The organism is Paenibacillus sp. (genome assembly GCF_048976745.1).
Lineage (GTDB): Bacteria > Bacillota > Bacilli > Paenibacillales > Paenibacillaceae > Paenibacillus.
Genome location: NZ_JBHGUU010000023.1, coordinates 288358 through 334265 on the forward strand (window position 1 = coordinate 288358; position 45908 = coordinate 334265).

42 protein-coding genes (1 of these 42 running past the window's edge) are annotated in these 45908 nt (G+C 48.6%); 39 read left to right on the forward strand and 3 right to left on the reverse strand.

The genetic code is table 11. The features are described 5' to 3' along the window. From ACE3K2_RS25715 to ACE3K2_RS25760, 10 genes are all read left to right on the forward strand, one after another. Positions 1–512, forward strand: partial view of a PTS fructose transporter subunit IIC gene (locus ACE3K2_RS25715; RefSeq protein WP_421896749.1) — the 3' end only. 580 nt of this gene lie to the left of the window's left edge; the window shows 512 of its 1092 coding nt (coding positions 581–1092); the start codon falls outside the window, past its left edge; its stop codon occupies positions 510–512. A gap of 60 nt (positions 513–572) precedes the next feature. Next, positions 573–1481 (forward strand): ketose-bisphosphate aldolase, encoded by a 909-nt coding sequence (locus ACE3K2_RS25720; protein WP_421896751.1) that lies wholly within the window; start codon positions 573–575, stop codon positions 1479–1481. A gap of 190 nt (positions 1482–1671) precedes the next feature. Continuing rightward, entirely contained in the window at positions 1672–1956 is a 285-nt protein-coding gene (locus ACE3K2_RS25725) for a hypothetical protein (protein WP_421896753.1), read from the forward strand. Positions 1957–2068: 112 nt separating this feature from the next. Then, the gene (locus tag ACE3K2_RS25730; protein ID WP_181150888.1) at positions 2069–2230 is read left to right on the forward strand and encodes a hypothetical protein; all 162 of its coding nucleotides are present in this window, start codon (positions 2069–2071) and stop codon (positions 2228–2230) included. A 97-nt stretch (positions 2231–2327) separates the two neighbouring features. Further along, on the forward strand, positions 2328–4409 hold the full coding sequence (gene abc-f, locus ACE3K2_RS25735) for a ribosomal protection-like ABC-F family protein (protein WP_421896757.1): 2082 nt from the start codon (positions 2328–2330) through the stop codon (positions 4407–4409). 304 nt (positions 4410–4713) lie between these two features. Continuing rightward, a complete protein-coding gene (locus ACE3K2_RS25740; protein WP_421896760.1) occupies positions 4714–5181 on the forward strand; it encodes a hypothetical protein in 468 nt (155 codons plus the stop codon). After that, entirely contained in the window at positions 5181–5465 is a 285-nt protein-coding gene (locus ACE3K2_RS25745) for a hypothetical protein (protein ID WP_036671603.1), read from the forward strand. Before ACE3K2_RS25740 ends, ACE3K2_RS25745 begins: the two co-directional genes overlap by 1 nt. A 4-nt stretch (positions 5466–5469) precedes the next feature. After that, the gene (locus ACE3K2_RS25750) at positions 5470–6873 is read left to right on the forward strand and encodes a glutathionylspermidine synthase family protein (RefSeq protein ID WP_421896763.1); all 1404 of its coding nucleotides are present in this window, start codon (positions 5470–5472) and stop codon (positions 6871–6873) included. Then, complete coding sequence (locus ACE3K2_RS25755) at positions 6855–7259, forward strand: DUF350 domain-containing protein (RefSeq protein ID WP_421896766.1); 405 nt, start codon at positions 6855–6857, stop codon at positions 7257–7259. Before ACE3K2_RS25750 ends, ACE3K2_RS25755 begins: the two co-directional genes overlap by 19 nt. 57 nt (positions 7260–7316) lie before the next feature. Next, on the forward strand, positions 7317–8264 hold the full coding sequence (locus tag ACE3K2_RS25760; protein WP_421896769.1) for a nucleoside hydrolase: 948 nt from the start codon (positions 7317–7319) through the stop codon (positions 8262–8264). Between the two features lie 75 nt (positions 8265–8339). On the opposite strand, the gene ACE3K2_RS25765 is transcribed toward ACE3K2_RS25760, so the two are convergent. Beyond that, on the reverse strand, positions 8340–8867 hold the full coding sequence (locus ACE3K2_RS25765) for a heme-degrading domain-containing protein (protein ID WP_421896772.1): 528 nt from the start codon (positions 8865–8867) through the stop codon (positions 8340–8342). 178 nt (positions 8868–9045) lie between these two features. Here ACE3K2_RS25765 and lspA point away from each other — a divergent pair, with 178 nt between their 5' ends. The 24 genes from lspA (at position 9046) to ACE3K2_RS25885 (ending at position 35932) form a co-directional block, all read left to right on the forward strand. Further along, positions 9046–9537, forward strand: a complete 492-nt coding sequence (gene lspA / locus ACE3K2_RS25770; RefSeq protein WP_421896775.1) for a signal peptidase II — start codon at positions 9046–9048, stop codon at positions 9535–9537. A 309-nt stretch (positions 9538–9846) separates the two neighbouring features. Beyond that, positions 9847–11037, forward strand: coding sequence for an ABC transporter substrate-binding protein (locus ACE3K2_RS25775; RefSeq protein WP_421896871.1), 1191 nt, complete (start codon positions 9847–9849; stop codon positions 11035–11037). A gap of 24 nt (positions 11038–11061) precedes the next feature. Next, complete coding sequence (locus tag ACE3K2_RS25780) at positions 11062–11928, forward strand: carbohydrate ABC transporter permease (RefSeq protein WP_036606633.1); 867 nt, start codon at positions 11062–11064, stop codon at positions 11926–11928. Further along, positions 11928–12755 (forward strand): carbohydrate ABC transporter permease, encoded by an 828-nt coding sequence (locus ACE3K2_RS25785; RefSeq protein ID WP_133386229.1) that lies wholly within the window; start codon positions 11928–11930, stop codon positions 12753–12755. The genes ACE3K2_RS25780 and ACE3K2_RS25785 overlap by 1 nt, the downstream gene beginning before the upstream one ends. A 373-nt stretch (positions 12756–13128) precedes the next feature. Next, positions 13129–14922: a cache domain-containing sensor histidine kinase gene (locus ACE3K2_RS25790; RefSeq protein ID WP_421896779.1), complete on the forward strand. Its 1794-nt coding sequence runs from the start codon at positions 13129–13131 to the stop codon at positions 14920–14922. Then, on the forward strand, positions 14891–15685 hold the full coding sequence (locus tag ACE3K2_RS25795; RefSeq protein WP_421896782.1) for a response regulator transcription factor: 795 nt from the start codon (positions 14891–14893) through the stop codon (positions 15683–15685). The genes ACE3K2_RS25790 and ACE3K2_RS25795 overlap by 32 nt, the downstream gene beginning before the upstream one ends. Positions 15686–15799: 114 nt before the next feature. Beyond that, the gene (locus ACE3K2_RS25800) at positions 15800–17119 is read left to right on the forward strand and encodes an extracellular solute-binding protein (protein WP_421896785.1); all 1320 of its coding nucleotides are present in this window, start codon (positions 15800–15802) and stop codon (positions 17117–17119) included. Between the two features lie 38 nt (positions 17120–17157). Then, positions 17158–18039 (forward strand): carbohydrate ABC transporter permease, encoded by an 882-nt coding sequence (locus ACE3K2_RS25805; protein ID WP_421896788.1) that lies wholly within the window; start codon positions 17158–17160, stop codon positions 18037–18039. Between the two features lie 48 nt (positions 18040–18087). Further along, positions 18088–18951, forward strand: coding sequence for a carbohydrate ABC transporter permease (locus ACE3K2_RS25810; RefSeq protein WP_421896874.1), 864 nt, complete (start codon positions 18088–18090; stop codon positions 18949–18951). Between the two features lie 242 nt (positions 18952–19193). Beyond that, the gene (locus ACE3K2_RS25815) at positions 19194–20603 is read left to right on the forward strand and encodes an MATE family efflux transporter (protein WP_421896791.1); all 1410 of its coding nucleotides are present in this window, start codon (positions 19194–19196) and stop codon (positions 20601–20603) included. Positions 20604–20796: 193 nt separating this feature from the next. Then, the gene (locus ACE3K2_RS25820) at positions 20797–21714 is read left to right on the forward strand and encodes a helix-turn-helix transcriptional regulator (protein WP_421896876.1); all 918 of its coding nucleotides are present in this window, start codon (positions 20797–20799) and stop codon (positions 21712–21714) included. 252 nt (positions 21715–21966) lie between these two features. Continuing rightward, the gene (locus ACE3K2_RS25825; protein ID WP_421896794.1) at positions 21967–22677 is read left to right on the forward strand and encodes a response regulator transcription factor; all 711 of its coding nucleotides are present in this window, start codon (positions 21967–21969) and stop codon (positions 22675–22677) included. Next, entirely contained in the window at positions 22674–24188 is a 1515-nt protein-coding gene (locus ACE3K2_RS25830; protein ID WP_421896797.1) for an ATP-binding protein, read from the forward strand. Before ACE3K2_RS25825 ends, ACE3K2_RS25830 begins: the two co-directional genes overlap by 4 nt. Before the next feature lie 58 nt (positions 24189–24246). Further along, positions 24247–25356, forward strand: coding sequence for a TolB family protein (locus tag ACE3K2_RS25835; protein WP_421896800.1), 1110 nt, complete (start codon positions 24247–24249; stop codon positions 25354–25356). A 240-nt stretch (positions 25357–25596) separates the two neighbouring features. Beyond that, positions 25597–26484 carry a rhodanese-related sulfurtransferase gene (locus ACE3K2_RS25840; protein WP_421896803.1) on the forward strand — a complete coding sequence of 296 codons (888 nt, stop codon included), beginning with the start codon at positions 25597–25599 and terminating at the stop codon, positions 26482–26484. A 12-nt stretch (positions 26485–26496) separates the two neighbouring features. Next, on the forward strand, positions 26497–27144 hold the full coding sequence (locus ACE3K2_RS25845; RefSeq protein ID WP_338589118.1) for a helix-turn-helix transcriptional regulator: 648 nt from the start codon (positions 26497–26499) through the stop codon (positions 27142–27144). Positions 27145–27340: 196 nt separating this feature from the next. Beyond that, positions 27341–28267, forward strand: a complete 927-nt coding sequence (locus tag ACE3K2_RS25850) for an Rpn family recombination-promoting nuclease/putative transposase (protein ID WP_421896879.1) — start codon at positions 27341–27343, stop codon at positions 28265–28267. A 328-nt stretch (positions 28268–28595) separates the two neighbouring features. Further along, positions 28596–29645 carry an ABC transporter substrate-binding protein gene (locus ACE3K2_RS25855; RefSeq protein ID WP_421896807.1) on the forward strand — a complete coding sequence of 350 codons (1050 nt, stop codon included), beginning with the start codon at positions 28596–28598 and terminating at the stop codon, positions 29643–29645. Positions 29646–29795: 150 nt separating this feature from the next. Beyond that, the gene (locus ACE3K2_RS25860; protein ID WP_047841071.1) at positions 29796–30656 is read left to right on the forward strand and encodes an ABC transporter permease; all 861 of its coding nucleotides are present in this window, start codon (positions 29796–29798) and stop codon (positions 30654–30656) included. Between the two features lie 2 nt (positions 30657–30658). Next, on the forward strand, positions 30659–31453 hold the full coding sequence (locus tag ACE3K2_RS25865; protein WP_036606660.1) for an ABC transporter ATP-binding protein: 795 nt from the start codon (positions 30659–30661) through the stop codon (positions 31451–31453). Positions 31454–31646: 193 nt separating this feature from the next. Continuing rightward, complete coding sequence (locus ACE3K2_RS25870) at positions 31647–32825, forward strand: winged helix-turn-helix domain-containing protein (protein WP_421896810.1); 1179 nt, start codon at positions 31647–31649, stop codon at positions 32823–32825. A 69-nt stretch (positions 32826–32894) separates the two neighbouring features. Next, positions 32895–34232, forward strand: coding sequence for an MFS transporter (locus ACE3K2_RS25875; RefSeq protein ID WP_421896813.1), 1338 nt, complete (start codon positions 32895–32897; stop codon positions 34230–34232). 628 nt (positions 34233–34860) lie between these two features. Then, on the forward strand, positions 34861–35649 hold the full coding sequence (locus ACE3K2_RS25880; protein ID WP_421896816.1) for a hypothetical protein: 789 nt from the start codon (positions 34861–34863) through the stop codon (positions 35647–35649). 34 nt (positions 35650–35683) lie between these two features. Then, the gene (locus ACE3K2_RS25885; RefSeq protein ID WP_339788074.1) at positions 35684–35932 is read left to right on the forward strand and encodes a hypothetical protein; all 249 of its coding nucleotides are present in this window, start codon (positions 35684–35686) and stop codon (positions 35930–35932) included. 993 nt (positions 35933–36925) lie between these two features. Here the strand turns inward: ACE3K2_RS25885 and ACE3K2_RS25890 are convergent. Beyond that, positions 36926–37507, reverse strand: coding sequence for a hypothetical protein (locus ACE3K2_RS25890; protein WP_421896819.1), 582 nt, complete (start codon positions 37505–37507; stop codon positions 36926–36928). 30 nt (positions 37508–37537) lie between these two features. Beyond that, a complete protein-coding gene (locus tag ACE3K2_RS25895) occupies positions 37538–38071 on the reverse strand; it encodes a hypothetical protein (protein WP_421896823.1) in 534 nt (177 codons plus the stop codon). Positions 38072–38273: 202 nt separating this feature from the next. Between ACE3K2_RS25895 and ACE3K2_RS25900 the strand changes: the two genes are divergently transcribed. The 5 genes from ACE3K2_RS25900 to ACE3K2_RS25920 all read left to right on the forward strand — a co-directional run. Then, on the forward strand, positions 38274–38771 hold the full coding sequence (locus ACE3K2_RS25900) for a DUF6385 domain-containing protein (protein WP_421896826.1): 498 nt from the start codon (positions 38274–38276) through the stop codon (positions 38769–38771). 45 nt (positions 38772–38816) lie between these two features. Next, the gene (locus tag ACE3K2_RS25905; protein ID WP_421896829.1) at positions 38817–40160 is read left to right on the forward strand and encodes a DUF6385 domain-containing protein; all 1344 of its coding nucleotides are present in this window, start codon (positions 38817–38819) and stop codon (positions 40158–40160) included. 77 nt (positions 40161–40237) lie between these two features. Continuing rightward, positions 40238–42526 (forward strand): glycosyltransferase, encoded by a 2289-nt coding sequence (locus tag ACE3K2_RS25910; RefSeq protein ID WP_421896832.1) that lies wholly within the window; start codon positions 40238–40240, stop codon positions 42524–42526. Continuing rightward, positions 42483–44453, forward strand: coding sequence for a glycosyltransferase (locus ACE3K2_RS25915; protein ID WP_421896835.1), 1971 nt, complete (start codon positions 42483–42485; stop codon positions 44451–44453). The genes ACE3K2_RS25910 and ACE3K2_RS25915 overlap by 44 nt, the downstream gene beginning before the upstream one ends. Before the next feature lie 110 nt (positions 44454–44563). Then, positions 44564–45908, forward strand: a 1345-nt coding sequence (locus tag ACE3K2_RS25920; RefSeq protein WP_421896838.1) for a tetratricopeptide repeat-containing glycosyltransferase family 2 protein, incomplete at its 3' end; no start/stop codon positions are given.

Consider the following 45908-nt stretch of genomic DNA (forward strand, 5'->3'; position numbering starts at 1 on the left):
GACCTGTGAATAAAACGATGTCACTGTTTGCCGATGGGATGTTAGTCCAAGGTATCTATGGGCCTGAGGCTGTCAAGTTTGTCGGCTCCATTATTCCACCATTGGGGATTACCCTATCGTATTTCCTGACGAGAAACAAATATACGGCAGCAGAAAAAGAATCGTTAAAGGCTGCATTCCCGATGGGAATCTGCATGGTCACGGAGGGTGTCATTCCGATTGCGGCAAGGGATCTGATCCGGGTGGTGACTTCCTGTGTCATCGGCTCAGCGGTAGCTGGTGGATTGATTATGATTTGGGGCGTTGAGGCTCCGGTGCCACACGGGGGATTATTCGTTGTACCCCTTTTCACCCATCCATGGCTGTTTATGTTGTCTCTTCTCATTGGAACCGGAATCTGCGGTGTAACCTTATCTTTATTGAAGAAGCCAGTTACGGCGATGGATGAAGAATTCGACGATACCGAAGACGAAAGTGTAACCTTCGATGACATTGTGTTCAAAGTGGAGTAATACCCGCCATATAGATAGCGCTTACAATTTAATTAAACTCATCTAAAGGAGATGTGCCTCATGTTGATTACGATGAAGGAACTGCTTAAAGTAGCCAAGGAACACCAATTCGCGGTGGGAGCATTTAACGTGGCAGACAGTACATTTTTGAGAGCTGTGATTGAGGAGGCGGAGCACTCCAATTCCCCGGCCATCATCGCCATTCACCCGACAGAGCTTGAATTTTTGACGGATGAATTTTTCGCATATGCCAGCCAGCGTGCACATGCCAGCCATGTTCCACTGGTGATCCATCTTGATCATGGTGGGTCCATTGCTGATATCATCCGGGCGATCAAGTGTGGATTTACTTCTGTCATGATTGACGGTTCTCTGCTCCCTTATGAAGACAATGTGACTATTACTAAACAGGCGGTGGAGCTTGCACACGCCGTCGGCGTATCTGTTGAGGGGGAATTGGGGACGATTGGACAGACCGGTAATTCTATCGAGGGCGGTGTATCTGTAGTAACTTACACGAATCCGGCCCAGGCGGAGGACTTTGTGGCACGGACGGGAATCGATACATTGGCGGTGGCCATCGGTACAGCCCATGGCATATATCCCAAACATATTAAACCGGAGTTGCAAATGGATATTCTGAGAGAAATCAATCAATTGGTAGACATCCCTCTCGTTCTGCACGGGGGATCTGCCAATCCTGATCAGGAGGTCTCCGACTCCGTTCAGTTGGGGATATGTAAAATCAATATTTCCAGCGATATGAAACATGCATACTTCAAAAAAGCTCGTGAAATTTTAAGCACCACGGAATTATGGGACCCAAATGCCATTTACCCAGACTGCATTGTTGAGGCTCAAAATGTCATTCGTTATAAAATGAATCTGTTCAATTCCGCGGGCAAGGCAAACTTGTATAAAGGGCTGCGTTATGAGCAACGTCAGGCTGAAAGTGTGAGCCTTTACTAAGCCTGCTGGCGGGGCAAAGCACCATACGAACGATTCGCATTTCATCCCTCGGAGCCTTCCTGAAGCCCACCATTCCCGAATTTTATTTATCGTGAATGGTGGGCTTCATTATGTGATAAACTCTACACGTATCAGAATGCCTGGCGTCAATGTACATTCGGAGAATGTGTAAAGAAGGAGGGGAGTATGAGTGAAAGGCCTTATTATATTGACACTCCTTATTTGGGTCGCATTATTGCTGATTGAATGGCTTATCTACCGGTTACAAGGACGGCGAATGACGTGGGTACAATATATATTGCCATGTGTGGCCTTGCTCGGCGGTGCCGTTGTAATCATGATCAGCATTGATATGGGCGGGTGGAACGGTATCGGATATGCCCTACTCGGCGTATCACTGGGTACGGCAGGAATGTTAACACTCATTACGGTGGCGATCAGGGATGTGGTGCTTCGGCGACGGGGCGGGAACTAATCAGAGCAGTAACTGCCTGTACAATGAAGGTGAATTGGGCGATGGGCTGGTTGCAGGAATGCATCCGTCTGTGATATATTGACATTAATTATGACAAGGGAGGTGAAGACAGGTGAATCACGAGATGCTTAACAACCGTATTAGCCAGCTGCCGATTGCTATGGCTGGCATTGTTCATACTTTTCTGACCAACGGGAGAAGTCTGTCCAATTTTGAATATACGGAAGTTAACATGTGCGAGAAGATGCCTGCCTTGACCTCATTCGGACGATAAGCTATATTGCTTGAATTCTGAAGGGCCGCGGAGCTAACCTCCTGCGGCTCTTTTTGTGTTGCGGTCAGGATCTTCCAACTATAGGAGGAACCTTATTATGATGATGATTAGCGCGCAACAACTGACGCAATACCACGGAGCACATCTGGTGCTGGACGGCATTACGTTTGAAATTATGGAGGGCGACAAGGTCGCTCTGATCGGCCGCAACGGAAGCGGCAAAACAACACTTATGCGCCTGATGGCAAGACTGAACAAGCCGGATGAAGGGCAATTGATGATCAAAAAAGATACACGAATCGGTTACGTGGCACAAGTTCCAGAAGGACTGGATGACCATACCGTTCTGGATGTGCTGAGCCTTGGATTCAAGGAGCTTATGATATGTCGCACGCAAATGAAGGAAATGGAGCAACAAATGTCGGATCCGGCATGTGCAGGAGACCCTAATCAATTGGAGCGCCTGTTGAAACGTTATGCAGCGCTGCAAGACCAGTTTGAGCGTGAGGGTGGATACGAAATGGATGCCCGGATCGATCAGGTGGCCGACGGTCTGGATATCGCCAAGGCACATTATGATTGGCGCTTTGGTTCGCTGTCCGGTGGGGAGCAGACTCGGGTCGTGCTGGCTTCACAGCTAATCGTCAGACCCGACCTCTTATTGCTGGATGAGCCAACGAACCATCTTGATCTGGAGCGGGTCGAGTGGCTGGAGGGATTTTTACGAGAATACCCGGGCACCATTGTCCTGATCTCGCATGATCGCTACTTTCTGGATCGGGTGGTGAATCGAACGCTGGAGCTGGAGGATGGGGAAGCGGAAACGGCTGCTGGCGGTTATACGGAATATATGGCAGTGAAAGAACAACGGCTGTTGCAGCAATTCGAGGAGTTCAAGGAGCAGCAGAAGGTTATCAAAAAAATGAAAGAAACGATCCGCCAACTGGAGGAGTGGGGCCGAGTTGGTGGGAACGAGAAGTTCTTCCGGCGGGCCGCTTCCATGCGAAAGGCGCTGGAACGGATGGAACAGGTGAAACGTCCTGTGCTGGAGCGCCGCAGCGCAGACTTCGATGTACGTCCTACAGACCGCACGGGCAAACGGGTGGTTGTTATGGAACAAGTGGAGAAGAGTTATGGCGAGCGTGCAATTCTAAGTGGGATCTCGGGTCTGCTGGAATATGGCGATAAAATTGCACTTATTGGCCGCAATGGTTCCGGCAAGACGACCTTGTTCAAGCTATTGCTTGGAGACGAGCAACCCGATGCGGGTAAGCTGGAGTGGGGAGCTCGTGTGGATGTGGGATATCTGGCTCAACAGGAGGAACCTGCGAATCCCAAGCTGAACGTACTTGAATACTTCCGTCTCGAAGCGGGCGTGGAGGAAGGAGAGGCTCGCGGGATTCTGGCACGATATCTATTCTATGGCGCGGATGTGTTCCGCTCGGTGGGACAGTTATCCGGCGGGGAATGGACGCGCCTGCGTCTGGCTCTGCTGGTTCAACGCAAACCCAATGTACTGCTGCTTGATGAGCCGACCAACCATCTGGATATCGCATCCAGAGAAGCGCTGGAAGAATCGTTGGTTGATTTTGAAGGAACCGTACTTGCCATCTCGCATGATCGGTACTTCGTCAATCGCCTGGCGTCCCGCGTCTGGGAACTGGAGGACGGTCAGATGACCGCTTATCTCGGAGACTATGAAGCGTATCGCGAGAAGAAGCTTGATATGCAAGCTCGTTCGGCGGCGACAGGTCAGGCTTCAGCAGGAGCAGCTGTTTCTTCTCGTGGGAGCGCCAAGTCAGAGGTGAAATCAGGTTTAGCGTCGGCGGCCGGCGGGACTGCCAGATCAGGGAAAAGGGCCGAAGCAACCTCGTCAATGAATGGCTCCACCGTTGCGGCTACCGATGGAAGTGGTGATCACGAAGTTTCCACAGGATCAAGTAAGGTGTTGACCCCTTCGGCAGCAGCTTCATCGAATCATAGAAATGGCAATGGCAACCAACCGTCTGCGGAGAAGCTGGAACAGACCTTGGCTCGTCTTGAGGTACAGATTCAGGCGCTGGATCAACAACTGGAAACGGTGCAGAACAATCCGCTTGAACTGGAACAAATCTGGAATGATCGCGAGCAATTGTCCGCTAAATATAATGATGTATTGGCCCAGTGGGCGGAGTTATAAGTTCGAATGGCATATGCATAAGATGGAACCAAAAAGGTCGGAGAATCTTCTCCGACCTTTTTGGAGCGGGATTAAAACATACCAAACGCGGAATCTGCCTGTTTTTCAAGCTTTGTTAATCAAAAATTGTGCGACAACCGGTTCTTATTTTTTACATGTCATGGTGAATCGAATCAATTTCATAACTCAATACAACTGGATTAGTGTAACTTTTTTCCTCCACATGCGTTAAATACGTTGGTATGAATGGAAACGGCTCACCTGAGAGCTTGCAGAAAGGGAGGTAATCGGTATCTATTATTCATTGACGTATCGGAGTTGGTCGGATGATCGACAGGCGGAGACAGGGGTGCTGGAACAGACTTCAGTCACGCGGGATGAACTGTTCATGCGCAAACTGGTGGACGCCACCTTGGTGAAAAACAAACTCTGGGCGCATCTGTCCAATGAATGCGAAGATGGGCGGGAACATGCGGTATACGTGACGGCGTATGAACAACAGATGCCGGACGAGTACGGTGCAGCCATTGCGGATGCTGCCCTGGCGATGTGCAAAATGTCTTCCATGTACAGTGCAGAGTATATGTTGTGGAGTGGACGTTCATTTCAGGAGTTGGAACTCACAGCGTCATCCACCTATACGATGGAACTTGCCGAGCAACTGTTGGACCATTACATGGTTCGTGATGGCAAGACGTATGAATTCCTGTATTCGGTACTGGATGCGGATCGCAAGAAAGTGTTGTTTTATATGAAAGAGGTGGATCTGTGATGAGTGACCAAGAGCGGGGGCAAGCATCCAAACCCGGATCTAAAGCGAAGCTGGTTGCTTTCTCCCTGATGCTGGCGGTTCCTGCCGTGTTATCCGGTTGTGGCAGCAACAATGATGAATGTGACCCGGAGTATGATACCGGATGTGAATATGATTCCAGCAGTGGGCACTACTACTACGGTGGGTCGTCGTATCGAAGCAACAAGGACAGTAATAGCTCCTATAGCAAATCCAAGTCCAAATCAAGCGGCTTCGGTAGCTTCTTCCGCAGTTCGGGAGGATAACCGGATGAGGCAAGTGGTTCAATTGCCGTTAAGTCATGAAGAGGTATTTCAGGGTGAAGCGGGACAACAGATTCCATATCATCGAATGTACGGGAAGCAATATTGTGTGCCTGCATTGACGGTTTATTCTCCCTCGGAGATACAAGAGCTGTGTACCGCAGCTGAGGCGGTAGACGGCATTTATTGCAAAGTGATGCGATTTATCCAGCAATATATGCCGGATTCCTTTTTGGAGCATCAGCTGGGTATCCATCCCGGGCTTATTCCGACGGCACGTATGGAGATGGTAACTGGAGGTATTACCCGTCAGGACTGGATTATTGGAGAAGCGGGGCCCAAGTGTATTGAAAATAATACGGACACCCCTACGGGTATACCGGAGGCTGCTGCTCTGGAAAATATCCTAGTCGGTCTTGCCGAGGATACTACGCTAACTGGGCCATCTGCCGAGATGGATGCACGTATTCGGGAGTGTTTCAGGATATGGCTGGAATTCTATACAGAGCAAGGATTGCAGGGCCCGGTGACGTTCACTTCTTTTGGCGAACATGTCGAAGATCGAACGAATACGGCATATTTGATGAAGCGTTGTCAGGAAGCTGGATACGAAGTCTTTTATGCTGCACTTGAGGAACTGGAGATTGTTCCGGGAGAGGCACTTTACCATAGGGGGCGGGAGATCAACCTGCTGTACCGTCTCTATCCACTGGAGTATCTGATCGATGATCGGGATGAGACGACAGGGGTGGACATTGGGGCTGCGTTGCTTGAACTCGTACGTGAGGGACGGCTGGGCCTGATGAATCCTGTTCAGCATGTGCTCATGCAGAGCAAAGGCTTCATGGCGGCGATCTGGTCGCTCTACGAGCGTAACGAACAAACGCCGGAATATTGCGGGTTTACCCTCTTTGATGAAGCAGAAATGGATGTGATTTCCCGATATCTGCTGCCAACTTATTTTTCGGCTGAACCCTTTCAGTTGAACGCCATGCCCTATGTAGCCAAAAGCTATTGGGGACGGGAGGGTAGAGGAACTCTTTTGCTGGATGGAGGAACGGACAATGCTTCACGAAAGCAGAATATAGAGCATCCTCTTAAAGAGGAGCTGGAATTCAAACTGGCGACTGGGGCAGCAGATGAGGATGAAGCGGAAATTACAGCTTATTACGAAAATCAGCCCAAAATCTATCAGCAGCTGGTTCCGATGGAACAGGTCGTGATCGAGACGGAAGATGGAGCGTACAGTGGTTATCTGCTTACAGGAGTGTTTGTTATCGGTGGGCGTTTGGCAGGCATGCTGCCGCGGGTCGGAGAGAAAGTAACCGGAGATATGGCCTATTATTGCGCGGCTGCGGTTCGTGAACGGATGAATGATGAGGAGGAGAAGGCATGGAGAACTTGGGATTAAACCTCGTGAATGTGGCGGTGGGAGTAGGCATTCTGTTGGTGGTATTGGTATGTGGATATTTCGCTTTTAGCAAGTTGACCCGGTATAACGATAGTGAAGAAATCGCCAAAGGTAACGAGGCGGCAGGCATGTATATGGGCAGCAAATTGCTGGGATTGTGTATTATTGTGGGCATGGTATCTTTCTCAACGCATTCGTGGTTGGATATGCTGCTGTGGTCGGTGCTTGGAATTATTGTACTGTGCCTGGTCTATATTATATTTGACTTCCTCACCCCCAAAATGCGAGTTTGCGATGAAATCGCACGAGGCAATATGGCGGTAGCGCAACTGCTGCGTTCGATTATCATCGGCGTTTCCATCGTCATCGGTACATTTTTGATGTAAAATAAGACATAGTGTTTTATGGAGTTTACTATCATACGATAGAAGGAGCGCGGCATCATGAGAAGAGTCATCATCGATACAGATACAGCAGGAGACGATACAATTGCGATCCTGACCGCATTGCACCACTTTCAGGTGGAAGGCATTACGATTACGGGCGGTAACGTACAATTCGACCAGGAGGTTGAAAATGCCCTGTACACGGTACAGGTTGCTGGACATGGCGGCAAGGTACCTGTGTATAAAGGATGCGAGCGACCGCTAATGGCTTACGGTAAAGCTCAGCACCGTACAGTGGAAGACGTACATGGCGATGACGGCATGGGCGGCGCACATTTCCCGAAGGCGGATCAGCGTCCCGAGAGCGGGCACGCGGTTGATTTTATCATTGAGAAGGTGCACGCACATCCCGGTGAAATTGAACTGCTGGCAATTGCCCCGCTGACCAATATTGCGATGGCGATCCAGAAAGACCCCACGATTATTCCGGAGATTGCTCACCTGTACATCATGGGCGGAACGAATAATGCACTGGGTAATATCACACCAGCGGCAGAGTATAACTTCTACGTGGACCCGGAAGCAGCGAAAGTTGTACTGCATGCAGGCATTCCGATCACGATGGTTGGCTGGGAGATGTGCACGCAATATTCAGTGATGGATGATGACGATCATGCAGAGATTGCGGCTCTCGGTACATCCGGTGCCGATTTCTTCACTGCAATCAACAAAGTGGTTATGCAGTTCAACAAGTCGGTACATAAGCTCAATGGCACCACTCATCCGGATACGTTGTTAATGGCTGTTGCGGCAGATGAATCCGTTATGACCAAGTCGGGTCAATATTATGTGGATGTGGAAGCAGCAGGAGAACTAACACGTGGATACAGTGTGGTGGATATCAACGGACGTTTTGGCAAAGAGCCGAATGTACGTGTCTGTGAGGCCATTGATCGGCCAAAGTTCAAATCGATGCTGCTGGATGTTCTCTCAGCGATCCAGTAAATGCAGGAATTTAACTACAGGAAAAAGAAGAAAATCCGTGCCTATCCCAGGTACGGATTTTTTTGCGCATTTAACCTACTCTTGCTGCAACAAAAACGAGCGAATACCGGTCGTGACCAGATCATGGTCTTCTTCATCAGGCAGACCCGATATTGTAATGGTGCCGACCTGTCCCTCATTTTCCAGAATAAGCGGGAAAGCGCCACCAGCCAGGACATAGTCCGATGAACGCAGATTAAAATCCTGTTCAAGCGTCTGGTTTTCGCTTCTCAAGCGCAGAGCCGTATGCCATGAGCTGGAGGAGAACTGATTCACCACGTTGTTCTTGCGTCGAATCCAGTCTTCGTTGTCAGGATGCGTGCCTTCCATGGCGTGCAAAAAGAGACGATGTCCCTTCAGGGTGATGTCGATGGTAACAGCTTGGGAACGACGCTTCGCTTCTTCTACCAGATGCAGGCCAAGGTTAAGCGCCGTTTCAGAATCAAATGTGCCAAATACCAAGTCCTTTTCTTCCTGCTGCATTTCCTTTAATCTTTCGGTCATGGTCAGGTTCAAATTACAGGCAGCCCCTTTACATATATGATTGATGTCTACATTCGACATGAATAGGTTTAGTACCTCCCCAATGCGGACTGGACGATGTTAGTGGATGTTACAGGTGTGGTTAAAGAGCGCTCATTTGGAGACCGTACATCGGCTGTGTTAAAGTGAAGGAAACCTAATATACAAAACTCTTAAAGTTAAAATAAGTAATGGCCAAGTAGGCAGGAGGAGAAGCACGATGCTGTTTTATTTTGTAGCACTGCTGGTGACTTTGGTGGATCAGGGAACCAAGATTGCAGTGAGGATGTATATGGAAGTTGGCGACGTCATGAGACTGGGTGACTCGGGCATGCAGTTACAGCATTATGAGAACAGTGGCATGGCGGGCAGCATGTTTCAGGGGAATGCGCGTCTGTTCGGTGTGATTGCCGTTCTGTTCATCGCGGGCATGCTGTATTACCGGAGTAAAGGGGAGATTCGTGGTTTCTGGATGCAAGCTGGCGCAGGTTTTATGGTTGGCGGGGCGTTAGGCAATGCGATCGATCGATTTATCTATGCCCGGGTAACGGATTTCCTCGTGTTTCCGTCAGGACGAGGTATCCTGAATCTCGCTGATGTCGCAATTAACATCGGCGTGGTCATGATCATCATCGGCATGTTGATTCGAGCATTTCAGAGTTACCGGGCCAAGCGGTTGCGTAATACTTTGCCCAAAGTTGAGCGTCCGTAACAGATGGATAAAAGGTTTACAGTCGCTGAATATACGCTTAATAACTGAGGACATTGGATATCATCCAGTGTCCTTTTTTTTACGCCAATTTCGGCCCATGGGAAGAACTGCCTTGATTCAATTTTACCGAAACCGTTTTAGAACTAATAAAGACCTGTATAGTCAACGCTCATAGTATGAGTGGATGGAAGGATTAACCAACTGGTTATTTCACCTTTTGAACGGGTAAATCTTTACGTATAAAGCTGAGGGAGGTACAACATGAGAACAACGCTTACCAAGGCTCTCGGGACAATGTTGCTATGTGGAATGATGGCTGTACTTCTATCTTCCTGTACCAGTGGAGATAGCGCGAATGGCAAAGTGCAGATTGAATTTTTCCAGAACAAACCTGAAGCCAAAACAACCTTTGATGAATTGATCAAAACGTTTAATGCCGAGCATGACGATATTCAGGTGACACAGGTGAATCCGCCAGATGCGGAGACCGTATTGAAGACACGTGTTGTCAAAAATGATATCCCTGATATTATGGCCATGGGTGCAACGGATACGTATTCAATCCTGGCCCAGAGTGATATTTTCACCGATCTGACGGATAGTTCATTACTCCAGACGATTGATCCAAACTACATACAAATGCTCAACGATCTCACAGGTATGGACGAAGTGACAGGAATTCCTTATGCGACTAATGCCAACGGCATCATGTACAATAAAACGCTGTTTAAGGAAATGGGATTGGACGTGCCCAAGACGTGGGATGAACTTATCGCAACCGCCCAAAAGATTAAAGATGCAGGTGAGATTCCATTTTACTTCACATACAAGGATGACTGGCAGACAAGCCTGCCGTTCAATGCCTTGGCCTCCAACCTGGTCGGTATTGATTTCTATCAGGAGCGGCGTGATAACAAAGTGACGTTCAAGGAGAAATACCGCGAGGTGGCTGAGAAGCAGCTGGAGCTCATGAAGTATGGTCACAGCGATAACTTTGGTAAAGCTTATTCGGACGGTAACCGTGCCTTCGCTAACGGTGAAGCTTTCATGTACATCCAGGGAACCTGGGCCATCTCGGAGATTCGCAAAGCGAACCCAAATGTAGACATCGGTTTCTTCCCCTTCCCAACGGGCAACGATGCAAGCAAGATCAAACTGGTGAACGGGATCGACTCCCTGTTTACCATTGCGGCAGACACGCCTAATCGCGAGCAGGCAGAGACGTTTATAGCGTTTCTGTTGGAGCCTGAGAATATCGGAAGATACATTGACGAACAGACGCTGTTCTCTGCGGTAGAAGACGTGAAGCAGGATGACCCTGCCGTACAGGAATTAATGCCATATATCGAGCAGGGGAAGGTCATTGACTTTGCCGATCACTATATTCCGGCTGCCGTGCAGCTGAATTCCATCGTACAGTCCTTTTTGCAGAACCAAAACATCGACAACTATCTAGATACACTCGACAAAGAATGGGACAAGGTAGCCAATCGGCGCTAAGTCTTGTCTGAAGGAGGATGGAACATGAACAAACGTATCGCACCTTATTACTGGATGACGGTTCCGGCGGTAGTATTGTTCTTCGTATTTATGACACTGCCGGCCCTCCAGGGCATCTATTATTCATTTACGAATTATAACGGATTCGGGAAAGAGTATGATTTTGTTGGCTTCAAAAACTATTTCAATCTGTTCCAGGATGACAATGTAGGTAACGCCTACTGGTTTACGTTCAAATTTGCGATCGTTGTGACGATCCTGACGAATATTCTGAGCCTGCTCATTGCACTCGGGCTGAATGCCAAGATCAAGTTCCGTAACTTTTTCCGCGGCATCTACTTTCTGCCCAATATTCTGAGTGTGTTGATTGTAGGTTACATATTTAACTACCTGTTCTCCAACGTATTCCCGATCTGGGGACAAAATCTGGGCATCAACGCACTATCTACGAACATACTTGGCAGCGAAAGTCTGGCCTGGATCGGTATCGTCATTGTTGCCGTCTGGCAATCCGTGGCCTTGAATACGATTCTGTATTTGGCTGGTCTGCAAACGATACCAACGACACTATACGAGGCATCCAACCTCGATGGTGCAGGCAAATGGCGTGAATTCTGGAGCATTACCTTTCCGCTTATTGCACCGTTCTTCACCATTAATATGGTGCTGGCGATGAAAAACTCGCTGATGGTCTTCGACCAAATCGTAGCCTTGACCAACGGTGGTCCCGGACGGGCGACGCAGTCCATCTCCCATCTGATCTACACCGGAGGATTTGAAGGCGGCGAATATGCATATCAATCTGCGAACTCGGTTATTTACTTCATCGTTATTGCGGTGATTTCAATTCTGCAAATCCGGTTCCTGCAAAGAAGGGAGATGGATCTGTAATGAGAGGCCGTACACGAATCAATTGGCTCGTTATGCTGCTTGTTGTGCTGGGTACCTTGTTTATCCTGTTCCCCCTGTATATGACCGTTACGATTGCTTTGAAAAATCCGGAGCAGATGGCCCAATCGGTCTTTGCCATTCCGACAACGCTTCACTGGGAGAATTTTGCGAGGGCTATCGACATGACAAACTTCTTCCAGTCGTTCCGTAACAGTGCGATTGTCACTGCATCAACCGTGCTTTTGACGTTGCTCAGTAACTCGATGGTGGCTTATGCCATTGCGCGGAACATGGAGAAACGCAAGTTTTTCAAAGGGCTGTATTATTACTTTGTCAGCGCGATGTTCATTCCGTTCCCGATCATCATGCTGCCGATTGTTAAGCTGACCGCATCCCTGGAGATGACAAATCTGGTAGGTCTGATCCTGCTGCACACGGTCTATGGTCTTGCCTTTAACGTATTTGTATACGTTGGATACATCAGGTCCATTCCGGTAGCGCTGGAGGAAGCGGCTTTTGTGGATGGAGCGACAACCTGGGGCACGTTCTGGAAAATCATTTTCCCGCTGATGGCACCCATCAGTGCCACGGTTGGTATTCTGACCTGTCTGTCGACGTACAACGACTTCTTGCTGCCACTCATTATTATCAGTGATCCGGGGCAGTACACGCTGCCGCTGGTACAGTATGTATTCCAAGGACAGTTCAATACAGAGTTTAACCTGGCATTCGCATCCTACCTGCTCGCGCTGCTGCCGATGATTATCATCTACCTGTTCGCACAGAAGTGGATCATCAACGGGGTTACGCAAGGATCTGTGAAATAACTGGAGATTTGATTGAAGGATAGAATAGATGTGATTGAAGGATAGAATAGATGTGATTGAAGAAAAGAATAGGTGTGAAGGGATATGAACAAAGAGAGGTGGACTTTACAAGTCCCCTTTCTTTTTTTGCTCCTTGTCATTTGATGTGTGGGAACAATCGGGAGGATTGATTAACCTGTAAATCTATGCTATTTTTTAGTCGTTAGTTTAATCGGTAAACAAAGACTAGAAGAGAAGAAGATTAAGGTTCAATTTTGCAAGCGCTTTAACGAAAAGAACTGAATACGTAGATAAATCCGGCATCGTTTGTACCCAGTCTTCAAGAGCACGGGCGTAAGGTGGTGGATTCTTTTACATGCAAAAGGAGAGGAGAATGGGGAAGTTGCACGGGAAAAAAGGACATTTTAACTCACTTCGCAATCAGATCTTCATTGGTTTCGTTATGGTGATGCTCGTTGTTCTGCTGCTCGCAGGCATATCGGCTTATGATCGGGTAGCTGCTCTGCTGAAAAGCAATGCAGAGAAACATATTCATCAAACTGCCGTCCAAGCCAGTGGCAGATTGGATGCACTCATTGCCCAAGTGAATTCGCTGACCGCCCAGGTGGCGGATGATTCATATGTGCAACGCCTGCTTAGTGATGAAAAGCAAGGCAACCCGGCAACCTTTAATCAGCGTCAGGCCCTCTTGCAGATTGCAGGCAGTTATCAGTCTTTTATCAATGGTGCGCAAAGTATGGAGATTTACACAACCGGTTACCATCGCATCTTCCCCATGGATGACCGATCCCTCGATCTTCGAGTGGAACGCAGCTGGATAACCAAGGCGGATGAAGGAAAAGGCAGACTGGTGTGGGCAGGTGATGATCCTGAAGACCCGGGAGTGCTTCTGGCCATTCGACGCATTAACCTGCTGGAACATTCTTTTGAGCATGGAGGCTATATTGTGGTGCGGATGCAGCGCAGTTTCTTTCAACTCAATGATCTGAATGGGGCAGATGGTTCGCAGGACTCCATCATGCTCTTGGATGGGGAAGGCGAAGTGGTGACTTCCGATCTGGAGATTAATCTTGATCCAAAAGCCATATTGGATAGCGGATCTGTCGTCCAGAACGGGGAGGAATCCTATATCGTCGTTCGGCAAAAATCGGAGTTAACGGGATGGACACTTGCTGTCCTGACCCCGCTAGGGGAGACAACGGAAGGTGTATCCATTTTAAGGACGGCGCTGCTCGTCTCGGGAATGATCGGTGTTGTTCTGTTCCTTATCATGTCCTTCTTCCTGTCCACGATGATTACACGTCCACTCATACGCCTAATGCGGGCCATGCGCAGTGCACAGCCGGGAGCAATGAGGCCCAATCTAATGGTCAGCTCTACGATGGAGATCAATGAACTTAACGACGTGTATAACCAGATGGTCTACAGGCAGAACGAATTGACCCGTGTGGTTCATGAGAAGGAAGTCATGCAGTCGCGGGCCGAGCTGAAGGCGTTGCAGTCTCAGATTAATCCCCATTTTCTATTCAACACACTGGAGGCGTTCTATTGGTCTCTTGAGGAAAAGGGAGACGAGGAGATGGCACGTATGGTTGTGGCGATGTCCCGATTATTCCGCTACACGATCTCCAGTTCGCAGCAGGATGAATGGGTTACGATCGCCGACGAGCTGGAACACGCAGAGCGTTATCTTCGAATTATGCAGATGCGGTTGGGAGATCGAATGCAATGGGAGATTCAGCTGAGCGATGTGGTTCGTAAGGTCCCCATTCCGAAACTGCTTATACAGCCCTTGGTGGAAAATGCGATTCTCCATGGCATTGAAAGTAAACTGGGACCGGGAAAGATAAGCATGCATGTGGATGCTTCGACCGAGAAAAATCTGGTTCGTATTGAGGTTCGGGATGATGGCCCCGGTATGGATGAATTACGGCTTCAATCTGTCATTCATGCTTTACATGGTGGTCCCGCTGTATCCAACAAGGGGTCAGGCGTAGGTCTGATTAACGTACATCGACGGCTGAAGCTCTACTTTGGCAGCCAACTTGGCGAACGGTGCAAGCTCTCCTTAACAAGTAAGGTTGGGGAAGGGACCGTCATTTGCTTTGAGATTCCCATGGGAACGGAGGGTGCATATGATTCAGGACAAAACGATTCTTATTGTTGATGATGAGCCGCGTACCAGAGAGGGTATTCGCAAGACACTGGAGGGGTGGTCGGCAGGACGAAATCACATCCGGACTGCGGAAAGTGGTGCTCAGGCCGTGGAGTGGCTCAGGAAACAGCCAGCAGATCTGTTGATAACAGACGTTCGCATGCCGGAAATCTCCGGGTTGTCTCTGATCGAAGCCATACAGCATTTTTCGAACAAGCCTGTTGTGCTGATTATGTCAGGACATGCCGATTTTCAGTATGCCCAACAGGCCATTAAGTTGGGTGTCGTGGAGTATATGTTGAAACCGATTGATAAGGAACAGCTGTTGCAGACCGTCGAAAAAGCCTTGAAGTTCAGCGAACAACAGCGGCGTATTCAAACGATGCAGGAACTGGTGGACCCCAAGTTGCTGGATGTTAAGGAGCGCGGGGAGCAGAGGCTCAATAGCCAGATCAGTGAAGCTTTGACCTATGTGGATACGCATCTGGGTGAACATGTGACCATGCGTGAAATCGCTGATTTACTCCATCTAAACTCCAGTTATTTCAGTGTGTTGTTCAAGGAACAGATCGGCATCAACTTTAGTGAATACCTTACCCGCAAACGCATTCAGCGCGCGAAGGAGTTGCTTGTGCAGACGACCATGCCGATCTCGGAAATTGCGGAACAGGTGGGTTATCAGACGGATAAGTATTTTATCACGGTATTTAAAAGTCTGGAGGGACTTAGCCCAAGCAAATATCGTCATTCCTTAACCGTACGGGGTAACAAATAACCTCAAAATAGTGGAGTTTTACCAAATAATCCTAGTCTTATGGGGACGGGATGCTCATGCTACAATTTGGTTAAAGCGGTTACATTAACCGAAAAAACCAAGGGGGTTGGGATAATGAGCAAAAAGACGATGGCCATGCTTCTGTCATGGACGCTGGTTTTCGCCGTAATTTTATCCGGATGTAACAGTTCAGGTTCGGATCAAGAGGGTGAAGCGGGCAACAGCGGCACAGATGGGAAAGTAACCCTCAAATTCATGCACCTCTGGCCAGCGGGCAGTTCCGCACAGCAAAACAAATTGGTCAACGATATCATCAAGCAGTATCAGACGGATCATCCGAATGTGACCATCAAGCAGGAAGTGCTGGAGAATGAACAGTACAAGAATAAGCTGAAAATCCTGTCTGCATCCAATGAGCTTCCCGATGTGGGGGTAACTTGGGCTGCTGGGTTTCTGGAGCCGTATGTGAAGGGCAATCTGTTTGCACCGCTCGATGATCTGCTCAGCGACTCGCTGGGTGAGAAGTTTATCGCTGGAACAACCGAAGCCTATGCGATAGATGGAAAAACATATGCGCTGCCCATTGAGTTGAATATCTCCCCCATTTATTATAACAAAGCCATTTTTGCGAAATATAACTTGCAGCCGCCAGCAACGTACGATGAATTCCTGAGTGTGCTGAAGACACTGACAGAGAACGGTGAAGTGCCGATCGCACTGGGCAATAAAGACCGTTGGACGGGATCACTCTGGTATATGTATCTGGCGAATCGTTTAGGTGGAGATGCACTGGAAAAGGCCATCAATGGCTCCGGCAAGTTTGATGATCCTGCGCTGACTCAAGCTGCTGCCGAGGTGCAAAAGCTGGTGGATATGAATGCCTTTAACAAAGGCTTCAACGGGTTGTCCAACGATGAGGGCAAATCCGAATTCATGAATGAAAAGGCTGCCATGTATCTGATGGGCACCTGGGAGCTGCCGAACTTCACGACCAACCCGGACATCCCGCAGGAATTCAAGGACAAGATCGGATTTTTCAAATTCCCAACGATGGAAGGCGGCAAGAGCGACATTAACAGCTGGGTCGGTGGTCCAGGGGTAGGACTGTTCGTGGCTCAAAACTCCAAAGTGAAGGAAGAAGCGCAGAAGTTCGTGCAATACTTTGTGGAAAAATGGGGTGAGAGTTCGGTGACTGAAGCAGGCGTCATTCCCGCTACCAAAGTGGATACGGCTACAGTACAGCTGCCACAGCTCTACATTGACCTGTTGAACGAATTGAATCAGGCGAGCAGTCTCACACTCTTTGCAGACGTGCAGATGAAACCGGCAGCCGCTCAGGCTCATCTGGATATGATTCAGGCGTTGTTTGGCAAAGCGGTGACACCTGAGGACTTTGTGAAGAATCATCAGGCTGCCATTGATAAAGGCAATTGACGTACACACGCTTGAACGCTTGAAGGGAGGATAATGTGATGGACAAAGTCATGTCCAACCGTCTCGTTGCTGCGATGTACGTGCTTCCTGCACTGCTTCTGCTGCTGATCTTGGTTTACATCCCGATCGTGCTTACCGGGTATTATGGTTTGATGCAATGGGACGGGATCGGTGCAATGACCTTTATTGGATTGGATAACTACGCCAGACTGCTTCAGGACGGAACATTCTGGCAGAGTGCGAGTCATACTTTTTTGCTAGCTTTGTTCTCGGCACTCAGTCTGATTGGTTATCTGATGATTGCTTTGGTACTGTCAGGCAAGATCAAGGGCGCCAATCTGTTCCGTAAAATATATTTGATCCCGATGCTGCTGTCTTCGGTCGCGATCGCCCAGTTATGGCTGAAGATCTATCATCCCAGCAATGGTGTGCTAAACACCTTTCTGGAAGCGATCGGCTTCAGCAATCCGCCAGCGTGGCTGGCGGAGCCATCCCTGGTGCTGTACGCATTGTTCGTGCCGATTCTGTGGCAGTATGCAGGTTTTTATATTTTGATCTATTATGCGGCGCTCAAAAATATTCCGGAATCCCTGGTGGAAGCGGCCCGGATTGACGGGGCCAGCCCTTGGCAGATCGCTTTTCGAATCAAGCTGCCGCTGATTACAGAAGTCATCAAGGTGACCGTTGTACTGGCTGTGGTAGGCTCACTCAAGTATTTTGATCTCATCTACGTGATGACCGATGGCGGACCGAATGGCTCCAGCGAAGTGATGGCCTCCTATATGTATCGTCAGGCGTTCCGTAGCTTCGACTTTGGTTACGGCAGTGCTGTAGGTTTCTTCCTGCTCTTGATCTGTCTGCTCGTTACCTGGCTGCTTCGTAAGGCAACAGCATCCAAAGACACGATCCAGTATTCCTGACGAAATGAAAGGAGGTCCATCCCGGTGAAGACAGATACGGCCGTTAGATTGCCAACTTACCCGGGGACAGGCCGAGGTTCGGCATGGTTAAGGAGATTCGGATATGTTCTGCTGTATTTCCTCTTGTCCCTGGTCGCTTTGCTGCAAATTTTGCCCTTGGTATGGCTAATGTTATTCTCGCTTAAAAATAATCAGGAAGTATTCGACATGGCGCCTTTTTCCCTTCCTGCTACCCCGCGTTGGGAAAACTATGTCAAGGTATGGACAGAGGGAAATATCAGCTTATACTTCTTCAACAGTGTATGGATTACGGTAGTCTCGGTGGTGTTCACCGTGCTGTTTGCCAGTCTGGTGACCTTTGCCATTACACGTATGCGCTGGAAGGGTCGTTCGCTGGTATTGGGGTTATTCATGGTGGGTCTCATGATCCCTGTGCACTCCACGTTGATTCCGCTGTTCAGCTTGTTCCTGAAGCTTCATCTCACAGATCATCCAATGTCAGTCATCTTGTCTTACATTGCGTTTAATATGCCAATTACCATTATGATTCTACTCGGATTCTACTACGCGCTTCCTCGGGAAGTGGAAGAGGCCGCTGTGATGGATGGTTGCTCCGTGCATCGGATTTTCTTTCGGATTGTGCTGCCGATGACGTCTTCGGTCATTTCCACAACAGCGATCATCAACATGATCTATAACTGGAATGAGTTCATCTTTGTGAATACGTTCATCAGTACCGATTCGTACAAGACCCTGACCGTTGGGGTACAGAACTTTATCGGTCAATATACAACGGATTGGGGAGCCATTGGAGCGACGCTGATGATCAGCATTATGCCGATCCTGATTGCTTTTCTCATCCTGAGTAATCGAATTGTAGAGGGAATTGCTGCGGGTTCGGTTAAAGGTTAGAGGTTTAAGGCTGAAGATTTAAGGCCCTTCCAATACTTGCTTAAAAGCGAGTTGGGAGGGGCCTTTTTGGTCTTCTAAAACCTCTGGCAGGCGTACGGAAGCAGGACTTGATGAAAACGCTGAAAATACCTATTTATGGAATTGCAAAAAACTTTCAACTATTTTCGCAAAACTACTGCATTTTCAAACTACCTGTGCTAACATACCCTAAGAATTAAAGCCCACATGGGAAAGGTGAGAAAATGACAGCAATATCCTCAACCAAAGAGTCCCTTCGTTCTGATGCCAAGGATCTGAATCTGATTCGACTGACATGGCCTATTTTCCTGGAACTCTTCTTATTTATGTTGATGGGGAGCGTGGATACGCTCATGCTCAGCTCGGTATCCGATAACGCGGTCTCCGGCGTTGGAGCAGCCAATCAGATTATCTCTATCGCTATCCTTGTACTGGAAGTCATTGGACATGGTGCTGCAATTGTAGTGGCACAATATATTGGATCGAAAAAGTTAAGTGAAGCAGCACAGGTTACAGGTAATGCCATTACACTGAACCTTATTGTGGGGCTGGTCCTGAGCGGAATCTTCCTTCTGTTCGGAGGACATTTGTTATCACTCTTGAATATTCAAGGCGAAATTTATGATTTTGCCCGTTCGTATATAAATATCGTCGGTGGCGGGATCTTCCTCCAGGCACTCATTAATGCGCTGGCTGCGACGATTCGTACACATGGTTATACCAAAGAAACGATGTATGTTGCTGTATTCATGAATGTCATTCACGTGGTTGGTAACTATGCACTGATCTTTGGTCACTTCGGACTGCCGAAGCTAGGGGTGGAAGGTGCAGCCATCTCCACGGTAGGAAGTCGTTTTATCTGCCTGCTGATCTTCTTCTGGTTGTTGTATCGTGTGAGCGAGGTACGGGTGGATTTCGAATACTACATTAAATTGTCCAAACATTTTATTGGCAAAATTCTGCGGATTGGCATTCCCTCTGCGATGGAATCCATGGTGTATCATTCCTGCCAGCTCGTGTTCACACTGTATGTGACCTATCTGGGCGCAGAAGCCATGGCAACCAAGCAGTATGCGGGGAATATCTCCAGCTATATCTACTTGTTCAGCATGGCGATTGGGATGGGGACATCGATCATTGTAGGCCGGCTTGTGGGTGCGCGGCGCAAAGACGATGCGTACAAACGTGTTTTTGACAGTGTAAAATGGGCCCTTCTGGCCACGGTTATCATTGATGTCATCATCATTTTTTTCCGTGTGCCGCTGATGAGCATATTTACGGATAATCCGGAAATTATCAAGCTGGGGGCTCAAGTGATTTTACTCAGTCTTTTGCTCGAAACCGGACGTACCTGCAACATTGTGATCATTGGTTCCCTGCGTGCGGCAGGGGATGCAAAGTTCCCGGTATACATGGGGCTGATCTCCATGGTCTGCATGAGTCTGCCACTGGGGTACCTGCTTATATTCCAGCTTCATCTGGGCCTCACTGGGGTGTGGCTTGCCATTGCGGCTGATGAGTGGACCCGCGCGGTTATTATGTTCTTCCGCTGGAAGAGCAGAGCTTGGGAGAAACATGAACTGGTGGAGCATGATGACGAAGAGGTTGGTGCACAGCCGGTACCGGCTGTCTGACAAATAGATAAATCAACCTGCTGTACAAAGTGGCTTTACAGTAGCCATAGGGCAGCGGTTTCCCAGAAGAGTCAATTACGGAAAGGATTCCATCCGTGATTGGCTCTTTTTGTTTCTCCAGCAGAGGTAAGCAGAAATAAAGATAGCAGAAATGATCAAAACGGCGGTTACATCATTCACGTATAGTAAGGATATGGAAGGGGGCTTACCTCAGTTGAGCCGTTACCGTGCAATGATTCAGCAAAGTTTGTTCTATATTGAGACTCATCTGCATGAAGAGATCGGGCTGGAAGAAGTGGCATCCGAGGCGTTGTTGTCACCCTATCATTATCATCGGGTTTTCCGCAATGAGGTGGGTATGACTGTGGTGGATTATATCCGGAACCGACGGATGAGTCTGGCATCCACAGCCCTGCGATCCACGGATGCAGGCATTCTGGACATTTCCCTGGCATGTGGATTTGAAAGTCAGGAAGCCTTCACTCGTGCATTTCGCAAATGTTATGGCATGCCACCAGGACGTTTCCGCAAATTGTTCGATCTGAAATTATTCGAAGGAAGAACCAGAGGAGGAGAAGTACAGATGAATCAGACGTCAACGATTACAGGTTGGATGTTAACCGGAAGTCATCCGCAAAATTATGAGATGGGCATTGATCCTGCCGAAGTGCATCAGGGGAAAGCTTCAGGATATTTGAAGGCAGTTACGCCGATGGAGCCTAACGAGTTCGCAACGATGATGCAACAGTTCAGAGCGGACAAGTATGTAGGGAAGCGGATGAAGTTATCGGGATTTGTGAAGACCGAGCGTGTGGAGGCGTTCTGCGGATTATGGATGCGTGTGGATAATAACGTTCATGATGTACTTCAATTTGATAACATGCACGATCGGCCAATTACAGGTACCCAGCAATGGAATCAATACAACATTGTGCTAGATGTGCCGGAGGGCAGCGCGGTCATTTCGTTCGGGGTAATTTTGAACGGCAAAGGAAAAGTGTGGGTCGACAGTTTCCGCTTCGAAGAGGTTGATCTGAACACACCGCTGACGCATATGGAGACAGAGTACGAGATGTCGGACGAGCCGATGAATCTGTCATTTGAGGAGTAAATGCAGAAGAGGGACTTAAACGGCTGACTTAAACAGTAACACGAATTGGGAATCTATAGATGAAGGGCTGATCCAATTATGGGTTGGCTCTTTTTGTTGCCTTTGGGGTATAAAGAAAGTAGAGCAAAGTCCAAGCTGAGAGGATGCAAGTCTCTCATACAAATTGCAAACTCATTCATAGCTAATTCTCACGGACCTTGCTAACATAAATCCATAAACTAACTTATGACATAGATAAAGAGGATGAATCCCATGAATAAAAAAGTGCTCGTGGTGGATGACGAATCAAGTATCGTCAGTGCCATTGCTTACGCGCTGCGGCGCGAAGGATATGAAGTAGAGACTGCGAGTGACGGTGAAGAGGCCTTGGTCAAGGTTGCATCGTTTCATCCGCAGGTCATGATTCTGGACGTCATGATGCCAAGACTTGATGGGTACGGCGTATGCCGGAGGCTGGAAGAGCGGGAGGATATCGGCATTATTTTGCTAACCGTCAAAAATGATATCGTGGACAAGATCGTTGGCCTGGAAATGGGCGCCGATGATTACATGACCAAGCCATTCGAGATCCGTGAACTGCTCGCAAGGGTGAAAGCGCTCATGCGCCGTGTCGAGAAGAGCACTCCACCACCGGATGATTCGAAGAATCAGGCCATCTTGAATGGCACACTCCGTATTCATGTTGCTCACCGCACGGTGATCGTGAATGAGGAGAAGCTGGATCTGACACCGAAAGAGTTCGACCTGCTGACCATTCTGATGTCCAATCCCGAACGTGTGTACACGCGAGACGATCTGCTGGATCGGGTCTGGGGCATGGAATATGCAGGGGGGACACGAACCGTGGACATTCACATCCAACGTTTGCGCAAAAAAATCGGAGATACGGATCAGCAAAAATTGCAGACCGTCTATGGGATTGGCTACAAAGCCTCTGCACCTGAACCAGGCGGGGCCATATGAGAGTCAGCATCAAGCTGAAGTTCAGTGTTTTTCTGGCAGCCCTGCTTATCCTGACCGTGGTGGTGCTCAGCTCTCTTGTGCTGCGCGGTATTGAACGCAATCAGCAGTCACAGATCGAGGGAATTCTATCGCAGCAGACACGGCTGGTGAATCTGAATGTGAGACAGTCCTACTACACCGAGTCCGTTCATCTGGATCAGGACGTTTTTTTACAGCGAAATGGTCGCAGGCTGGCACAGGAACTGGCCAACTCTACCGGATTGCCAATAGCACTCTATAACATGACAGGCCAACAGGTGGGAGCATCCTTCGCCTCCGGCGAGAGTGAACTCGTCCAGGAAACGCTAGACTATGCGCTGCAAAATAAAATAGCCTATCATGAGCAGGGCGAGACCCTGCTCTATGCGGCACCACTGGATGGTCCGGATGGACAGATGGGCGCGGTATGGATACAATATCCTGTCCAGAGTTACCATGAATTCTATACTCGCATTCTTCAATTGTTCCTCTGGGCCGGAATTACCGTTGTGGCGCTAAGCTTCATATTAGGTTATCTGTTCTACAATCGGTTTGCCGTTGCGATTACCCGGCTGAAGAGGTCCGCAGATTCCATTCGGGAAGGGAACTACATTACGGAGTCTCCTGTAAGGCGCAAGGATGAATTGGGAGAGCTGGGGCAGGGCATTTATTATATGAGTACATCCATTCAGCAAAACATCACAGCCATGCATGCGGAGCAGCAGAAGCTGCAACTGGCGATAGAGAAGCTGCAGGCACTGGAACAGCAGCAGAAACAATATATCGGTAACATCAGCCATGAGTTCAAGACACCACTAACGTCGATCAAAGCTTATGTGGAGTTGCTCGACATGTATAAGGATGATCCGCAACTGCTTGATGATGCCACGAGTAACATTGGCAAAGAAACAGAGCGGCTATACGAGATGGTGGAGAAAGTACTGCATTTATCTGCTCTGGAGAAGTACGACTTCGAGAACCAGGCCGAAGATGTTGAGGTCAGTGCTCTGCTGGAGGATGCCTGTGGCCGGATGCGTGGGAAAGCCGAGAAGTTCGCGCTGAACATGGAACTGGATCTTGAACCTGCGGTGATCCGCAGTGATCGGGAGAGTCTGATGCATATTTTCATCAACATGCTGGATAATGCCATCAAATATAACGTTCCGGATGGTGTGATCCGGGTAAAGAGCGAACTGCGGATGCAGGAGCGTCAAGCGGTCATTCGCATCTATAATTCGGGTACGCCGATTCCGGCAGAGGCGCAGGAGAAGATTTTTGAACCTTTTTATACCGTGAACAAAGACAGAGCCAGAAAAACCGGCGGAACTGGACTGGGGCTATCTCTCGTGAAGCAGTTTGTTGAAAAACAGGGCGGTACGATCACGTTACTGCCAAACAGTATCGGCGATTCTCAGAACGGAGAAGGTGTGACATTCCAACTCGTATTTCCTTTGGCTGATGCAAGTTTACAAGTTCGAAACAAGTCTGAATAACTTTGGAAGTATGCCGTGTGTATGCTTGGTCTTATAACAAGAGAAACCAGGGGGGACCATGATGAATTGGAAACAAGCAGCTTTGGGTACGGTTGGGGCCATCGTCCTGTTAACAACAGCAGCATGTGGGGGAACAACAGAGCCAGGGGACAACGTACAAGGCGGGAAAACAGGCACCGATATTACAGTAAAAGATAATCCCAACACATCCGTGTACCAGAGCTTTAAGCTGGAGAAAATCGATAAATTACCGAATATGCGCGGAATTGCCTGGCTAAGTGACGAATGGATTGTATCCGACAAGGAGAACAAGTCCTTGAAACCAGTCACCGTTGAGGGCGAGGAAAGGTACCCGCATAACTTATATATGTATGATCTAACCAAAGGTACGGACACGCCGCTCAAGGAAAGTGAAGTCAGCCTGGGGGCACCCCTGGTGTCACCAGATGGTCAGTACCTGTTCTATCGGGAGCCGGAAGAAACAACAGGTAAAGGTTATTTTCTGAACCTGCATAACGGGGAGACAATCCCCGCTGGTAAGGAGGATGGCTTCATCCAAGAGGGTGCATGGCTGGATAATGAACATGTTGTTTTTCCCAATATGAAGGGTGATCTGATCTCGGCAAGTGTGGATGGTACAACGAAGGTGCTGGTCGAGACAGGCAATTTCAATGTGCGGAGTATCAAAGTGTCAGGCAATATGCTCTATTATATTACAGGCGAAGACGGTCAGTTGAATGCATACGACGTGAAGACGGGTGACGTGAAACAGGTGCTGAAAAGTGTGGAGTGGGTGATCCCTTCCAATGATGGAACTAGGCTTGCGATTGTGAAAAGAACGGCAGATACCAAACGGGCGCTGGTGCTCACCGATCTGGAAGGTAATGAAAAGGCCACACTCGCCAGAGGTACGCAGATCTTCGGCACAAGCTGGTCGGGTGATGATTCCAAGATTGCATACACCATCAATTCTGAGAATGATAATGAGAAAGGGCTGTTTGTCTCCAATACGGAGTCGGCTGAGCAGTTCCAGATCTCGGCGGATATGGACAACGCTTCTGACCCACTCGCCTGGAGCCCGGCAGGTAATAAGATCCTGTTATCACAGGCCATATTGGAGAATGAGTCTTATCACTTTGTGACCTCGGTCATTACGATCTCGGAATAGGATGGTTGTTGCGGAAAGAATATGTTCCATATCTTTCATCCCTTTCTATACATTTATATTGACTAAGCTATTCCGCTTCCGATAAACTAGAATGCAGGAATAAAAGTCGAATGTCAGACAGCAGTTCGAGACGAAGTTTCGGGCGGCTGTTTCTTTTCTTTTTACAAGTAAGGGTGCAACGTAGTCAGCTTGCCGGATGATCCGGCTCATAACAACATGGAATAGGAACAGGTGATATACATGTGTAACAGCGCGTACCGCGTGCTTTTATATTATAAGTTCGTGAAGATTGAAGACCCCGAGACGTTTACACAAGAGCATCTGCAATATTGTAAGGACCTCGGTGTGAAAGGCCGTATTCTGATCGCATCCGAAGGCATTAACGGCACGGTATCCGGAACGCCAGAACAGACGGAACAGTATATGAAAGACATGCATGCGAACCCGCTGTTCAGCGATATGGTGTTCAAGATAGATGATGTGGAAGAGCATGCTTTCAAAAAAATCTTTGTTCGTCACAAAGCAGAGCTGGTTACGTTCCGCGTGGATGAAGACCTTGATCCAAATGTGATTAGCGGCAAACGCCTTTCACCAAAAGAGTTCCATGAGCATCTGCAACGTGATGATGTCATCGTTATCGATGGTCGCAATGATTACGAATACGAAATCGGCCATTTCCGCGGGGCTATCCGTCCAGATGTGGAGTCGTTCCGTGAGTTTCCGGAGTGGATTCGGGAGAATCTGGGTGATATGAAGGACAAAACCATTATTACCTACTGCACTGGCGGCATTCGCTGCGAGAAGCTGACTGGCTTCATGATCAATGAAGGATTCCAGGACGTGGCTCAATTGGACGGCGGTATTGTCACGTACGGTAAAGATCCGGAAGTACAAGGCCATCTGTTTGATGGCAAGTGTTACGTGTTTGACGAGCGAATCTCTGTGCCGATTAACCGGACAGACGAGGATATTGTCATTGCCAGCTGTTATCACTGTGGAACGACACATGACCGATATATTAATTGTCCAACCTGCAACCTGCAGCACGTAAGCTGTGAGGATTGCGAAGAGACGCATAACCGCTTTTGCTCGGATGCCTGCCGGGAGGCAACACCGGTACACGCATAAGCAGGAGAGCAGGTGCTGATCGTGAAGCGCGAAGAGGAACGAACGACGCGTGAACGGATTTTGTTCATGCTGAAGCAGCAAGGTACATTGACCGCGAGGGAAATGACAGCTGATCTGGGTCTGACCGGCATGGCCATTCGCCGTCATCTGACAGCACTGGAGCAGGACGGCTGGATCGAAGTTCGGGAGGCCCGGGCTACGGCTGGACGTCCATCCTCGGTGTACCAATTGACGGTACGCGGGGACAGCTTTTTCCCAAAATCATATTCGTCCCTTACGCTGGAACTGCTTGAAGAATTGTCTGACTCAGCCGGGAGCGGTGTGGTGGATGCATTGTTCGAGAGTCGCCGGGACAAGCTGCTTCGCAGCGGGTTGCCCCAGATGGAAGGCCAGGATCTGGCCGGACGGGTGGAGGAACTCGCGCGAATCCAGAATGCCAACGGATATATGGCGGATGCGTCAAGAGAAGAAGATGGAACCTACGTTATTACGGAAATGAACTGCCCGATTGTGCAAGTCGCAAGTGTCTACAAGCAGGCTTGCCGCTGTGAATTGGATCTGTTCCGCTCGCTTCTTCAAGCTGAAGTGGAGCGTACCGAATGTTACGCCGATGGCGGCAAAAGATGCAAGTATGAGATTCGCGAAGCGTCGGGGAATTAACTGGTTTATACACGAGAGATTGTTTCGATTCGTCGAAATAGTCTCTTTTTTGGATAATTAATTACGTATATACGCTATTTCTATGTGGTGATGCGTGTTATAATGGAGTTAACATCCAGTGAATGTTCGCATCCTTATATTTGCTGATACTTCAGCAGATATATCCTGTTCATTTTGCGCGTAGGAGTGAATAATGATGACAGAGTTGCTTGATCCCAAGAACGATTATGTGTTCAAACGAATCTTTGGGAGTGAAGAGAATAAGGATGTTCTTCTGGCTTTCCTGAATCATACCTTCAAAAATGCAGGTGAATCTTTACTGACTGAGATTGTACTGATCAATCCTTATCTGGACAAGGATACTCCGAGGGATAAACAGTCCATTCTGGACATACGGGCCAAAACAGACGAAGGTGAGCTAATTAATGTTGAAATGCAGTTGTTTAATCAGTATGATTTAGAGAAGAGGACTTTGTTCTATTGGGGTAAACAATATTCTGGACAATTACTTGAAGGACAGAGATATAGTCAACTCAAAAAATGCGTCGCGATTAACATTGTTAATTTCAAAATGCTCGCTAATGACCAGTACCACAACGTATTTCATTTAAGAGAAGACCATACCAATATTCCGTTGACGGATGTTATAGAGATTCATTTTATGGAAATACCAAAGCTAAATGATGCAAATATTCAAATGAAGGATGGATTGGTGCGTTGGCTGTTATTTCTGAAAGGAATGACTAAATCAAGCTGGGAGGCGTTAATGATGCACGAACCGGAACCGGCTTTGAAAAAAGCCATGAGTGTATTAGAGTTTCTGAGCCAGGATGAGCAAGCACGTCAACGATATATCGACCGTCAGAAATTTCTGTGGGACGAAGCTTCCATGATTGAGGGGGCACGAGAAGAGGGTCTCAAGAAAGGCATGGAGGAAGGAATTCAAAAAGGAATTAAAGAAGGAATTAAAGAAGGGATCAAAGAGGGAATCAAAGAAGGTGAAGCTGAGAGCAAGCGGAAAATTGCAATGAATATGCTCACCTTAGGTCTTGATCAAGAGACCATTGTCAAAGTGACGGGACTAACCTCTGCTGAACTGAAAGCAATCCAGGAAGAAAAATAAAAATAAGCTATCTATATTAGGCTACTCGCATAACATGTGGGTTGCCTTTTTTGACCTTATGTAATGTTTTCTATCACAATCAACCGATGGAAGTAAATTGGAAGCGGTTCAACCATTGACGGATATCGGGACGCCCCTTAATATTAGGGGAACAATAAATCACCAACACGGGTCATGGACTTCAGTCGCATGAGAAAAGTCTATATTTGTCTGCTTTTGTCGATCAAAGCAACAATGCGTTGAAGCGTTCGTTTTGTCCCGCCCTATCGTGTCAATGGAATTCGATAAGGGTAACCACATTTTATAAGATGGAGAGGGGTTCTCACACATGAAAAAGAAATTTTGGATGTCACTGATGATGGTTGCTTCAATGATCGTTGCGGCAGGTTGCGGAAATAACAGCGGTACAGGCTCGGAATCCGAAGGATCGGGGAGTACAACCGGTGGAGGCAGCGAGGAAAAATCATACCAGATTGCCATCTCCCAGATTGTTGAACATCCATCCCTGGACGCTACACGCGAAGGTTTCATCGCAGCCCTGAAGGATGCGGGTATTGAAGAGAACAAGAACCTCAAAATCGATTACAATAATGCGCAAGGTGATTCAACGAACAACCTGTCCATTGCACAGAAAATCTCGGGTGATTCCAAAAATGATCTCGTACTCGGAATCGCAACACCATCTGCGCTGGCTTTGGCTCAACAAGTGAAGGACAAGCCATTGTTGTTCGCAGCAGTGACAGACCCACTGGGTGCCAAACTGGTGACCGATATGGACAAGCCTGGCGGCAATGTTACAGGTGCATCCGACACGAATCCGGAGGCCATCGTACAATTGGCTGACTTTATCGCCAAAAATCTGCCGGATGTGAAAACGGTAGGTTTGGTCATTAACGAAGGTGAACCAAATGCGGTGGTTATGGCGGATAACGCAGAAAAAGCACTCGCAACACATAATATCAAGCTGGTGAAAGCACCCGTTACGAATACATCGGAAGTAAAACAGGCAACAGATTCTCTGGTTGGCAAAGTGGATGCCTTCTACATTACGCTTGATAACTCTGTCGTAAGTGCGGTGGATACGATCATCCAAACGGCGAACAGCAATAAAATTCCGTTTTTCTCCAGTGATCGGGATACCGTCGAAAAAGGAGCTTTTGCAACGGTAGGCTTCAAGTATTATGACCATGGATATCAGGTGGGTGAGATGGCTGCGGACATTCTGAAAAATGGTACAAAACCCGGTGATATGAAAGTCACCGTTCCAGACAAACTCGATCTGATTTTGAACCTGAAAGCAGCTGAAGCCCAAGGCATCACGGTTACGGATGAGATGAAGGCGGAAGTAAAAGACCAGGAAAACAACATTATTGAATAATCTGACCGGATCATCATCCGGCAGTATGAATGCGAGGCGAACGTGCAACGTGTTCGCCTCATTCTTTTCGATAGACAGGGAGGAAGTAGCGTGAGTATAAGCTGGAATTCAATTGAAGGAGCAATCGAGCTGGGACTTTTATATGCACTGATGGCTCTTGGTGTGTATATTACGTTCCGCATACTCGATTTTCCTGACCTTACCGTAGACGGAAGTTTTACAACAGGAGGCGCAATCGCGGCGGTTATGATCTCCAATGACTTCTCTCCTTGGCTCGCCTGCTTGGCGGCAATGGCTGGCGGCATGGTGGCCGGGGCTTGTACAGGTCTGCTTCATACCAAAGGCAAAATCAACGGATTGTTATCCGGGATTTTGATGATGATCGCGCTTTACTCCATTAATATGCGTATTCTTGGCGCACCGAATAAATCCATTATGGGGATGGACAATCCGTTCTCAGGTGAGCATGTCATGGTGCTTATTATTATCGTCGTGCTGGTGTTTAAAATCATGCTTGATCTGTTCATGAAAACAGACGTTGGACTGGCACTCCGCGCAACAGGTGATAACAAACGCATGATTCGCAGCTTTGGTGCAAATACGGATGTGACGACAATTGTAGGGGTCAGCTTATCCAATGGATTGGTTGCACTGTCTGGCGCATTTATTGCACAGCAATCAGGATTTGCAGACATCACGATGGGCATTGGGATGATCGTCATTGGACTGGCTTCGGTGATTATCGGTGAAGCCATTCTTGGTGCAAGAACGGTATTCTGGGCCACGCTTGCAGCGATCGTTGGTTCGATTATTTACCGGATTGTGGTTGCGCTTGCCCTACAGGTGGAATGGTTTGATACATCGGATCTGAAGTTGATCACCGCGGTAATCGTCATTATTGCCCTTGTATTCCCAACGATGCAGCGCTCCATGAAGCAGCGGAGTCTGGCTCGCAAACGAACAGAAGAGTTGATGCGATCCGGGGGTCAACAGGCGAAGGGAGGTATGTGAGCATGCTGGAGATTACACAGGTAACCAAGCTGTTCAACCCAGGCACAACGGACGAGAAGACCGCGCTGGTTGGCGTGAATCTGACGATGAATCCGGGAGATTTTGTGACGGTCATTGGCAGTAACGGAGCGGGTAAATCCACGCTGATGAACATCATTTCAGGTGTGATGAAGCCGGATATGGGGGATGTACTGATCAATGATCGCTCCATTAAAAACCTGCCGGAGCATAAACGCAGCAGCTGGATTGGCCGGGTGTTTCAGGACCCGATGGCAGGAACAGCACCACATATGTCCATTGAAGAAAATATGGCGATGGCATACAAACGTGGCAAAGGGCGTGGACTGGGCTTCGGAGTAACCCGTGCCAGACGTGAGATTTTCAACACGCAACTGGAGAAGTTGGGAATCGGACTGGAGAAGCGTCCCAATGCAAAAGTGGGGCTCTTGTCTGGCGGGGAGCGGCAGGCCCTTAGCCTGTTGATGGCTACGTTTACCCAGCCGCAGATTTTGCTACTGGATGAACATACGGCAGCCCTTGACCCTTCACGTGCCGAACTGATCACGGAACTGACGGAGACCCTTGTGCGTGAGATGAGACTTACCACCCTGATGGTGACGCACAATATGGAGCAGGCCATTCGTTTGGGTAACCGTCTAATCATGATGGACAAAGGCCGAATTATTCTGGATGTCAGCGAAGAGCGTAAACGTACGTTGACTGTACCTGAGTTGCTTGGTGAATTCGAACGGATTAGCGGCAAGAAAATGGCGGATGATCGTGTCGTGCTGGGTTAAGGCAAGATAATACTTGTTGGAAGAACAGAGATACGTAGCGTGATCTACAATTTAAGCCATCTATAAGATAGACGATAAAAAACCTTTTGCGTTCTCGCAAAGGGTTTTTATGGTATGTTGAACACGTTGAAGAAAATGGAATGAATCTATATTATTTCGGACTAGCGAATTAACATAGCAGGAGGAACCCAGGATGTCTTTACAATTGGATGAGGGCACATATACGGTCACGCGGCGAACGGAGTCCATTCGCCTGCTCGCCAAGGAGTTTGCACTACTGCATTTTCTGTATGAAAACAAGGAAAAAGCCTTCACCCGCAGCCAGCTGCTGGATCGGGTATGGCCGCTTGAATATCCGGTTGAACGCACCGTGGACGATCATATCTATCGCCTGCGCAAAAAATTAAAACGCTGGGATGAGATCAGTCTGGATACGGTCCGGGGCTATGGATACCGGCTTGCAGTGCATGAGAACAAGTCCGCTCTACCCGCCAGCCCCTCTGCTCAGGACCCCGAAATGCAGGAAGTTATTCACGGATTACTTCGTAAATATCACTTGTTTGGACAGGGCAATGCCATACAGACCCTTGTTCAACAGCAGGAAGCGCTTGGCATTCAGATTGTCCCGTATTATCAGTTGTATATTCATTTTATACAGGGAGATCTGGAGTGGCTGAGTACAACCAACGAAATTGCTTTTGAAGAACGCTTATACTGGTTATTAATTTTTGTCCATTCGTTAATAGAACCATCCGATAGCTTACCCTTGTATGAGCAGGCATTGAGTTCATCTGCATTATCTGCCGATCAGCTTCGTGAACTCCGCATTCTGAACATCGTTGAAGTCTATGTAGAGGTGGGCCAGTATCAACGGGCCAAAGCACAGTTGGAAGAAACATATCGTGTAATCGAGACGGATGAGCTGGAGAATTTCAGGCTGCCTGTAGCACTTGCCGCGTTATATGTGGAACTGTGGGGTGGCAGTGGTGAAGCAGTTGAAGCTCAGATGGCAGTCCTGCGGTCAGGATTGAAGGATGCCCCGTATCTGAGGGAGATCGGACGTTTTCAGGTGATGGAAGGCTTATGGTTGCTTCGGCAAGGACGAGTTCGTGAAGCGGAACTTAGAATGGATGATGGCCTGGATGTATTGAAGATGTCTCTGAACGCACCGCTATATCTGAATGCTGCTTTTCAGATTCTCCAGTTCATGGCTCAACATCGAATTGAAGGCAGAATTCGGAGCAAGTATCGACAAGTGTATGCAGAAATCGGCAAAAGTTACGGTGTTCCCACATATGGACAACCAATTGTAAATGAAATTCGTAAATTTCTATCTCCCATCTCCTCAACCTCTGATCTTCCTCTGATATAACTCCTTTAAGATTACAGCCAAGGAACATACAGACCGCTAACGGCTGTAATCAAGGGAGGAAGTACACGTATGACCGTCATTTCAACTGAACCCACATCCAAGGAATCCACCGAATCACTCGCGGAATCTTCCAAAAGCTTATGGACCAATCTCCGGTATGTCCGCATGTTTATCGCATACTCGCTGGCTACGTTTGGAGACTGGTTTGATGCACTCGCCATCCAGGTGATGGTGGCCTACCGTTGGGGCGCCGATCCGCTGATTATTGCCCTTATTCCTGTATGTATGGCTGTCCCGGGCATACTGCTTGGCTCCGTTGCAGGCACACTGGCTGATCGACTTCACAAAGTGAAAATCATGCTCCTGTGTGATGTAATCACGGTGGGGTTAACCATTGCTATTTTATTCGCACCAAGCCCGATGTGGTTGCTTCCACTGCTTGCCCTGCGGGCCATGATGGGGGTATTCCATGTTCCAGCACAGCAGGCGTTAACCCGCCAGGTGGTTGCAGAGGAGCATCTGTTTCAGGCATCGTCCCTAAACGGTTTTGTGAGCCAGTGTTCGAAAGTGGCGGGACCACTGCTGGGCGCAGTCATTTTGGCATTCTTTTCACCACAAATCTGTATTGTCATTAATGCCTGTACACGCCTGTTATCGGGTGCGGTATTATGGCCCTTGCGTCGTTTGGTGGAGAAGTTGGAGTCCGTTGCATCAGACGGAAGTGCTGCTAGTGAAAAGGATGAATCGGAATCTTTGTTCTCCCAGTGGAAGCAAGGCTGGCGTTTTATACGGAGCAGTCGCACCGTGATGAGTACGATGTTGTTCGGCTGTTTTGGACTCATGGCCATTCTCATGATTGATTATCAGTTTACGACCCTGTTTCGGGAGATCAAGCCAGGTAATGAATCACTGCTCGGCTGGTTGGGGTCGTCGGCAGGAGCAGGAGCAGTCGTCATCATTTTGTTGTTAAATCGCTTACCGAGAATGGGGTATGGGTGGGGACTGGGTGGTGGATATCTGTTTGTGGGTGCCGGAATCGCTGCGTTGGGGTGGATCGGCCCACAAACACCTGAAATTTGGGTCATTATCTGGGGCCTTTGCATCGGGCTGGGTAATGGACTATTTATGGTCACACTGAATTATTTGTTGCAAAAGGAGACCCCTCCTGCCTATGTGGGGCGCGTCTTCGGCATTCAAAACTCACTATCCAGCGTTGTACTTGTCGTAGCTCCACTTGCAGGCGGAGCGCTCATCCGCGTTGCAGGGCCGAGCCCCACTTTTCAATATATCGGTCTGGCTACGCTGGTAATTGGTCTTGCTGGCATACTATTACAGCGCGTCTTATGGGAGGGGAAACAGTCTCTCCTATCGGAAGCAAAAGAGACCATTCCGCAGGAATCGGTCTGACTGTTTTGACCCGATTCCTAACATCATTGTATCTACAGTCAGACAGATAGCCATATTGAAACTTGGGGTCTCTCTTAATAGCTAACTGTTCCTACCATAAAAGAGTGAGGAGATAACCATGGTTTTACCAAAGCCGAGAGAAGCGAACTTACATGTAAATAAGATACGACAAGCATATCATTATTATAGGAATTTATGATGCATTACTTGATCTTGATATAGTTCCTTATCTTGAACTGAATCAGAGGAGAGAATCCGTGAAATGGGTTACTAAACCTTGGAGCATTGACGCCCAACTGTTTTCTTATCAAACGATTGTAGATTCTAAGGAAGAAAAAGAGAGATCAATTCTCAAAACTATTCTTCGATGAAGAGTACGTCTTGTTCTGATTGATCTTGAATATTCAAAGAAACGTTGCTCCTCATCGGTATTTTTTAGTGATTATACCTTGGATCTGGTGCGAAAACATATAGATATGGATGTTATTTTCTTATATGGATAATAAATTATTATTTTTTTAAAAAATTCCAAACTTTACACTGACATAAGGTGTTCTTATTATAACTAGATACATTTAATACAATTACTGTATTTGGTTGTGCGTAAATAAACCTAAGAGAAAGGAACGTGAAAATGAAGGTGAAGTTGAAGTTTCCGGTAATTCTGTCTCTAGTAGTGGCAATGGTAGGAGGTACCAGCTCAGCTGCTTTTGCTGAAACTGAAAATACAGTTTCGGCCGAATCTAATGTAGCAAGAGCATTTGTCGTTGAAGATGGGGTGAAAAAAGAGCTTAATACTGAGCAGTATGATCTTTTAATAAAGGAAAATGAGGAAAAACAACAACTTTTAGAGGCACAGAAAAGTATTATGACTAATAGAATTAATATTGGGGATTTAAAGAGTCGTACTAATGATGATGATTTGATTACACCATTTGCTTTGATTGATCGAAGTAGATACGTTCAGGCTGGATTCGTACCTACAGTGTATCGGCAAAATTTAGCTCGCAGAATTTCCGTTCCGGTTTATAATTCTGGGACACAAACTGCAACTAGAACTATCACCTTTGCGGCTTCACAATCCTATACGAGTAACGTTAGTTTATCCGCTTCTCATACTAAAAAAGCATTTACTGCAGGGGTATCAGTAGGGGCATCGTGGAGTAACTCATACTCTAACACTGATTCAATTGCTCAACCAATACCTCCAAAAAAATACTCATGGATGCAATATACTCCCAACATGAGTAATTCTTTTGGTACAATGTATGAAGAACTATGGAACTTCGATGGTAAGACCAATGTGAAAATAACTGATGAGACATATTTTCTAGACGTTTATATCGCGAAAAAAGGAAATGCAGGGTTACCTGATGGGCTCTATGTAATAATGGAAACTGATACGGTTCCGAATTAAAACAAATCAATTGATACCAAGGAGGAATGATTATATGAATAAACGGGCAGCTGGTATTACCCTCCTTGTCATCTCTGCCATATTGTTTATTTCGAGAAATAGTACACATTATATTGTTGCGGCAATTATGGGCCGCAAAGATAATGTTTTAGGTGAGGGTATGTTTGACTATGCTCTGTCAGTTACAAAATCCTTTTCTTTTATCCCAGAAATAATTGCACTCTGTCTAGGAATTATTTATCTAGTATGGGCTGAAATGGACAAAAAGAAAGAAATGCATTGAATAATAAATTATCGTTTTACTCATTCTTAAAGAGCATCCATACGGGTGCTCTTTTTGATCTTAATGATTAGGCTTACTCTCAAACGAAAAATAGGATTGATACCTAGATAAAGATCTTCTTCAGAGAAGATCTTACTTTTTTTCTGAGGGCTAATGCTTACTGGCTCTAAGGCGGCAGAGACAGCACCTAAGAGCCAGCAGGCATCGCTGCGGGGTACTCCGCTTTACGTTCCTGACCCACGTTAACATCCCTCACGGAGCCAAAATCAAAAGCAGACTAAAGTCTATTCTTTAAAATTTGTCAGCTCGCATCGATTTTGCAATAATGCAAATATCTTGATAGTGAAGGTAAATAATGAGAAGAGTAACAGTAGCTAAAAATAGGGCTAAAAGTCGGATTTCAAACCTCATGAAAATGGCAGCTCCTATTGAGGATGAAGTCGTGAAAAAGTCATGCATCCGGTTGATCGTATCTTAAGTGAAACTATAATCGATTTTTATGTCCGTGAGAATATAACACACTGTAAGCATGAAGTTTTACGTGCCGTCGCCACATTAGGTGGCCATTACATTCTCGTAATCTACTTAGAAGGTATAAGACTAGATAACTTATTAACACCGGAGTGGGAGCAATTCAAGATGCTCTGTGCTGAACAATCGGTAGAGGTAACGGATTATGATACAGTGCTTTTCTTTGATGGTTCGATCTTCGAACTACACCCATATGCTTTTAGGGAAATAAGACAGGCAGACACTGAAGAGATCATATACATGGCGGGCCAGCATATGCCTGTTCTTTTTGTTGTACTCGTATTTTCCCTTTTGCCTTCCGAATGTTAACAGAGGGATAGCGATTAACCACCGTCAGGCCGAGCTCTCTGCTTCGCCCTCACCCTCTCGGAAGTCAAGTCGTCGTCTGTTCGATCAAAGGGGGTTCAGGTAGTCACCGAAGGGCGGCCGGTTGCTATCCTAGAATATTATATATTGAACGAATCACACTTCCCACCAGGCGAAATAAGCCGTAGAGGCCAGCAGTCCACCAACCGAAAGTGATCCGCTGACAGAGAGGTTTATAGCTTGAGCCGGAGGGACCACGTAACGGCCAAATTCATCGGACAGAAACGGCCCTGCTTGAAGGGGCATAGCCATCAATGAGGTCGCTCCTGAAGGCGCAGCAGTAGAGAATCGTACGATGGCTACACTGGTATTGCTGCTGGAAAGATTGCTGTTTACCGATGTTAGTGTACTGGGGGAGGACAACGTTCCATTTGCTGTAAGGCTCAAGGAACCACTGAAGGATGACAACAGATTCAGTGCAACCGTGATTCCGCCAGAGAGCCGTGATACGTATAGGGTTTTCCCACTCCCTGCTGGATTGGCCAGTTGCACGGTGGCGATCACCGTTCCTCCCAGCAACCCCAGTGTGGTGGAGTTGGTGGAACCTGCATTGTACAGATTGCCTGTACTGCCTGCATTATTCTCCGGAGGAGCAACAATGCCGGGAGAAATATAGGTGTTGGTGTTGGATGTATAGACGGGCAGATTTAATGGATTAAATACATTATTGTTTGGCACAGTGTGCACCTCCTTTTATCAGGATCATGCTCAGAATTCCCACCAGAAGAGGTTAATAGCTGCCGTCTGACTGCCAGTTCCTAAACTAATGGATAGTGATTGTCCGGGCGGAACAACAATAGAACCGTTTAAGTCCAAAGCATACATTCCCGCTGTAAGAGGTATGCTGAGCAAGCTTGTAAACGTACCCCCAAGCGTGCCGGTATTTTGCCTGGTTGTCACGATGCTGGTATTGGTGTTGCCAAGTAACGTATTGACGGGTACAGGTGCACTTCCTAAGGTCACCGTGCCTCCGGAATAAACGACCAGTGTAGCTGCAGCAGTTGTACCTCCCGAAAGGCTGGCAATACGCACTGTTCTGCCACTTCCAGTTGCATTCAGGATCTGAAGAAGAAGGTTTTGGCTGGAAGGAATCGATGTATTGTTGGTCGTCAGGGCAAAAAAACTGCCTGCCGCAGCCGCACCGGTATCTACCGATGCTTCAATTCCCGGGGCTGCATAGGTGTTGGTCAGTTGCGTGAACAGGGGCCCATTAGACTGGTTGAATATATTAGCGTTTGTCATCTTGTACCCCTCTCCTCTGAACAGATTGAAATGCCTTCATGATCCTTTTTGTTTCGCATGTCCTCATTACTTGCATTGTATGTAAAAACAAGAGAAAGCGTTTGGGAACGGATTGCAAATTTCAAATTAACGGCGGATGCCGTGCCCGTATATACAATCCGGGCATACGATGCGTAAGCACATTTTTTAAGGGGAAATCGAGATGAGTCGAACAGCGAAGCGAAGCAAGAAGAGAACGAAGCAACCAACTAAATGTGTTAGTCGCCGCCGCTCCCGTCATTCCTGCCGCGCTAAATTGCTGAACCCCCCTTGTTCCCGGATTACTCGTCCCCGGTTCAAGCAGGGTGCTTCCTCACGCACGAAACTCCCTGGTGCTATTCATTGTTATACAGAGCATACGTATGTCGGGGCCGAAACCAGTAGCAACATGGCTTCACTCCCTGCACAAGATACCTCATCACTCAGCATGTACACCTATGGCGTTGTCAATCGGGGGAAACATCCGGCTCTTGTACAGATCCAGATCAGCCCCAATGCCTTGGACTATGCTGTGGACAGCCAGGAGGTGATCGCGGGAGGACAGACCAAAGCGCTGGTACCATTGCGATTTTTGCATTATACCCGGCTTGCAATTCAATCCGTTGAACCGGATCAACCGACCCGGCTCGATGTTTACTTTCAGGCGCAGCGTATGCCGTAAGGGAGTATGATCACAAAGATTTGACCAGGGAGGAGGACGAGGCATATGCCTAACTTTACGACGTTTAATACGAATCCGGATAATCTGAGAACGTTGATTTTCGGTCAAGATAGTACAGGCACAGCACAGCCCGTCAGAACGGATACAAGCGGGAACGTGGTTGGCATTATTTTGGACGGAACGATCAGTAACATCTCAGGTCTGACTACCGTCACAATTAACGCCGGAACCATTACCAACATTCTGAACGGAACCATCACGAGTGTACTTGGAGCGACCATCACAGCAGGTACGATTAACAGTGTGCTTGGAGCCACAGTTACTGCGGGTACCTTAACGAACTTGCTGAACGGTACAATCACAAGTGTATTGGGAGCGACGATTACGGCGGGAACCATTACCAGTGTGCTGGGGGCGACCGTGACGGCTGGTACACTCACGAACTTGCTGAATGGTACCATCACCAGTGTGCTCGGAGCCACGGTGACCGCAGGGACACTGACGAACTTACTGAATGGTACGATCACAAGTGTATTGGGAGCGACGATCACAGCCGGAACCATCACGAGTGTGCTCGGAGCCACGGTGACCGCAGGGACACTGACGAACTTGCTGAATGGTACGATCACCAGTGTACTCGGAGCAACGATTACGGCGGGAACCATTACCAGTGTGCTTGGAGCCACGGTGACAGCGGGAACACTGACGAACCTGTTAAATGGTACGATCACCAGTGTATTGGGAGCAACAATCACGGCCGGAACCATTACCAGCGTACTTGGGGCGACCATCACGGCAGGTACGATTAACAGTGTGCTCGGAGCCACGGTAACAGCAGGAACCTTAACGAACCTGCTGAATGGTACGATTACGAGTGTACTTGGAGCAACAATCACCGCAGGAACGCTGACCAACTTGTTGAACGGAACGATTACAAGTGTCCTTGGTGCAACCGTAACGGCCGGAACATTGACCAACTTGTTAAACGGAACCATCACAAGTGTACTTGGAGCCACAATTACAGCAGGGACACTCAGCAGTGTGACGTCCATTTCACAGAAGAGTTTTCAGGAGTCCCAACTCATTAGCACCCCGACTGCTAACACCTTCACAGCGCTCCCAGCGGTTACAACCAGTGTATTTGGTACGTATTCTTTCTTTGTATATAACCGGGGGCCGGGTATAAACCGGGTAGATGCTCTTGTTGAGATCAGCGCCAATGGAACGAACTGGTACACGGATGTGACTACGGTGACTGGCATTTTGTCCGGATCAGTGGATGTACTCGTGCCACAGCGTTTTCTCAAATATACACGTCTTTCCTACCGTTCGAGCCTAATTGGCGCACCAAGCACGATTGATGTGTTCTTCAATGGACAAGGCACATAACCCATTTAATTGTCATATAGGTACATGGAGTTCCTTTGGTGGACTTCATGTACTTTTTTGCATTGGAGGTGGTGCCTTTGAAGAACCGGTTACTTGGAATCCATATGATTGTGCAAAATGAAGAACATCACCTGCCCCGCTGTCTCGACAGCTTGAAGCATATCGGCATGGAATGTTTTATCACCGATACGGGCTCAACGGATCGCACACCCGAGATTGCCAGAACGTACGGGGCAACGGTGTTGCATGCCCGCTGGCAAGATGACTTTGCCCATGCACGAAATATCAGTCTGCCTCTGGCGAGTACGGAATGGGTCCTGTGTTTGGATGCCGATGAGTATGTTACGCATGGATTGGAAGAACTGCTGAATTATTTACCTAAAGTCCATAAAAGCATCTCAAGATTACGGATTACCATAGAGAATCGATACGGTGATGGGGTGGAAGAGAGGGTAATCTCCCAACCAGTAAGACTATTCCGTGCTCATCAGGGATATCGATATGCGGGACGCGTCCATGAGCAGTTGGTACGCAGTAGCTCATGCAGACTTGCCCAGGATGGGGCCGCTGATATTGATATGAATAAGGGCGAGAGTAATACAGATGAACAAAGCCAATGGATTGAAGCTGAACCGCTTGCCCCGCTATGTCTCATTCATGATGGGTATCTGGCTTCTACGATTGCGAAGACACATAAACCAAGACGTAACTTAAAGTTGATCGAGCGGGAACTCGCAGATGAGCCTGCACAGCCTTTTCACCTGTACAATCTGGGAGTAACGTATTGCCAGCTTGGTCAGATTGAACAGGCAATTAAAGCGTTTCGTGAATCATTACACCTGACAGAGCTGCTCGCGCCATATCGTCCTACACTGGTTAGAGATTATGCTAAGACCCTTGTAGGAACGGAACGTTATGACGAGGCACATGCAATTTTGGCTGTGGAAAGACGACGATATCCATCCTACGCGGATCTGCACCTGTTGTATGGGGAGACGTTGGAGCAGCAAGGTTTGGAGGAGCGTGCATATCAATCCTATGCCCGGGCAACGGACTGCCGGAAGGGAACGGACCGTGTGGGACAGAGTGATGGCGGTAGCGCTTTAGGCGCCTTATATGTAACGGAAGCAGGTTCTGATAGTTACAGAGCTTATACCGCGATGGCAAGACTTGCACAGAAGCGGGGATTCCTTCATGAGTCTGCACATCTGTACGGGCTGGCGCTGGACAGCATGTTCACCTATGCTCCGGCATGGACAGGGTTGGCAGATGTGCTGCAACAATCCGGTGAAACCGATGAGAACATAACAGAGACATTGCTTGCCAGATGCAGAGAAAACGAGGAGTCAGGTCACGGTGATTCGACTCCCGATGAAATGCCCCATTCATATGCGATGGCGAATGAGGATCATCTGGTGCAAGTGATTTATGTTCTGGCAGGCTGCGGAGCCTATGAGCAGGCATTAAAAATGCTGGATACAGATGCGCGTGCTGCTCGTATCCATGTAGCGGATCAGATCCATTGGATGTTGTGTGCGAATAAGGTTTCGGAAGCACTTCAACTGGCGGAAGAACACTGGAGCAATGATGATGTGCACGAAGTCAATCTGCCGGTGGAGCACAGAATGGATTGGGCACTGGCTTGTTGGGCCAATGGATTACGATTATCCGAGGCGTTCCTCGCAACTACGCTTCCACAGGAAAAGAACGTATGGAAGGTCATGGATCGACTGTTGGCTCAGTTGACCAAAGAGCCGCGAAGCATGGAACCTGCGTCACTGGAACAGAAGCTTATGCAATGGGGACAACAGGCAGAGATGGTAGCAGAGAAGGTTGTGCAGCAAGCCGTAAAGACAGGGCAGCTTACACTTGCTGAGCAGCTGCATGAGTTGCGGGCACGAATGATGCGTGACCATTGGGGAACGGCCGTAACTTTACGACGGGAGTTTGCAGGCCTGCTGTATTGTCAGGGGTATACCCTGATAGCTGCGAACCTCCTGATCCAGTGCATGACCGAGAGCGAGCTGGATGCCGAAGGGTTATTCTGGCTGGGCGAAACACTATATGCCAAAGGCCATAATGATCAGGCGCTGTCTCTGTTCGAGCAAGCTTTGGAGCGAGAGCCTGATATGCGGCTGGCCCGAGCTGGAGTAGCTGTATGTTACATGCGGTTGGCATTGGAAGCGATTCGGCAGGAAATGGTTCGTTCTCCGTCTTCAGGGTCACTCCTGGCACAACATACTGCACTGGAACAAAGGCTGCGTACGACCGAAGGCATCCCGTGGCGTACGCTTTTCCAAGCGAAGGAAAGGAGGAATCAGCTTGCGAGCGGAACGGATTTCCCTATGCATGATCGTGAAGGATGAGGAAGAGTTGCTGCCTCAGTGTCTTGCCAGTGTCCAGGGAGCGGTGGACGAAATGATTGTAGTGGATACCGGTTCGTCGGATCGCAGCGTGCAGATTGCACAGCAGCATGGCGCGGTGGTGGTGCCATTTGAGTGGTGCGATGATTTTGCCGCAGCACGGAATGCTGGACTGGAGCAGGCTTCCGGCGACTGGATTCTCTTTCTTGATGCGGACGAGGCGCTCGATGGGGCTGCGCGGGAGCAGATCAGGAGCTGGACGGCGGTCAGCGGATGTGACGGATTGTTTTTAAACATTCATAACTATACAGGTACGGGTCAGCAGGGGGCTACCGTGAATCCGGTTTTGCGTCTCTTCCGCAATGCTCCGGGTCATCGGTTCGAAGGGCGGATTCATGAGCAGATTGCGGCGGCGATCTGTCGTGGGAATCCAGAGGCTGCTTTTCATGTGACGGACATGGTCATTCATCATTATGGGTATCAGACGGCGATTGTGGAAAGTAAAGATAAGGTGAACCGCAATGTTCGCCTGTTGCAACAGGCAGTAGAGGAAGAACCGGATCAGCCGTTCCATCACTATAATCTGGGAGTGGAGTATCTGCGTGTGGGGGAAGCGGAGCGGGCATTGGAGACGTTTGGTGTGGCTCGGATGGGGATTGATCCTGCGGTGACCAGTTACGCGCATCTGTTGTTCAAATATGAAGTTCGTTGTCTCCAGCATCTGAATCGCTGGCAGGAGGCATTGGATCGCATTGATGCTGCGCTTGAACTCTTTCCAGAGTACACGGATCTGATGCACCATCGCGGGGTATGTGCAGACGCATTGGGTGATACAGATCGGGCAGAGTATTCGTTCCGTGAAGCTGTTCGTATGGGACCACCTCCCCCCGTATACCATACGGAAGAAGGCATGGGCACCTATCAGACATGGTATACGTTAGGGCGATTACTGGAAGGAAGGGCCGATCTGGAGGGGGCGGTGGATGCTTACGTGGAAGCGGTGCGTGCCAAATCCAGTCTGCTGCCGCCGCTCTATCGGATATTCCGCATTATGCGAGTCTCCGGGCAGGAACATCAGATTCCAGAGCTGGTGAGGGAGCGCTTTGCCCTTGGTTCGGAAGAGGTTACGCACAAAGTATTGGGCATTCTAGAGCAATCCCGTTGTTATGATGCGGCTCTGCAATTGTTACCGGGCATATCCTCACAACCCACCGGAGAGATGAGGGAGCGCCTATCCGTGGCTGAAGCGATGCTCCACATCCAGCAAGGGAGATGGAACAAGGCACGTCAGAAACTGCAACCTGTGCAGCGGAAAAAAGGGCAGCTCGCGATCTTGTCTGCCCGATGGCTTGAACGCTTGGAGTGGATCGAGGGGAAGGAAGTCAACGGAGATGATCCACTGACATTGTGGTTGAAGCGTAGTTCACAGCTTGGTGTGGTTACGAATGAGGAGCTTGTTGGACAGACCGGGCGAACGGTGGGTCTGAGAGCAACAACGAAGAAGGTCATGGACCCCAGCATGGACGGAACAATTGCAGGAGCGGAGTATGATGGCTGGCAGGCCCTTGGACTGATGATGGAAGGATGTGTACAGTCGGGGAGATGGAAAGAGCTGCATAGCCTGATTCAGATGTGTCGACAGCAATTGGCGGGAGAAGGGTTATCGGTGGGAGAGAGCGTTCGAGCGGGAGAGAAGGAGAATTTGATGGAAGGGAAAAAGGAAAAAGGGAAGGCTGGTGACACGGAGTCTTTCCCTGGGGCTTCGGATACCCTGACGGGAACCAGCTGGCTGGTGAAGGGATTGGTCAGTGCAGCGGATCATCATCTGGAGGTGTTGGTTCAGCATACAGATGGACAACGGCATCATTGTTGGCCTGTCATTCAGCATATTCGGCTGGAGTTGCCGGGAGTGGACGGCTTTGAGAGCTGAGAGGAACCGGGTAGATGATGGGGTTAAAGTAAATACAACTGGGTTCTGAATGGGGGCGAACTCCATTAGTGAGGGATGGTGTGAATGTGAGGTCAGGGATTAGCTTGTGCATGATCGTGAAGGATGAAGCAGGCTCACTCCAGCGGTGCCTGAATGCAGTCAGGGATGTTGTGGATGAGATCATCGTTGTGGACACAGGCTCGGTAGACAACACAACTGAGATTGCACGCCTTCATGGGGCCGTTGTAATCCGTAGGGAGTGGAACGGAGATTTCAGTGAGGCTCGTAATCTGTCGCTCGCGGCTGCTACGAGACCTTGGATTCTGGTGCTTGATGCGGATGAAGTGTGGGTGCAGACCCCACAGATGAAGGCAGAACTCGAACAGTTGTTAACATCAAGCAGGGACGACGTGTGGGGATATTGGATACAAGTCACAAGTCTACTGGGTGTGTCCGGTGAAGAGCGTGTGACGGATGCGGTATGTCGATTGTTCCGAAATGATCCCCGAATTGCTTTTCAAGGCAGAATTCATGAAGAGATTGCTACTTCCATCCTGGCTTTGGCCCCGCAAGGTGTGCTTCATTCTGGACTTGAGGTCATTCATTACGGATATCTGGAGCAGGAGATTACTGTTAAAAATAAAGGTGTACGGAACATGCAGCTGATACGATCCGCATTGAATCAGGAGGGCGATCAACCGGAGCTGTTATATGCGTTGGCTGCCGAATGGTTTCAGCAAGCGAAGTATGATGAAGCACTTCGGTTGTTACAGCCATTATTGGCGAAGCTTATGCCGGAGTGTGGATACCACTCGGATCTGGTGCTGAAAACGGCTTACGCCTGGCGAGAAATGGGCAGCCCGGAACGGGCGCTTGCTGTGGTGGAAGCATGGGCACCCGTGTATGCGGATTTTCCGGATTTGTTGGAGCTTGGTGCGGTACTTGAACTGGATCAAGGGAGAGAGGACATGGCCTTGGGCTGGTTAAAACAGGCTAAATCGGCTGCTTCCACAGCAAGCAGGTATACATCCGTCTCTGGTGCTGGAACCTATCGCAGCCTGACGCTGGAAGGCATGGCCCATGAGCGGGCCGGCCGCTGGGCAGAGGCAGAAGCCGCGTACACGGCGGCGCTATGCATGCAACCCGGCAGCTTGCCTGCATGGCAGCGGCTGTTGTTGCTGGCCGCTGCCACCGGGCGGCCGCACGCCATCGCGAGCACAGCCGCCCGGGTAAGCTTGCCGCCTGTGGCATGGCAAGCGCTGATCTCGGCCGCGCTGGCTGCGCATCGGCCGGAGTGGCTGCTGCGCCATGCGGCGGCGCTTGCTGGCCCGCTGCGGGCACAGCCGCTGGCTGCCGGGCTTGCGCTGGCCCAGCTGGGCGAGGACGCCGCGGCTAGGGTGGCTTTGCAGCCCTGGGCCGCGCATGCGCAGCACGGGCCAGAGGCGGCCCTTGCGC

What these genes read in the sequence shown, in the direction of transcription:
- ACE3K2_RS25865 (WP_036606660.1), top strand. Translation starts at nt 30,659, where the DNA reads ATGCTGGAGATTACACAGGTAACCAAGCTGTTCAACCCAGGCACAACG.
- ACE3K2_RS25825 (WP_421896794.1), top strand. Translation starts at nt 21,967, where the DNA reads ATGAATAAAAAAGTGCTCGTGGTGGATGACGAATCAAGTATCGTCAGT.
- ACE3K2_RS25840 (WP_421896803.1), top strand. Translation starts at nt 25,597, where the DNA reads ATGTGTAACAGCGCGTACCGCGTGCTTTTATATTATAAGTTCGTGAAG.
- ACE3K2_RS25790 (WP_421896779.1), top strand. Translation starts at nt 13,129, where the DNA reads ATGGGGAAGTTGCACGGGAAAAAAGGACATTTTAACTCACTTCGCAAT.
- ACE3K2_RS25750 (WP_421896763.1), top strand. Translation starts at nt 5,470, where the DNA reads ATGAGGCAAGTGGTTCAATTGCCGTTAAGTCATGAAGAGGTATTTCAG.
- ACE3K2_RS25745 (WP_036671603.1), top strand. Translation starts at nt 5,181, where the DNA reads ATGAGTGACCAAGAGCGGGGGCAAGCATCCAAACCCGGATCTAAAGCG.
- abc-f (WP_421896757.1), top strand. Translation starts at nt 2,328, where the DNA reads ATGATGATGATTAGCGCGCAACAACTGACGCAATACCACGGAGCACAT.
- ACE3K2_RS25850 (WP_421896879.1), top strand. Translation starts at nt 27,341, where the DNA reads ATGACAGAGTTGCTTGATCCCAAGAACGATTATGTGTTCAAACGAATC.
- ACE3K2_RS25885 (WP_339788074.1), top strand. Translation starts at nt 35,684, where the DNA reads ATGAATAAACGGGCAGCTGGTATTACCCTCCTTGTCATCTCTGCCATA.
- ACE3K2_RS25905 (WP_421896829.1), top strand. Translation starts at nt 38,817, where the DNA reads ATGCCTAACTTTACGACGTTTAATACGAATCCGGATAATCTGAGAACG.
- ACE3K2_RS25855 (WP_421896807.1), top strand. Translation starts at nt 28,596, where the DNA reads ATGAAAAAGAAATTTTGGATGTCACTGATGATGGTTGCTTCAATGATC.
- ACE3K2_RS25835 (WP_421896800.1), top strand. Translation starts at nt 24,247, where the DNA reads ATGATGAATTGGAAACAAGCAGCTTTGGGTACGGTTGGGGCCATCGTC.
- ACE3K2_RS25860 (WP_047841071.1), top strand. Translation starts at nt 29,796, where the DNA reads ATGGCTCTTGGTGTGTATATTACGTTCCGCATACTCGATTTTCCTGAC.
- ACE3K2_RS25755 (WP_421896766.1), top strand. Translation starts at nt 6,855, where the DNA reads ATGGAGAACTTGGGATTAAACCTCGTGAATGTGGCGGTGGGAGTAGGC.
- ACE3K2_RS25785 (WP_133386229.1), top strand. Translation starts at nt 11,928, where the DNA reads ATGAGAGGCCGTACACGAATCAATTGGCTCGTTATGCTGCTTGTTGTG.
- ACE3K2_RS25875 (WP_421896813.1), top strand. Translation starts at nt 32,895, where the DNA reads ATGACCGTCATTTCAACTGAACCCACATCCAAGGAATCCACCGAATCA.
- ACE3K2_RS25765 (WP_421896772.1), bottom strand. Translation starts at nt 8,867, where the DNA reads ATGTCGAATGTAGACATCAATCATATATGTAAAGGGGCTGCCTGTAAT.
- ACE3K2_RS25760 (WP_421896769.1), top strand. Translation starts at nt 7,317, where the DNA reads ATGAGAAGAGTCATCATCGATACAGATACAGCAGGAGACGATACAATT.
- lspA (WP_421896775.1), top strand. Translation starts at nt 9,046, where the DNA reads ATGCTGTTTTATTTTGTAGCACTGCTGGTGACTTTGGTGGATCAGGGA.
- ACE3K2_RS25775 (WP_421896871.1), top strand. Translation starts at nt 9,847, where the DNA reads ATGATGGCTGTACTTCTATCTTCCTGTACCAGTGGAGATAGCGCGAAT.
- ACE3K2_RS25795 (WP_421896782.1), top strand. Translation starts at nt 14,891, where the DNA reads ATGATTCAGGACAAAACGATTCTTATTGTTGATGATGAGCCGCGTACC.
- ACE3K2_RS25780 (WP_036606633.1), top strand. Translation starts at nt 11,062, where the DNA reads ATGAACAAACGTATCGCACCTTATTACTGGATGACGGTTCCGGCGGTA.
- ACE3K2_RS25895 (WP_421896823.1), bottom strand. Translation starts at nt 38,071, where the DNA reads ATGACAAACGCTAATATATTCAACCAGTCTAATGGGCCCCTGTTCACG.
- ACE3K2_RS25720 (WP_421896751.1), top strand. Translation starts at nt 573, where the DNA reads ATGTTGATTACGATGAAGGAACTGCTTAAAGTAGCCAAGGAACACCAA.
- ACE3K2_RS25900 (WP_421896826.1), top strand. Translation starts at nt 38,274, where the DNA reads ATGAGTCGAACAGCGAAGCGAAGCAAGAAGAGAACGAAGCAACCAACT.
- ACE3K2_RS25815 (WP_421896791.1), top strand. Translation starts at nt 19,194, where the DNA reads ATGACAGCAATATCCTCAACCAAAGAGTCCCTTCGTTCTGATGCCAAG.
- ACE3K2_RS25830 (WP_421896797.1), top strand. Translation starts at nt 22,674, where the DNA reads ATGAGAGTCAGCATCAAGCTGAAGTTCAGTGTTTTTCTGGCAGCCCTG.
- ACE3K2_RS25805 (WP_421896788.1), top strand. Translation starts at nt 17,158, where the DNA reads ATGGACAAAGTCATGTCCAACCGTCTCGTTGCTGCGATGTACGTGCTT.
- ACE3K2_RS25870 (WP_421896810.1), top strand. Translation starts at nt 31,647, where the DNA reads ATGTCTTTACAATTGGATGAGGGCACATATACGGTCACGCGGCGAACG.
- ACE3K2_RS25800 (WP_421896785.1), top strand. Translation starts at nt 15,800, where the DNA reads ATGAGCAAAAAGACGATGGCCATGCTTCTGTCATGGACGCTGGTTTTC.
- ACE3K2_RS25820 (WP_421896876.1), top strand. Translation starts at nt 20,797, where the DNA reads ATGGAAGGGGGCTTACCTCAGTTGAGCCGTTACCGTGCAATGATTCAG.